Source organism: Methylobacterium aquaticum, from assembly GCF_016804325.1.
In the GTDB taxonomy this organism is placed as follows: Bacteria; Pseudomonadota; Alphaproteobacteria; order Rhizobiales; family Beijerinckiaceae; genus Methylobacterium; species Methylobacterium aquaticum_C.
The window spans coordinates 4,275,001-4,331,838 of record NZ_CP043627.1 but is presented as its reverse complement, the minus strand read 5'-3'; the positions used below and the strand labels follow the sequence as shown (position 1 = coordinate 4,331,838).

48 protein-coding genes and 7 pseudogenes (2 of these 55 cut by a window edge) are annotated in these 56,838 nt (G+C 66.8%); 32 read left to right on the top strand and 23 right to left on the bottom strand.

Translation table 11 applies throughout. The annotated features are described in order from the left end of the window. Positions 1-261, top strand: partial view of a hypothetical protein gene (locus tag F1D61_RS19755; RefSeq protein ID WP_203153423.1) — the final stretch only. Its footprint begins 1,080 nt before the window's first position; the window shows 261 of its 1,341 coding nt (coding positions 1,081-1,341); its start codon lies off the left edge, out of view; it ends in the stop codon at positions 259-261. Positions 262-611: 350 nt separating this feature from the next. Here the strand turns inward: F1D61_RS19755 and F1D61_RS19750 are convergent, their stop codons facing one another. The 4 genes from F1D61_RS19750 to F1D61_RS19740 form a co-directional block, all read right to left on the bottom strand. After that, positions 612-2,147, bottom strand: a complete 1,536-nt coding sequence (locus F1D61_RS19750; RefSeq protein ID WP_203153421.1) for a serine protease — start codon at positions 2,145-2,147, stop codon at positions 612-614. 537 nt (positions 2,148-2,684) lie between these two features. After that, on the bottom strand, positions 2,685-2,942 hold the full coding sequence (locus tag F1D61_RS34345) for a hypothetical protein (protein ID WP_246775420.1): 258 nt from the start codon (positions 2,940-2,942) through the stop codon (positions 2,685-2,687). A gap of 227 nt (positions 2,943-3,169) precedes the next feature. Continuing rightward, the gene (locus F1D61_RS19745) at positions 3,170-3,640 is read right to left on the bottom strand and encodes a hypothetical protein (RefSeq protein ID WP_203153419.1); all 471 of its coding nucleotides are present in this window, start codon (positions 3,638-3,640) and stop codon (positions 3,170-3,172) included. A gap of 33 nt (positions 3,641-3,673) precedes the next feature. Beyond that, positions 3,674-4,039 (bottom strand): HEPN domain-containing protein, encoded by a 366-nt coding sequence (locus F1D61_RS19740; protein WP_203153417.1) that lies wholly within the window; start codon positions 4,037-4,039, stop codon positions 3,674-3,676. Between the two features lie 199 nt (positions 4,040-4,238). Here F1D61_RS19740 and F1D61_RS19735 point away from each other — a divergent pair, with 199 nt between their 5' ends. After that, complete coding sequence (locus tag F1D61_RS19735; protein ID WP_203153415.1) at positions 4,239-4,835, top strand: Rha family transcriptional regulator; 597 nt, start codon at positions 4,239-4,241, stop codon at positions 4,833-4,835. Here the strand turns inward: F1D61_RS19735 and F1D61_RS19730 are convergent. Beyond that, entirely contained in the window at positions 4,766-5,332 is a 567-nt protein-coding gene (locus F1D61_RS19730; protein ID WP_203153413.1) for a HEPN domain-containing protein, read from the bottom strand. The two genes, F1D61_RS19735 and F1D61_RS19730, sit on opposite strands and share 70 nt — an antisense overlap. Before the next feature lie 34 nt (positions 5,333-5,366). Between F1D61_RS19730 and F1D61_RS19725 the strand changes: the two genes are divergently transcribed. From F1D61_RS19725 to F1D61_RS19705, 5 genes and pseudogenes are all read left to right on the top strand, one after another. Then, complete coding sequence (locus F1D61_RS19725) at positions 5,367-5,954, top strand: Rha family transcriptional regulator (RefSeq protein ID WP_203153411.1); 588 nt, start codon at positions 5,367-5,369, stop codon at positions 5,952-5,954. A 586-nt stretch (positions 5,955-6,540) separates the two neighbouring features. After that, positions 6,541-7,852, top strand: a pseudogene (locus F1D61_RS19720) (IS4 family transposase). A 32-nt stretch (positions 7,853-7,884) separates the two neighbouring features. After that, on the top strand, positions 7,885-8,490 hold the full coding sequence (locus F1D61_RS19715; protein WP_203153409.1) for a Rha family transcriptional regulator: 606 nt from the start codon (positions 7,885-7,887) through the stop codon (positions 8,488-8,490). Positions 8,491-8,613: 123 nt separating this feature from the next. Further along, positions 8,614-8,880 (top strand): hypothetical protein, encoded by a 267-nt coding sequence (locus F1D61_RS19710; protein ID WP_203153407.1) that lies wholly within the window; start codon positions 8,614-8,616, stop codon positions 8,878-8,880. 122 nt (positions 8,881-9,002) lie between these two features. Then, positions 9,003-9,969: pseudogene (locus F1D61_RS19705) on the top strand (IS481 family transposase). A gap of 535 nt (positions 9,970-10,504) precedes the next feature. Here F1D61_RS19705 and F1D61_RS19700 read toward each other — a convergent pair. Next, positions 10,505-10,705: pseudogene (locus F1D61_RS19700) on the bottom strand (transposase); the annotation flags it as partial. 355 nt (positions 10,706-11,060) lie between these two features. Here F1D61_RS19700 and F1D61_RS34845 point away from each other — a divergent pair. Together F1D61_RS34845 and F1D61_RS19695 are read left to right on the top strand one after the other, a co-directional pair. Further along, a complete protein-coding gene (locus tag F1D61_RS34845; RefSeq protein WP_281437016.1) occupies positions 11,061-11,183 on the top strand; it encodes a hypothetical protein in 123 nt (40 codons plus the stop codon). Positions 11,184-11,777: 594 nt separating this feature from the next. Further along, positions 11,778-12,581, top strand: coding sequence for a WcbI family polysaccharide biosynthesis putative acetyltransferase (locus F1D61_RS19695; RefSeq protein ID WP_203153405.1), 804 nt, complete (start codon positions 11,778-11,780; stop codon positions 12,579-12,581). Positions 12,582-12,658: 77 nt separating this feature from the next. On the opposite strand, the gene F1D61_RS19690 is transcribed toward F1D61_RS19695, so the two are convergent. After that, entirely contained in the window at positions 12,659-12,943 is a 285-nt protein-coding gene (locus tag F1D61_RS19690) for a hypothetical protein (RefSeq protein WP_203153403.1), read from the bottom strand. A 627-nt stretch (positions 12,944-13,570) separates the two neighbouring features. On the opposite strand from F1D61_RS19690, the gene F1D61_RS19685 reads away from it, so the two are divergent. Further along, positions 13,571-13,927: a hypothetical protein gene (locus F1D61_RS19685; RefSeq protein ID WP_203153400.1), complete on the top strand. Its 357-nt coding sequence runs from the start codon at positions 13,571-13,573 to the stop codon at positions 13,925-13,927. Here the strand turns inward: F1D61_RS19685 and F1D61_RS19680 are convergent. Beyond that, positions 13,911-13,988: pseudogene (locus F1D61_RS19680) on the bottom strand (IS5/IS1182 family transposase); the annotation flags it as partial. The gene F1D61_RS19685 and the pseudogene F1D61_RS19680 overlap by 17 nt on opposite strands. Before the next feature lie 134 nt (positions 13,989-14,122). Between F1D61_RS19680 and F1D61_RS19675 the strand changes: the two are divergent. The 3 genes and pseudogenes from F1D61_RS19675 to F1D61_RS19665 all read left to right on the top strand — a co-directional run bounded on the left by F1D61_RS19675 (position 14,123) and on the right by F1D61_RS19665 (position 18,055). Continuing rightward, complete coding sequence (locus F1D61_RS19675) at positions 14,123-16,240, top strand: FG-GAP-like repeat-containing protein (protein ID WP_203153398.1); 2,118 nt, start codon at positions 14,123-14,125, stop codon at positions 16,238-16,240. A 222-nt stretch (positions 16,241-16,462) separates the two neighbouring features. Continuing rightward, positions 16,463-16,962 (top strand): annotated as a pseudogene (locus F1D61_RS19670) (IS5 family transposase); the annotation flags it as partial. A gap of 100 nt (positions 16,963-17,062) precedes the next feature. Then, a complete protein-coding gene (locus F1D61_RS19665; protein ID WP_203153396.1) occupies positions 17,063-18,055 on the top strand; it encodes an IS481 family transposase in 993 nt (330 codons plus the stop codon). Between the two features lie 236 nt (positions 18,056-18,291). Here F1D61_RS19665 and F1D61_RS19660 read toward each other — a convergent pair whose 3' ends face one another. Further along, entirely contained in the window at positions 18,292-18,978 is a 687-nt protein-coding gene (locus tag F1D61_RS19660; RefSeq protein ID WP_203153394.1) for a L,D-transpeptidase, read from the bottom strand. A gap of 200 nt (positions 18,979-19,178) precedes the next feature. Here F1D61_RS19660 and F1D61_RS19655 point away from each other — a divergent pair, with 200 nt between their 5' ends. From F1D61_RS19655 to F1D61_RS19620, 8 genes and pseudogenes are all read left to right on the top strand, one after another. After that, the gene (locus F1D61_RS19655) at positions 19,179-20,693 is read left to right on the top strand and encodes a sensor histidine kinase (protein ID WP_203159162.1); all 1,515 of its coding nucleotides are present in this window, start codon (positions 19,179-19,181) and stop codon (positions 20,691-20,693) included. Beyond that, complete coding sequence (locus F1D61_RS19650) at positions 20,651-22,075, top strand: sigma-54-dependent transcriptional regulator (protein ID WP_203153392.1); 1,425 nt, start codon at positions 20,651-20,653, stop codon at positions 22,073-22,075. Before F1D61_RS19655 ends, F1D61_RS19650 begins: the two co-directional genes overlap by 43 nt. A 99-nt stretch (positions 22,076-22,174) precedes the next feature. Next, a complete protein-coding gene (locus F1D61_RS19645; protein WP_203153390.1) occupies positions 22,175-22,930 on the top strand; it encodes a hypothetical protein in 756 nt (251 codons plus the stop codon). 135 nt (positions 22,931-23,065) lie between these two features. Continuing rightward, a pseudogene (locus F1D61_RS19640) lies at positions 23,066-24,393 on the top strand (MFS transporter). 187 nt (positions 24,394-24,580) lie between these two features. Beyond that, a complete protein-coding gene (locus F1D61_RS19635) occupies positions 24,581-25,495 on the top strand; it encodes a metallophosphoesterase family protein (protein ID WP_246775419.1) in 915 nt (304 codons plus the stop codon). Positions 25,496-25,768: 273 nt separating this feature from the next. Beyond that, positions 25,769-27,040 (top strand): arsenic transporter, encoded by a 1,272-nt coding sequence (locus F1D61_RS19630; RefSeq protein WP_203153388.1) that lies wholly within the window; start codon positions 25,769-25,771, stop codon positions 27,038-27,040. Between the two features lie 47 nt (positions 27,041-27,087). After that, positions 27,088-28,014: a DMT family transporter gene (locus tag F1D61_RS19625; protein ID WP_246775418.1), complete on the top strand. Its 927-nt coding sequence runs from the start codon at positions 27,088-27,090 to the stop codon at positions 28,012-28,014. Positions 28,015-28,035: 21 nt separating this feature from the next. After that, the gene (locus tag F1D61_RS19620; protein WP_203153386.1) at positions 28,036-29,391 is read left to right on the top strand and encodes a TAXI family TRAP transporter solute-binding subunit; all 1,356 of its coding nucleotides are present in this window, start codon (positions 28,036-28,038) and stop codon (positions 29,389-29,391) included. Positions 29,392-29,746: 355 nt separating this feature from the next. Here the strand turns inward: F1D61_RS19620 and F1D61_RS19615 are convergent, their stop codons facing one another. Then, complete coding sequence (locus F1D61_RS19615; RefSeq protein WP_203153384.1) at positions 29,747-31,375, bottom strand: long-chain-fatty-acid--CoA ligase; 1,629 nt, start codon at positions 31,373-31,375, stop codon at positions 29,747-29,749. Positions 31,376-31,594: 219 nt separating this feature from the next. On the opposite strand from F1D61_RS19615, the gene F1D61_RS19610 reads away from it, so the two are divergent. Continuing rightward, positions 31,595-32,068 carry a MarR family winged helix-turn-helix transcriptional regulator gene (locus tag F1D61_RS19610; protein ID WP_203153382.1) on the top strand — a complete coding sequence of 158 codons (474 nt, stop codon included), beginning with the start codon at positions 31,595-31,597 and terminating at the stop codon, positions 32,066-32,068. Between the two features lie 282 nt (positions 32,069-32,350). Here the strand turns inward: F1D61_RS19610 and F1D61_RS19605 are convergent, their stop codons facing one another. Continuing rightward, positions 32,351-32,887 carry a hypothetical protein gene (locus tag F1D61_RS19605; protein ID WP_203153380.1) on the bottom strand — a complete coding sequence of 179 codons (537 nt, stop codon included), beginning with the start codon at positions 32,885-32,887 and terminating at the stop codon, positions 32,351-32,353. 153 nt (positions 32,888-33,040) lie between these two features. Here F1D61_RS19605 and F1D61_RS19600 point away from each other — a divergent pair, with 153 nt between their 5' ends. Together F1D61_RS19600 and F1D61_RS19595 are read left to right on the top strand one after the other, a co-directional pair. Continuing rightward, positions 33,041-34,423: an aminotransferase gene (locus tag F1D61_RS19600; protein WP_203153378.1), complete on the top strand. Its 1,383-nt coding sequence runs from the start codon at positions 33,041-33,043 to the stop codon at positions 34,421-34,423. A 414-nt stretch (positions 34,424-34,837) separates the two neighbouring features. After that, on the top strand, positions 34,838-36,298 hold the full coding sequence (locus F1D61_RS19595; protein WP_203153377.1) for a methyl-accepting chemotaxis protein: 1,461 nt from the start codon (positions 34,838-34,840) through the stop codon (positions 36,296-36,298). Positions 36,299-36,538: 240 nt separating this feature from the next. Here the strand turns inward: F1D61_RS19595 and F1D61_RS19590 are convergent, their stop codons facing one another. From F1D61_RS19590 to alaS, 6 genes and pseudogenes are all read right to left on the bottom strand, one after another. Next, on the bottom strand, positions 36,539-38,071 hold the full coding sequence (locus tag F1D61_RS19590; protein ID WP_203153370.1) for an acyl-CoA carboxylase subunit beta: 1,533 nt from the start codon (positions 38,069-38,071) through the stop codon (positions 36,539-36,541). Between the two features lie 248 nt (positions 38,072-38,319). Beyond that, entirely contained in the window at positions 38,320-39,207 is an 888-nt protein-coding gene (rfbA, locus tag F1D61_RS19585; protein ID WP_203153368.1) for a glucose-1-phosphate thymidylyltransferase RfbA, read from the bottom strand. Between the two features lie 14 nt (positions 39,208-39,221). Then, positions 39,222-40,120: pseudogene (gene rfbD / locus F1D61_RS19580) on the bottom strand (dTDP-4-dehydrorhamnose reductase). Between the two features lie 4 nt (positions 40,121-40,124). Then, positions 40,125-41,177, bottom strand: a complete 1,053-nt coding sequence (rfbB, locus tag F1D61_RS19575) for a dTDP-glucose 4,6-dehydratase (RefSeq protein ID WP_203153366.1) — start codon at positions 41,175-41,177, stop codon at positions 40,125-40,127. A gap of 120 nt (positions 41,178-41,297) precedes the next feature. Beyond that, complete coding sequence (gene rfbC / locus F1D61_RS19570; protein ID WP_203153364.1) at positions 41,298-41,852, bottom strand: dTDP-4-dehydrorhamnose 3,5-epimerase; 555 nt, start codon at positions 41,850-41,852, stop codon at positions 41,298-41,300. A 355-nt stretch (positions 41,853-42,207) separates the two neighbouring features. After that, positions 42,208-44,874 (bottom strand): alanine--tRNA ligase, encoded by a 2,667-nt coding sequence (alaS, locus tag F1D61_RS19565; protein WP_203153362.1) that lies wholly within the window; start codon positions 44,872-44,874, stop codon positions 42,208-42,210. 202 nt (positions 44,875-45,076) lie between these two features. Between alaS and F1D61_RS19560 the strand changes: the two genes are divergently transcribed. The 6 genes from F1D61_RS19560 to F1D61_RS19535 all read left to right on the top strand — a co-directional run bounded on the left by F1D61_RS19560 (position 45,077) and on the right by F1D61_RS19535 (position 50,071). Beyond that, positions 45,077-45,487 (top strand): MAPEG family protein, encoded by a 411-nt coding sequence (locus tag F1D61_RS19560; protein WP_203153360.1) that lies wholly within the window; start codon positions 45,077-45,079, stop codon positions 45,485-45,487. Positions 45,488-45,735: 248 nt separating this feature from the next. Continuing rightward, positions 45,736-46,080 (top strand): DUF3088 domain-containing protein, encoded by a 345-nt coding sequence (locus tag F1D61_RS19555; RefSeq protein ID WP_203153359.1) that lies wholly within the window; start codon positions 45,736-45,738, stop codon positions 46,078-46,080. Positions 46,081-46,379: 299 nt separating this feature from the next. Next, on the top strand, positions 46,380-47,846 hold the full coding sequence (locus tag F1D61_RS19550; RefSeq protein WP_203153357.1) for an HWE histidine kinase domain-containing protein: 1,467 nt from the start codon (positions 46,380-46,382) through the stop codon (positions 47,844-47,846). A gap of 283 nt (positions 47,847-48,129) precedes the next feature. Then, a complete protein-coding gene (locus F1D61_RS19545; protein WP_203153348.1) occupies positions 48,130-48,387 on the top strand; it encodes a hypothetical protein in 258 nt (85 codons plus the stop codon). A 12-nt stretch (positions 48,388-48,399) separates the two neighbouring features. Beyond that, the gene (locus F1D61_RS19540) at positions 48,400-49,299 is read left to right on the top strand and encodes a LysR family transcriptional regulator (RefSeq protein WP_203153346.1); all 900 of its coding nucleotides are present in this window, start codon (positions 48,400-48,402) and stop codon (positions 49,297-49,299) included. Between the two features lies 1 nt (position 49,300). Further along, entirely contained in the window at positions 49,301-50,071 is a 771-nt protein-coding gene (locus tag F1D61_RS19535) for an aspartate/glutamate racemase family protein (protein WP_432443155.1), read from the top strand. Between the two features lie 84 nt (positions 50,072-50,155). Here the strand turns inward: F1D61_RS19535 and F1D61_RS19530 are convergent, their stop codons facing one another. Continuing rightward, a complete protein-coding gene (locus tag F1D61_RS19530; RefSeq protein WP_203153344.1) occupies positions 50,156-51,007 on the bottom strand; it encodes a LysR substrate-binding domain-containing protein in 852 nt (283 codons plus the stop codon). Between the two features lie 133 nt (positions 51,008-51,140). On the opposite strand from F1D61_RS19530, the gene glyA reads away from it, so the two are divergent. Beyond that, entirely contained in the window at positions 51,141-52,409 is a 1,269-nt protein-coding gene (gene glyA / locus F1D61_RS19525) for a serine hydroxymethyltransferase (RefSeq protein ID WP_203153342.1), read from the top strand. On the opposite strand, the gene F1D61_RS19520 is transcribed toward glyA, so the two are convergent. The 4 genes from F1D61_RS19520 to F1D61_RS19505 all read right to left on the bottom strand — a co-directional run bounded on the left by F1D61_RS19520 (position 52,394) and on the right by F1D61_RS19505 (position 55,227). After that, positions 52,394-53,422 (bottom strand): biotin-dependent carboxyltransferase family protein, encoded by a 1,029-nt coding sequence (locus F1D61_RS19520; RefSeq protein ID WP_203153340.1) that lies wholly within the window; start codon positions 53,420-53,422, stop codon positions 52,394-52,396. The genes glyA and F1D61_RS19520 overlap by 16 nt on opposite strands. Then, complete coding sequence (locus F1D61_RS19515; protein ID WP_203153333.1) at positions 53,419-54,141, bottom strand: 5-oxoprolinase subunit B family protein; 723 nt, start codon at positions 54,139-54,141, stop codon at positions 53,419-53,421. The genes F1D61_RS19520 and F1D61_RS19515 overlap by 4 nt, the downstream gene beginning before the upstream one ends. A 4-nt stretch (positions 54,142-54,145) precedes the next feature. After that, complete coding sequence (locus F1D61_RS19510) at positions 54,146-54,907, bottom strand: 5-oxoprolinase subunit PxpA (protein WP_203153331.1); 762 nt, start codon at positions 54,905-54,907, stop codon at positions 54,146-54,148. Between the two features lie 110 nt (positions 54,908-55,017). Then, complete coding sequence (locus F1D61_RS19505; protein ID WP_246775416.1) at positions 55,018-55,227, bottom strand: hypothetical protein; 210 nt, start codon at positions 55,225-55,227, stop codon at positions 55,018-55,020. Between the two features lie 429 nt (positions 55,228-55,656). Between F1D61_RS19505 and F1D61_RS19500 the strand changes: the two genes are divergently transcribed. Continuing rightward, complete coding sequence (locus F1D61_RS19500) at positions 55,657-56,241, top strand: hypothetical protein (RefSeq protein ID WP_203153329.1); 585 nt, start codon at positions 55,657-55,659, stop codon at positions 56,239-56,241. Between the two features lies 1 nt (position 56,242). Here the strand turns inward: F1D61_RS19500 and F1D61_RS19495 are convergent, their stop codons facing one another. Next, on the bottom strand, positions 56,243-56,838 hold the 3' portion of the coding sequence (locus tag F1D61_RS19495) for a sulfite exporter TauE/SafE family protein (RefSeq protein ID WP_246775415.1). The gene runs 169 nt beyond the window's last position; the window shows 596 of its 765 coding nt (coding positions 170-765); its start codon lies beyond the right edge, outside the window — the gene reads right to left on this strand; the stop codon is at positions 56,243-56,245.

Sequence of the window (56,838 nt, the reverse complement as noted above, 5' to 3'; positions counted from 1 at the left end):
CAGCGGAACAAGCTTGCGGAATGGGTGAGAGACCTAGGGGTGACAGACACCAACATTAGCCCGAACCACGCTTGGCGCCACACCTTCAAGCGTAGGGCAGTACGGGCAGGGATTGAAAAGCGTATCCGGTTTGCCTTCTGTGGTCACACGTCGTCCGATGTGGGCGATGAGTACGAGACTCCTACGGTTGAGGATATGGCGAAAGAGATGATGAAGCTGCCGCTGTTCGTTGCCACGCAGGGTGACTCAGGGGCGCTCTAAGAAGGCACCGTGAGTCCGTACAGCGGCATCGCTGAGTTCAGGCAGGCTACCGCTGCCAAGCCTGAGAACGCCGTCAGTGACTCGCTGTGTGGCTCTGCTCCGGCCTCGCGTAATGAGGCCAAGGGAGGCTGTGCCGAGAGGCAGGCAGGCGGGTGCTGTCGTAGATGCCGAAAGCTGCCGCGAGCCTTACGGTTCCTGTATATGGTATTTAGGTGGTTCTTAAGAGTGAGAGATGGGCGAGTGAGCGGGGGTGATGTTGGATGAGGTAGCCCTTATGGCTTCAGCCCCCACCATCCACCACATTTCCCAACTTATACCCCCACATTAGACGCCCTTGATCGCCACCAACATCACTGACAGGCAACAAACCCACTCATTGCCTTAGCTGCGTCCGCAAGGTCAGCGGGATCAAGCTTGGTTCCTGTGGTCATACCCGGCTGTATCGTAACCTGATTCGACTCTAAGAATGTCGCGAGCATCGTGCTCTTAATGGCGAAGTTGATATTCTGCGGGAAGTCACCGGAGGCGAGTGCCACTTTGAGTACGTTCAGCTTCGCAGCGACAACCCCGACAGCGTTCCCGTAGCTATCCAGCAGAGGGCCACCTGAGTTGCCCTGCTGAACGGGTGTCGAAATCTGGTAATACCGGCTGTCATCGCCCAAGCCCGATAGGGCAGTCACGTTCCCGAGTGTGAAGTTGCCCGAACTCGCTAGGATGTCCGAATGAGGATATCCGAACGCAGCAACACTCTCTCCGAGCCTCGTCCCCATTCTCACAGAGGCAAACTTCCCACCCTTGGCATCATCAATTGCCAGAAGAGCAAGATCGTTGCTGTTGTCCGTTGCCACGACACGCGCCTTATGCGCTGCCTTGTTGTCGTTGAGCTTGACTGCAACGAACTTGCAATCCTTGATGACGTGGGCGTTGGTGACGAAGTTGCCGCTTGCGTCTACAAAGAAGCCTGAGCCTGTCGAGATACCCTTTTCCTCAGCCTTTGGCGGGGTCGGAGAAGCGGGAGGTGTAGCAGCCACCGGAGGTAGAGCCGAAGGGAGAGATGGGTTCTCCCGTGCCACAGGCTGAGCAGGGAGAGGCACCCGCAAGGGAGGTGTCGTGGCGACCTGAGGGGCCGGCTGTGACGCTCCGGGCGGATCGATCATCGGCCTTCCGTTCATCACAGAGCCAAGCGAAGCCGACATTAGGATTGCGACACGTTCGCCGCTGACGTTCCCCTTCGCGTTGTCCCAAAACAATGAGAAGCCAAGAACCCCATCACCGTCCTGATGATAGCGAAGGTACTCATCCTTGCCGGTTGCAGATGTAGCAGAGATAACGAACCACCCATCTTTGATGACGCTATAATTAATAACGTATCGATTGCGTCGCTTTCGTTCAAGGGTGTCGGAGTAGACGAGATCGATGTTGATTGATGGGAAATAGTTATATTTCACACTTAATCGGTCAAGGGCGTCCTCAAACGCAAGGCCGCTCTTATTCGCGGACGGACGCAGCGACAAGCCTTGAGGTATCCAGATTGGACGACCGCGCCACGGGTGCTCAAGCAGCTTGAAGTTCCACATGCTCAGCATCGGCACAGCAGACGATATTAGCAGATCAACCGTTGACTTGCTCAAGGCCCCGTCCGACCGAATGCCTTTCTCTTGCTGAAACCGCTTGATTGCCTCGAAGGTACGCAGGCCAAGGCTCTCTGTCGGAACAGAGGTTTGATGTCCGGTCGCTATCAGTAGGATTTGGGAGAGCACACGGGAGCGAAAGCTATGCTCTTCGTTGAAGACGTACTCAGCCCTTGTGAACTCTGGCGTCCGCACCTGAGCGATTGCCGGGTGAACAGCCAAGCCGGCAATGAGAGCAAACGCGAAGCGACGCATGAAGGACTGCCTTGATACACCTCGCTAAAGATTTACAGTCAATCAGCCGACTGTCAAACGAGAGGCGCGAACGTTGGCAGGGGTGGCGTATGGCTACCCACAGCCCATGGGCACTCAGCCTTCTCTTTGGCTCATATGATGAATCGGGCCTTCTGGTAGGTCCGTCAACCTTCGCATTCGCTATGTGGCGACTGGTCAGCAGTGGTGGTGCATCCTCACCCCTTCCCGCCCCCGATCACGCGCAGCTTCATCAACCCCGGAGGCAAGTCCGGGGGTCGTCCAGGCCGCTCAAGGTCCACGAAATGCGCCCTGCACTTCGGTACATACTGGCTCTTGATCCTGCCTCGCGGTGGGTCCCTCCACGGGCAGTCCATCGCGATCCTGTCCAGCACCTCGTCTAGCGGGGTCTCAGGGCCGAACTTCGCGGCCAACCTTGCGAGCCTGTAGCTGCCCTGTCTGTCCCGGCATTGGGGGCACGCGACCCGTACCACCACGTAGGGATAGGCGGCGAGGTTGGTCGGCCGGGGTGGTGGATCGTCAAAGCGCATCGCCGGTGTCGTCCAGGCGGCCACGGACGTAGCCCCGGGAGATGAGGCGGGAACGCTCACGGGTGCGGCGTTCGGCTTCCAAGAGGTCCGCTAAGGCGTCCGTGATGGCGCACCGGAGGGCAAGCGCGGGGTCACCGGAGGTCTGCGAGAGGTAGGCCGCTGCGATGGCTTCGACGGGGCACGAGGTGCCGGTATGAGCGGAGGCGGAGGACGGGCCTTCAGCGGGTGCGGTGTGTCTCGCCAGCATCGTGTGCCCTCCGTCCGAATCGTTGAGAACGAAGAGTGAACACGCCACGGGGCGGTTGGTTCGGTCAAGGTGGGTGCGGTGGATCAATCAACGCCTAAGCTGGAGCGCCCCAAGGCGACGGGACTAGATGCGACCCAGACCCTCACCATGCCACTTTCATCTTCAGGCAGTCATTCTACACCCTGACACAAGCTTGTGAATGATGCGGCGCTAGCAAAGAGAAAATGTTATTTTGCGTTGCGGCGGCCCTTCGGTGCCTTTGGCAATCCAAGCTCTGATCGCACATCTTCATTCATATGAATGCTATCGGAAGCCCAATCCCGAAGTTGTTTGACAATCTCCAAGTTCAAGGGTGTCGCTTCGATTTCGCCAATCCTAACTAGATGATTATGAAGTGGCGAGCCATGAAAGTGTTGTCCCCCAAAGCTTTTCTCACCTTCAGTGCGGGTCTGAAAGAATGCGCAGTTCATGTTGGAGAACGTGTCGCGAAGCGTACGGCTCTGTCCTACGCTATAGCGCCCAACGAACAAACGTTCCAGAAGCCGCGAAGGATCAATCATCCAACTCTGGCTGTCAGTGATTCGATCGTGAGTCATGAGGTTGTAGTTCTGATAAGCAAATAAATCGCCACCGGATAAATTCACATCTCGCATGAGACAGCGAAACGCATGGCACAGAATGTCGAGTGCGTGCAGCACCGGTCCATTCACACAAGTGCCTTCAACCGCATATCAATTGTCCGGTGCTCCATATGTGGCGAGGTAGTCGATATAGAGGGATGTCCGTTTGCCTTGCCAACTCTCGTAACCCATAGCTGTAGTTTTGGGTATGTTGAGAAAATCGGGAATGATATTGCCAGGGTCGTTTCGGCGGGCGTCCTGAAACAGTTTTGCTAGATCGTGGCCATATCCTTGAGCATGTTGCCCTTGTAGTAAAAGTATCGCTTTCAGATATTTTTCGCAAGATTGAGCGGCGCACCAATAGAATACATGAAATAATCCATTGCTATAAGATGAGCGGGCTGTAATATAATTCTCGTCTGCTGGACCGACATACATTTTGAGAATCAAATCGATTTTTCTATCAGTGAGGTTCATTTCCGTTGGCGATCTAGACAAGGGCGGCGATCCGACCTTAGAGGGCAACAAGTTGGGAATGGGAGTATATGTGTCTCAACGCTGCGATGACCATGACGACCACCCTCGCATCCCCACGCACCCCGAAGCCCTCAGGTTGGCCGCTGACTGTCCTGTCCACGAGTAGAGGCCCGTGCTGATGAGCCTAGAGGCTGACACCGTGAACGTACCCAAGCCCACCACTCTGCCCGTCTATCTCGATGATGCCGGCACGCCGCGTACCACAAGCAAGGACGTAGCGCGTGAGTTCAAGAATGAACCTCAGGAGGTGAATCGGAAGATTCGCGACCTCCTACGGGACGGCCCCGCAGAATTGCGGGACCTTATGTTTCAAGAGGTTAGCGCCTTTGATCCAGCCGCTAACCGCATGGTTCTCTCCTACACAATGACCCGGGACGGCTTCGCCCTCCTGGCAATGAGCTTCACCGGGCCGGAGGTGCCTCCCTTTAAACTCGCTTGGCTCAAACGCTTCAACGAGCTTGAGGCCGAGAGCCGGGAGCGCCACGCTAATCCCTCTTCCGGCTCTCGTGATGACGCCCTGATCGCAGCCCTTACGATCATGGCTCAGACGCAGACGAGCCTGATGCAGGTAATGCAGAGGTGGATGCAGGGACAGCAACAGGCTCAGCCGCAAGCTCCTCAAGAGTCCACACTACCTTTCCCACCCTCGCCGGAGCGCCAGTGCGCTCAACTGGACGGTGGAACGCTGATCTTAGTTCTGACATCGGCATCTAGCATTTCCATTTCTGCTGAGTAGCCACCTAAAGTCAGCTTCTGGATTTCTGTGTCGTCTTTTAAATACCGCGTTTCGAACTTGCGATGGAGTTTTCTAAGCGTATCAATCAGCTCATCAATTTTTTTAGAACTCGGAGAGTAGCCACGAGCAATTGCCATCTTCAGAAGTTCGGCGAGATCGTGTCTGACATTGTGTGAAGATAAACCTTTCTCTTCTACCCCGTCAGCGCTGAGCCAAGCTTTCAAATAAAGCTCTATAGCGAACCCCGCTAGGAATGCCACAGATTTGTAGCGGTAGGGGTCTCCGTTTTTCTCTATATACATAATGTTTATCTGTGAGGATTGAAAATCGCTTCTGGCGCTCGAATAATAACGCAGGGGTAGGGATACCATAATTCCTCCGGTAATTAAGTTCTGGTCAGTAACGAAACGGTTTCCTGCTATGTGGGGTTTCTCGCCGGATTTGCATCGCACGATGATGGAGATGAGGGCGCTTTCCTCCTGCTCAAGGAGAACCACGACCCTCGCCACCCTCGCGACCGCCGCCCTCACGATGTCCAGCCTGGAAATCGCTGAGCGCACCGGGAAGCGCCACGCTGACGTGATGCGCGACATTCGCGTGATGCTGCACGAGCTTGGGGCCGCTGAACGCAGTTTTGCGTCCAGCTACCGGGACAGCACCGGCCGTTCCCTCCCCTGCTTCCACCTCCCCAAGCGGGAGAGTCTGATTCTCGTCTCGGGCTATTCGGTGCCCCTTCGTGCCGCCATCGTGGACCGCTGGCAGGAGCTTGAGGCTCAGCAGGCGCCCACCATCCCGAACTTCATGGACCCCGAAGCGGCGTGCATGGCGTTCCTTGTGGAGTATCGGGGCCGGAAGGCCGCTGAGGCGAAGGCCGCTGGAGAGGCGTCCCTGAAGCTCATCGCTCAGGAGCGTGTCGCGGTCCTCGAGCCGATGGCTGCGGTGGATATGCTTTTTGAGCAACCCACACGCCGGAGCCACCTCAAGCCCTCGCGATTCCACATTCGCTCTAAAATCAGTGAAAGCCCAACATCTTACGATGTAGCGGGATTGGTAGACGCGCTGGATTATATGTCCGCTGCTGATCTATCCACCCCTGCAACTATTCATCAAGCCTATTGACGATCATTCATTGTAGCTCGATAAACACTCTCGTTGTCAGCCGGCAATGATCCCCCGAGAATAACGACGATGATTGAAATGCAAGCGCCAGGGCTCGCCTTCAGCGGTGGCAACTCTCACCTGACGCTATCCCGAGGCGACTTCGAGCTTCGCATAGGAGCATGGAGGCTCACCCTCCTTTGGGGCGCGGGACCTTACCAAGGCGGCGTGTTCTTTGAGACGAGACACTGTGAGCGGTGGTGGCTCTGGGAAGATATCAGGAAGGCGCTCACTAGCGGCCGTTTACCTCCGCAGCACCCTGACTCCCCGGTTTATCCAAGCGACCGCTGACGGTCAGTACCGCACACAAAGAAACAGGCATCCAAGATAGATGTCCGCACCACCCCATCTTTTTATCCTCCATCTCAGAAGGGTTGCGTTGTGTCTGGTGAGGATATTATTTTTCCGGGCCTTGCACTAAGCACCATGCCTTTTAAGGTACGATTATCGTAACTATATCCTTGTGATGATTGAAGCATCGCAAGGATCCGACCCGCTCTGGTCTGTGGTCATCGAGCGGTTCGAGAAGTATGCACCGACGAGCCTGATGGCCCGCACGGCCCTGGAACACGCGCTGCCGGCCGGCTGGGTCGACGAGGTGTTCGAGCAGCATCGACAGTGGCAATACACGCGGGAGTTGCTGTTCTCCACCGTCGTCAGGCTGATGATGCTGGTCGCTCTCGGCCTGCGCTCCTCCCTGCATGCGGCGGCCCGCGAAGCCGAAGACCTGACCGTCTCGCTTCCCGCCCTCTACGACAAGGTCAACCGCACCGAACCCGCGCTGCTGCGCGCCCTCGTGCGCGGCAGCGCGGCCCGGCTGGCCCCGGTGATGACGGCCGCGGGCACTGGCCATCCGAGCCTGCCGGGCTACGCTCTGCGCGTGCTGGACGGCAACCATCTGCCCGGCAGCGACAAGCGCCTGAAGCCTCAGCGGGCGCTTCGCGGTGCCGCCCTGCCGGGGCTGACCCTGGTCGTCTACGATCCCGATACCGGCCTGGCCGTCGACCTGGTGGCGGCCGAAGATGCCTATGCCGACGAACGGACGCTGGCCCGGGCTCTTCTGGAGGGCGCCGCGCCCGGTCAGGTCTGGGTCGCCGACCGGCACTTCTGCGTCCGGCCGTGGCTGGAGGGTCTGGTCGCGGCGGGCAGTTCCTTCGTGGTGCGCCAGCACGGCAACCATCCCCGCCTGGGCGAACAAGGGGAATGGCAGGAGAGCGGGGCCTGCGAGACCGGCACGCTGCGCGAGCAGAGCATCACCCTGGAGGGAAGCCAGGTCCCCTGGCGACGCATCGCGCTCAGCCTGACGGAGCCGACCACGGAGGGCGATCGGACGATCTGGCTGTGGAGCAACCTGCCCGCCAGCGTCAGCGCGGCGCAGATCGCGCAGGTGTATCGGCGACGCTGGCGGGTCGAGGGACTGTTCTTAGCGCCTGGAGCGGGTGCTGCACAGCGAGGCCGGCCGCCTGGGTCGGCCGCGGGCGGCGCTTCTGGGATTTGCGTCTGCGGTTCTGGCTCACACCGTGCTGAGCCTGCTGAGCGCCTGCATCGAGCAGGTGCACGGGTCCGAGCCGCGGGTCTCGGTGTTCCACCTGGGCCGCCAGATCAGTGCTGGCTACGAGGGCCTGATGGTGGCGCTGGGTCACGGCGCCGTGTTGACGGGGCGGGAGGATGCAGCCGGCGTCGCAGCCCGCTTGCTGGCGTTGGCGGAGCGGGTCGACGTTGGGCGGATTGCAACCAGTCCGCGTGGTCCCAAGCGCAAGGTCGACAAGCCCTACGTGGCCGCGACCGTGGCCCGGGAGCACGTATCCACCGCCAGGGTGCTCGAAAAGGCTAAGCTAATGGCCAAGAAGGCACCTTAAAAGGCATGGTACTAAGCGCCCCTGAAGCAAGGATGAGCAGTCTTGAGATTGCCGAACTGACCGGCAAGCTTCACAAAAACGTCCTCGCTGACATCAGGCGGATGCTCGCCGAGCTTGGCCTTCAACCGGCTGACTTCTCAGCCCGTTACAGAGATGAGAAGGGCGAGGTGAGAACCTGTGCCCACCTCCCCAAGCGGGAAACCATGATCCTCATGACGGGCTACTCTGTCCCGATGAGGGCCGCTGTGGTGGACCGTTGGGCAGAGTTGGAGGCGAAGCTTCAGGCAGCACCTCCGCCACCTCCGCAAACAGAGCAGCTTCTTGCGCCGATCATGGCACCCTTGGCGGCCATGTCTCAGATGCTTCAGACGCTGGTCCAGTTGAATACCGCTCAGCTTCAGCAGGCTCCAGCCAAGACGCAAAGGTCGCCGGAGTCATCCCGATCAATCAAACCTGCTACGGCGAAAAAGAGGACGGCACCAGAAGTCACTATCGAGGAAGATCAGGGCTGGCCGGAGATGGGTAGGCTTGGGCGCAAGCCCACGTTCGTGCGCGATGATGTCTCAGCCGTGCTCACACTCTCCAAGAAAGGAATGACATCCAACAATATAGCGAAGGCGCTCAACTTGAGTATATAAGTTGTAAAGCATATCCGGATGAACCCTGTGTGGGCCGAAGGGGTGCTCAGGAAGTGGGGTCTATGACGACCATGGCTCCCATCGTCCATCCTCCCCGTCACAGTCATGGAGGGGGAGCCCCGGGTGCTGGACACGGCCCTTGCGGAGCAGCTTGGGATGGCGAAGCCGGAGGACGTTCGGCGCACCATCGAAGCCAACCGGGAGGAATTGGAGGCGTTCGGAATAATCGCGGTTCGCGCGATTAATACCGGCAATCGGGGTCGCCCCGGCCGGGCCTTCTACCTCAACCGCGAACAGGCCCTCCTCATCTGCATCCTGTCCAAGACCTCAAAGGCCAAGGAGGTGCGCGCTGAGGTGATCCGGGTGTTCACCGCCTGGACCCGCGGTTAGTCCAAATCTGGTCTCAGGCTGCCGTGCAAGGCGAATTGTGTTTAATGGATATACCCTAGATGTGCAGTCCCGGAGTGTGATGGTGCATTATCTGCGCTGGCGCGTCAGGCGGGGGATGCACTATGGCAGGAGTTCTTCACGGCTGCGCCCGCACGACGGCGCGTATTCGAGCCGAGCTCCAAGCGTCGCAAGAAAGTAGCCGTGCCCTTGCTGCCCCAGTACGGACTGAACCCCAAGACAGTCGCGAAATGGCGCAAACGGACGGTGACGACGGATGCACCGATGGGACCGAAGTCGCCGAGGAGCACGGTCCTGACACCGGCCGAAGAAGCGATTGTGGTTGAGTTCCGGCGGCGGACGCTTCTACCACTCGACGATGTTCTAGGCTGCCTGCGTGACACGATCCCAAGCCTCAGTCGCTCCGCCCTGCATCGTTGTTTGCAACGGCACAGCATCTCTCGTCTTCCGGCAGCCGAGACGGCGCAGACGCGCAAGCGGTTCAAGACGTACGAGATCGGCTAAGTGCATATCGACAGCTGCGAGTTGCGCCATGCCCAGGGCAAGCTGATCATGTTCCTGGCGATCGACCGAGTTTCGAAGTTCACCTACGTCGAGTTCCACGAGAGTGCCGGCAAGATGGAAGGGTCGGCGTTTCTCCGGAACGTTGTGTCAACATTTCCCTATAAGATCTACACCGTCCTGACCGACAATGGCATGGCCTTCGCTGATCTGCCGAAAAACAGGACAGGGCCGAGCCGACGTTTTCTAGGTCCGCATATCTTCGATCGCGTCTGTATCGAGCATGGGATCGAACATCGCCTGACCAAACCGTACCATCCTTGGACCAATGGTCAGGCTGAACGCATGAACCGGACGATCAAGAATGCGACCGTCAAGGTCTTCCACTGCGATGACCTGCAGAGCTTGAAGGCGCACGTGCTGGCCTTCGTCACAGCTTACAACTTCGCCAAGCACCTCAAGGCGCTGCGCTGGAAAACCCCGTTCCAAACCATCTGTCAGGCCTGGACCAAAGATCCGGACCGGTTCAAGATCGATCCGCACCACCTCTTTCCGGGACCATACACCTAACCGTGGTGGAGGTGGCCGCTCGGCTGAAGGTGGGCAAGACGGCGCTCTACGCCTAGCTTAAGGCGACAGAGGCCGAGGATGAAACTGACGCTCAAGTCGCGGCGCCTCCCCCGGTAGCGCCCATGCAAAAGGTTCCCGCGAAACATAAGCTCCTCAGCCGGCAGAAGCGGGAAACGGCTATCCTGCTGGAGCGATATCTCGGCTCCGAAGTGGGCGTCCGCTATGCCGCCGGTGCGATCGCGGAAGGGTTGCCCTGGATTGAACAGCGCCCCCTACACGGCCCAACTCGTGCGACGGGACATGACGAAGATGGTGGCGCTCGGGCTGGCAGAGCCCTCGCCTGGTCCGCGCGGCGGTGCCGGATGGCAACTGACCGCCAAGGGCAAAGCTCTCATCGCGCGACTCTACTGATTCAGCCGGCCGGTCTCGCTCCGTTCGGCCTTAGCGTACGCAGATGTCACTTTCTTACAGTGACCCCATGAAAGCTGCATTCATGATCTCAGGTGAGATCCGCTATCGCCTTGCGCAGTCGCTAGTTCTCGGTCTCCAGCTCCTTCATCCGGCGCACCTGGTCGGACTTCAGCCCGCCGAACTCCTTGCGCCAGCGGTAACACGTGACCTCGGCCACGCCGATACCCCGGATCGCATCAGCCACGCTCTGCCCCTGCGAGACCAGCACGTCCACCTGCCGCAGCTTGGCCACGACCTCTTCCGGCTTGTGCTTCTTCGTTCCCATCGCGTCCGTCCTCCGTCGGCTCAAAGCCATATTTCAGGGCGGACCACTCCGATGGGGGCTGACCACCCCCGAGCCAATCGGTATCATCGCCCGCAGGCTGTACGAGCACTACTTCATCGTTATAAGCGGCGAGGCGATGTTTGAGCACCAGCTCGATCGCCACAAAGCGCGCGCAGCATGAGCTGCAAGCCTTGTCGTTAACTGGACAACACCAACGGAATTGAAGGGGCAATGCTGAATGATTACTAAAGAAATAATCGAGATTGCGGCTAAGGCTCTTTATGTAAATCAATGCAGGCGCCTACAAATGACAGGCGACGCAGGGGCAAATTGGGAGATAATATCGCGAGAAAAAATGGGTGACACCTATAGAAGCGATGCAAGCGCGGCAATTGGGGCGGTGCTCGGGCACTATGCCGACAAGCTGTTAAATGAAAGTGCGAAGTTTGAAATAGAACAAGATTTGGATTATTTGTAATTTAGTAATATATCTAATAGTCAAACGGCAGCAAAAAATGTGTGTACTAAATTCAAAACTTACAATTATAAAATTATTACTGCTGACATATCTCATAGTATCCGAGAAAGATAAAAATTTAGATACTTTGACGCTGGTTGTTTATTGTAATAATTCGGCACATCTGTCGCAGACCTATGAGCTAACATCATAGAAAACTGTATTTGTAGATTTTTTTGAGGGAATTGTATGCATTATTTTATATATTGTGTTCGAAGATTAATTGCTCATGCCAATTTTCGATACCTCAACATACAATATAGCTCGCCAAATTTTGATGCACTTAAGCTAAGAAAAATTACCCAGGGGCAACAGTATAAATCCTGCGTGATTGATAAAATCGTGCGCAACCTGCTAGCCAATGGTTCGCGCGAAGATTGAGGTTGGCGTACAGCTGAGTGCGTGGTAGCACATCCATAGCCTCTTTGCCGCGATTGCGAACGCAGACTAGCGGATCAGATCGATGTCGCTTTTTGGAAAATCGACGTTTCTGCTGCCTTCTCTGCATGATACGCAGCAAGGCGTAGCTCTTGTCTCTATTGTGGCGCGAGTGTCATGAAAGTATGCATCTATGCCAATTGTCAGGGCATTGGCGTCTCAAAGTTCTTACAATTTCTGCCGCAGCGCGGAGATGAATTGGAAATAAAGAACTTCGAAAATTATAAATTAATTGGTGGAGATTCAAGAGAAGGTTTAAAGAAATCTGCTCAAGAAGCTGATGTTTTCATTTACCAACCTATTGGCATCGGCCACGGCTGGCTCTCGACACACGGTAATGAAGAAACTATAATGTCGGAGCTTCGCCCTAATTGCCTCAAAATTTCTTTTCCTTATCTTTATAATGATGGCTTGTGGCCATTTTACCATGAGGGTACGACCAGGAACTCTGAACCATTTACCCGTTTGTTTGACAATGGCGCAACCTTGCAGGATGCCAAAATTATTTATGAACGTGGCGATATGTTTTTTGATATGATAAATCGTACTAAAAGGAGTCTTGAGCTACTTCGTGAGCGCGAAAAAGAAACTAACATTTCAATATCCGAGTACATTGCAGAAAATTATAAAAATAATGAGCTGTTTTTAGTTCAAAATCACCCGTCTGATGAGATTTTTGTTTCCGTAGTTCGGCAGATGGCAAACATTATTTTTGGCAATGGCTTTATCGAACGAAGATTAGATTTTCTTCGAAATGACAATAATTTTGCAGAGTTGCCCGGCCGATATCCGATAGATCAATATTGTGTGAATGAGGGTGGAATTAAATACGCTCAACCTGAGCCAAACGGATATTATCACTACCTGATCGATCTAGCACATGCCGATTGGCTGAATGCCCGATCTAATTTAAAACATTAAACAGAGGTTAATGGAAAAACGCGCCTCAAGCTCAGAGCCTGTTTGAGCGCCTCCGTCGTCCATCCCCATCTGTCTTGTTAGACGAACCTGGGACCCGCCTGGCCGGGCGGAGGCAAGAGCAGATGTGGACGGAGCGACATCGGACGCGCCACGAGGCGCGCGTAAAAACTATCGTTGTTCAGACAGGCCTGGACGAGATGGCGCGCCTTGCCGATCGGGACGACCTTGGGCTCACCGAAGCCCGGGTGCGCGGCTCCCTCGCGTTCCTCGTCGAGATCGGCTTCCTCGCTCGATACGAGCCCGACCCCGGCAAGAAGTACCAGCGCACGGAGGGCGGCCTTCAGCGCCGGGCGATCTTGCATCGGTTCGGCGAGGAGTACGCCGTAGCTTTCACCGCAGCGAATGCCCGCGCTCAGGCGGCTCGTGGAGCCCCTGCGCCAGCAAGGCGCCCAATCCCGCGCCCCGAGCCGCAGCGGGCGCCAGCGCCCAACGCCGCCGCCCCCAGGGCTATACCCGCCCCCAACTCGCCCAAAAGCAAACTTCCCCGGAAAGGGGGTGATTATGGGCGAGCGCTCAAGATGCGAAACGGTTTCGCATTCAGCTTCACCCCTTGAGGAAGCGATTGCGCGACTACGACGAGGGGTAGGCTTGTGATCGGCAAGGCCATGGAGCCGTCGCAAGCTCTGCCGAGGGGCAGGGTCGCAGGGGCGGCAACGCCACATGAAATTAGCTGCTACCCCATGCAGCAGTCAGACATCAGCACATCGCGCAGCGAGAGCACATCTCGTGCCAGATGCAAAACATGCGCTGGTCTTACCCCTATTTGGGAGATCCCGTTCTTAGCGGAGCTGTTGGAGTGGAGCAGCCGACATTTCAAGATCACCTTGCTGCTGACACCGGTACGGGATCAACCGCCATGCGCTTGTTCATCAACCCCCGGCCAGCGAGCGCACCATTCGCGACATCGCAACTTCCGCCGGACGGGCAGCATGAGACGGGTGAGCAGTAGCGGATCGGGCGCCCGGCCGGCGCAGCCATCGGGCAACCCGGCGCCTGCCGACACGCGGCCGCACAAAGCCGAGGAGTGGGACGCGATCCACGGCGCTTTCGCCAAACGGCCGGACACGCCTCACGTTCGCGCCCTGCGCTTCCTGAACGCCACCGGCGAGCCGCGCGCCGGCATCGGCTTCTCGGTGACGTTCACGGCCGGCCGGAAGGAACGGCTCCTCCTTCCGGTCGCCGACCTAGACATGCCGTGCGGGACGATCGTCCCGGCGCCGCCCGGTTTCATGGTGTTCGAGGTCTGCATTCCGTCCGTCGCCGAGGCTGCCTGCGGCAGCGACTGATCCAACCCAGGGCGCGCTCGATCACCCAACGCCTCGGCTGCACCGCAAAGCCCGTCTGCCCCTTGTTGGGTTCGACGATCTGCTGCCCCGGGACGACGGGCGGCACCCGCAACGGACTGGAGAAGCATCGTCTATTGTCCCGCGATAAATTCCGGGGTAATGTCCAGAAACGTAATCACGTTGGATTAGATTGTCATGGCAACGGTTTATCTCGATAAGAAAGATTTTAATGCGTCGCCGCTTATGTTTAATATCGAACTTGCCGACGCTAACAACGATGGCATTATCGACCTGATCGCACCGAGCTACGACAACAATTCTGTTTCCATTCTGCTCGGTCGGGGCGACGGCACCTTTCTGCCGAAGCAGGATCTTGCGGCGGGCACCTATACGGACGGCGTCACGATTGCGGACGTCAATCGCGACGGGATCAACGACATCCTATCGTCGAGCTTCATCGGTGTGGTGTCTGCGTCCCTCGGCACCGGGGGCGGCAGCTTTTCCGCCGGGGCGGCCTATCGCCTGCCCGCCGGCGGCCCGCGGGGCATCCTCGCCGCCGACGTCAACAACGACGCGCGGGTCGACCTGATCGTCCCGGTCATCAACCCTGCAAACGGCGTCTTCATCCTGATCGGCAACGGGGACGGCACCTTCGCTGCCGCGCGCCAAGCCCCTGCCGGCAGCACCGTCACGGCGGTCGTCGCCTCCGACGTGAACAACGATGGCAACCTCGATCTGTTCGTGGCCGACGGCGACGGCTCGGTCGTTTCCTTGCTTTTGGGTAACGGCGACGGGACCTTTCGGAACAAGGTCGACCTCAACCCGAGGGATTATCTGGGAGACGTCTTCGGCGCGGAGCCGATGGCGACTGCTGACTTCAACGGCGACGGCAAGGCCGACCTCGCCGTGGTGAACAACCGGAAGAACGTGGTCTCCGTCCTGCTTGGACGCGGCGACGGCTCGTTCGAACCTGTGCGAGAATTTTCTATCAGCGCCGGCGCGGCGTCGGTCTCGGCGCGAGATCTCGACGGCGACGGCGCGGCGGACCTGCTCGTCGCCGGCAACGCTGGCATCTCCGTGCTGGCAGGGCTCGGCAACGGGAGCTTCGCGGCGGAAAGGAACCTCGTCACCACTCCGACCAACGCCTTCGCCGCTGCGGACGTCAACAGGGACGGCGTGACCGATCTCGTCGGCGTGACGGCGCGGGATACGATCTCAGTCTATCTTGGCACGAAGGTGACGGGCTCGTCCCTGAGCCTGCTCGGCGTCGGTGGTGTAGCCAACCATGTCGGCGGCCGCAGCCTCTACGGCACCGTCTTCGGTGCTGCCCCCGGCGCCTCGGTCACCATCCGCAGTGGCACCACGGTCCTGGGCACCATCCCCGGGTCCGATGGCGGCTTCAGCCTCGCCCTGCCCCGGACAATCTTGGACGGGCTGCAGGGAGCCGACCCAACCCTCGATTTTGTCGCGACGACCACCCTACCGGACAGCCGGACGGCCGAAACGAGCCTGAGCTACACTTTCGACTTCACACCGAACCGCTCTCTGTTCCTCACCCACGTCATCGCTCCGAGCCAGGTACAACTTGAGGTCTACTCCCTGTTCGACGGCATCCTGCAGCGCGCACCCGACGTGAGCGGCTGGGAGGCCTTCATCAGGTCGCGGCAGGGCGGCTCTTCGCTCGTCGACCTCGCGAAAAGCATTCTGGACTCGCCCGAATTCGCATTACGCTTCGGTGATCCGAACCGGCTGAGCGACAGCGACTTTGTGCGGATGATGTATCAGGGCGCACTCGGTCGCACGGGCACGTCCCAGGAGGTTGAAGGCTGGGTCGTGGCGCTTCAGGCCGGCGCGTCCCGCGGGGAGGTAGCCTACGGGTTCGCCCTGTCGGCCGAAAACCAGGGACAGGTTGGTCAATCGTTCAGACAGGGAGTAGATGTTCCGCAACTAACGAGCGCGATGGTGTCGCGGCTATATTACGGATTGCTGGATCGTGCCCCCGATGCGAATGGCCTAGCGAACTGGGTTTCTGGCCTGGACCAGAACCGATCGACCCTCGTGGGAACCGTTGGCGGTTTTCTATATTCCGACGAATATGCAAAGCTGCACCCGACTGGACAGACGGATGCTCAGTTCGTCAGCGGTATCTACGAGAACGTGACAGGCCATGCAGCGGGTGCCGATGACATGGCGATGTGGACTACCGCCCTCACCACCCAGTCGCGAGCCCAGGTGACGGCGCAGATCATCCAGAGCGGCGAGGCGGTCACGCATTTGGCGGGCAAGATTGAGCAGGGATTTCACCTGTTCTGAACCTCCACGCCGCGTCGCTGACGCGGCACCGGGTCGGACGGACCGGCTGGAGAGAGGGTCCCGGGGCTCGGTGCGCCCCGCGACGTTCCCGCCACCCGACGCCGCCCAGCGCTCCAAACTGGCCAAATCGGTAGGTCTTGGCCAAGCCCAAGAGTCTGTCCGGGAAGAAGTTGTTTTTTCGGAGAGCGTTGCGGTTCATGCCGACAGGCGTATGCTTGAGCGATGTGGACGCTTGAGAGCCGCCAGCGGTACGGCCGCAGCAAGCTTCGCTATCCCACTGATTTGACGGATGAGGAATGGGCGCTTGTTGCTCCCCTTCTCCCGCCGGCCCGACACGGAGGAAACAAACGAACGGTTGATCTGCGCGAGGTGGTCAACGGCTTGATGTATGTCCTTGGAACAAGGTGCCAATGGCGTGCCATTCCAAAAGATCTGCCACCTTGCTCGACGGTGTATGGCTACTTCGATCTATGGGATTACGACGGAACTCTCCTGCGCATCCATCACACCCTCTACGTTCTTTGCCGCGAACAGGCAGGACGTGAGGCCAGCCCAAAGGCAGCGATCATCGACAGCCAGAGCGTCAAGAGCGCAGAAAAAGGGGGCGCACGATCGACCCGTCCGGCTACGATGCCGGCAAGAAGATCAAGGGTAAGAAGCGCCATCTCCTCGTCGATACGCAAGGCCTGCTGATGCACACTCTGGTGCATCCGGCCGACGTGTAGGATCGTGATGGCGGAGTATGGGTCATGGCGACGCTGTTTAGTGTTTGATCCCAGGGTTTGATGGTGCACATTTCACGCGCGAGTGGAAGGATGCGCTATGGGCCAGGTTCACCACGGCTGCGCCACAACGACTGCGGCAATCCGTCGAGCGATCCAGCATAGTCAAGACAGCTTGAGGCAGCTCGCGACACGCTATGGCATCAATCCCAAGACCGTCGCCAAATGGAAGAAGCGGAGCTCGACCGCAGACTGCAGGACAGGACCGAGCGAACCGAAATCCACGGTGCTGTCGAGCGAGGACGAGGCGGTCATCGTGGCGTTCCGACGCCACACTCTCCTTCCGCTGGATGATTGCCTCTACGCTCTCCAGGCAACAATCCCGCATCTGACGCGCTCGTCCTTGCATCGTTGCTTGCAGCGCCATGGTATCTCACGGTTGCCAGACACGAGCGATGAGCAGCCGAAGCGTTCCAAGTTCAAACGCTATCCGATCGGCTACTTCCACATCGATATCGCCGAAGTCAGAACACAGGAAGGCAAACTCTATCTGTTCGTGGCCATCGACCGAACGTCCAAGTTCGCCTTCGTCGAGTTGCATGAGCAAGCGAACCGCCGCGTTGCAGGAGACTTTCTGAGAGCGCTTGCCAGCGCTGTTCCCTACAAAATCCAGATTGTGCTCACCGACAATGGCACACACTTCACCGATCCTACCGGCGATGGTTGGACGCCCGAAGACATCAAAGCGATGCGGGCGGAGAAGGTGCCGTTTCGCTGCCATGCTTTCGAGGGAGCTTGCGCTGATCTCGACATCGAGCACCGCTTGACCAAGCCTCGTCATCCCTGGACGAACGGGCAGGTCGAACGGATGAACCGGACGATCAAGGAAGCGACCGTGAAACGCTTCCATTACGACAGCCACGATCAACTTCGACAGCACCTCGCCGACTTTGTCACAGCCTACAACTTCGCACGTCGCCTCAAGAGCTTACGCGGCCTCACACCCTACGAGGCCATCTGCAAAGCCTGGACAGACGACCCGACCAGGTTCACGAATGACCCGCACCACCAAATTCCGGGACCAAACATCTAAGAGCAGTCGCGGACGGGCCGGTCGATGAGTTGAAGCGCCGTCATCCGCAGCAGCGCAAGACCCAGCACGACAACCTTGCCTTTGCTGGTCGCCACGATGCTGGAGATGCGCAGCGCCGACCTGATGGATTCGGCAGCGTCTCTGCCGCGCAGAGGCGGACCGGACCGACATGCGCCATCACTGGACCGTGCCGCCTTTTGCGCGACAAAGCCGTGCCTGTCTTGCCGCAAAAGATCCTAGGCCGGCAGAACCACCACCTTCGTTTTCACCGGAGTCCGCGAATACAGATGGATCATGTCCTGGCTCAGCAGGCCGACGCAGCCGCTGGTGATCCCTGAGCCGATCGATTCCGGGTCGCTGCTGGCATAGATCGTGTAGAGCGTGTAGGCGCCGTTCTGGTAGAGGTGCAGGGTGCGGGCGCCGAGCGGGTTGTCGAGGCCGCCCGGCATGCCGCGGGCCCATTTGGCGGCCTCGGGCTGGCGCTTGATCATCTCCCGGGGCGGGGTCCAGGTCGCCCATTCGCTCTTGCGCCCGACATAGGCGTCGCCGCTCCAGCGGAACCCGTCGCGGCCGACATTGGCGCCGTAGCGGGTCGCGGTCCCGCCTTCCTCGATCCGGTAGACGTAGTAGTTGGCCGGATCGACGATGATCGTCCCGGGCGCCTCCTTGGAGGCGTATTGCACCGTGCGGCGGTAGTATTTCGGGTTGACCTTGCTGACGTCGACCGCCGGGATCGGGAACTTTTCCGAAGGCACCGGCCCGTAGAGGGCTGAGACCTCGGCCAGGCTCAGGCCGTCGGAGGTCGCGCAGCCGGCGAGCCCGAGCCCGCCGAGGCTCGCCGCGCCGAGCAGGAAGGAGCGACGGTGAAGTCGGCGTCCCGGCGAGGCGCCGTCGGTCCCGGCATGTCCGCTCTCGACAATCATGGTTCGAAGTCCCGTGCCGTGTCGTCCGGCGAGGGATGTCTCGGGCATCCACAAGCGGAGCGTCTGTTCCGCGCAGACCCTGCCTTCATACGGCCGAGCTGGCAAGCACCGACGATTCGGCGCAGGGACGCGACGACGGATTTGCGGCATGGCCCGCGCCCGCCCACACTCGTCCCGTGCTCTCTGCCATGCTCTCCGCCATGCCGCCCCGCTCGCTCCGCGCCCACCTCCTCGCCCTCTGGGTCCTGATTCTCGCCTCGGCGGCGGCCACGGCCTACCTGCTCTACGAGTTCTACACCCAGTCGGCGGCCGTGCAGGTCGCCCAGGCCGAGCTGCAGGTCGCCCGCGCCTGCCGCGAGATCGGCGACCGGTTCGCCTTCTTCGGCACCGGCTGGAGCGGCACGGTCGCCGAGCCCGACGAGCCGCTGAAGCGCCAGCTCACCGATGTAGTTGTGACGGCGCTCGCCAGCCATCCGGGGGTGGAGGGCGGGATCTGGACCGCCGCCGGCGGTTCGGCGGCCTATGCCTTCCCGACCTACGAGGGGACCGGGCCGAAGACCGACCTGCCCTCGGCCGAGATCGACACGATCCGGCGCATCAACGCCGAGGCCTCGAGCGCCGAGCGGCCGGTCGCGACGCGGCGGGCCTCCCGCACCCAGACCCTGGTGGTGCAGGGCTGCCCCTTGCGCGGTCCGATCCAGGGGGCGACGGCCTGGACCATGGCGCGGGTCCATACCGACGAGGGCCGGGCCTACGGCCAGTTGCTGGCCGGATTCGGCTTCCTGGCCGCCACCGTGCTGGGCTCGGCCCTGCTTCTCGGGCGGCTGCTCGTCGTGCTCGGCCGGCGCATCGCCCGGCTCGAAGGCCAGCTCGGGCGCGGGTCCGACGAGGGCGCGTTGCCGCGCCTGGCGGAAACCGGCCTGCGCGAGCTCGACCGGCTGGTGGAGGCGCTGAACGCGGCGGGCACCCGCCTCGCCGCCGCCCGCCGCCGCGCCGCGGAGGCCGAGCGGCTGGCGGCCATCGGGCAGCTCGCGGCCGGCATCGCCCACGAGATCCGCAACCCCCTGGCGGCGATCCGACTGAAGGCCGAGAACGCGCTGGCGAGCCCCGACCCGGCGCGGGCCCGGGCCGCCCTCGACCTCGTGCTCGATCAGGTCGCCCGCCTCGACCGCCTGCTGCGCGACCTCCTGAGCCTGACCCAGCCGCGCCCGCCGGTCCCGGCGCCGACCGATCTCGGCCGGATCCTTCGCGACTGCGCCGATCTCCACGACGACCTCGCCCGGGCCCACGGCGTGCGGATCGTGGTGGAGGCAGCGTCGCCCGAGCGGGCGCCCCTCGACGAGGGGCAGCTGCGCCGCGCCCTCGACAACCTCGTGCTCAACGCGATCCAGCACAGCCCGCCGGGCGGCACGGTGCTGCTCTCGAGCGGGCGGGAGGGCGAGCGCCTGCGGATCCGGGTGACGGACGAGGGCCCCGGCGTGCCGGAGGCGGTGCGGGGCCGCCTGTTCGAGCCCTTCGTCACCGGCCGCCCGGACGGGACCGGGCTCGGCCTCGCGATCGTGCGCGAGATCGCCCGCGCCCATGGTGGACAGGCGCGGCTCGGCGCCCCACCTCCCCGCAGGACAGGCACCGAGGCGACGGGTCCCGGCGCGACCTTCGAGCTCGATCTGCCATGGCCCGCTCAGTCACCGGTCCCGCGCGCGCCCGCATCCTGATCGTCGACGACGAGCCGGCCCTGCGCGAGGGCCTGGCCGAGACGGTGTGCGATCTCGGCCACGAGCCCGTCCTCGCCGCCTCCGGGGCGGAGGCGCTGGCGCGTGTCGCGGCCGATCCGGCGATCGCCGCGGTGCTCCTCGACCTGCGCATGCCGGGCGGGATCGACGGGATGGCGGTGCTCCAGCGCCTGCGCGCCGGGGCGCAGCCGCCGCCCGTGGCGGTGCTGACCGCCTATGCCAGCGCCGAGAACACCATCGAGGCGATGCGGCTCGGCGCCTACGACCACCTGACGAAGCCGGTCGGCCGGGCGGAGCTGACGGAACTGCTCCGCGGCATGCTGAGCCTGTCGGCCTCCACCGTGCCGGAGGCTCCAGGCCCGGCGCCGGCCTCGGCCCTGATCGGCTCCAGCGAGGCGATGCGGCGGGTGCAGAAGGCGGTCGGCCTGGCTGCCGACAGCGACGCGACGGTGCTGCTCCAGGGCGAGACCGGCACCGGCAAGGAGGTCGCGGCCCGGGCCCTCCACGCCTTCGGCCGCCGGCAAGGCGGGCCGTTCGTGCCGGTGAACTGCGCGGCGATCCCCGCCGACCTTCTGGAAAGCGAGCTGTTCGGCCATCTGCGCGGCGCCTTCACGGGGGCGACGAGCGACCGGCCCGGCGCCTTCCGGGAGGCGGATGGCGGCACGCTCTTCCTCGACGAGATCGGCGACATGCCGCCCGCCATGCAGGCCAAGATCCTGCGGGTGCTCCAGGAGCGGGTGGTGACGCCGGTCGGCGGCCGGCCCGCCCCGGTGACCGTCCGGGTGGTGGCCGCGACCCATCGCGACCTGCCGCGCCTCGTGGCGGAGGGCGGCTTCCGGCAGGACCTGTTCTACCGCCTCAACGTGGTGCCGATCACCCTGCCGCCCCTGCGCGAGCGCCTGGCCGACATCCTGCCGCTGGCCGAGCATTTCCTGTCCTCGAACGGCGCCGGACAGAAGCGCCTCGGTGCGGAGGCCGCCGCCGCGCTGATGCGCCATCCCTGGCCCGGCAACGTGCGCGAGTTGCGCAACGTGATCGAGCGGGCGGCGGTGCTGGCCCGCGGGGCGGTGATCGGCGCGGAGGATCTCGGCCTCCCGGAAACCGGCGCGTCGGGCGAGGCGCCGGGGGTCGTGCCGGCCTGGCTCGACGGCGACCTGCCCGGGGCGGTGGCGCGCCTCGAGGAGGCGATGATCCGCCGGGCCCTGCACGCGACCGGCGGCAACCGCGCCCGGGCGGCCAAGCACCTCGGCATCCAGCGCCAGCTTCTCTACGCCAAGATCGAGCGCTACGGCCTGCGCGATCCGGCACTGTCGGAAAACCCGACGGAGGATGTCCCGAATCCCGACGCCCGCCCGCTGGACTGATGCGGATTGTCGAGGATCTTCAAGGGATTGGCGTCTGGCACGAGAGTTGACTGGGGAGGCCTCGAGCCGGCCGCCCGCCGGCGCTGACGAGCGACGCTGATGACGACAGGAAAGCCCGGCTTGCGGGCCGCGGGCCTCGCGGCCGTGATCCTGGCGGCCGGACCGGCCGTGGCGCAGGACAACTCGGTCTGGGATCCCGGCACCCTGCCGGAGACCAAGGGCACGGTGAAGCAGTACACGCTCACCCCCCGCGGCGACGTCGACGGCCTGATCCTCACCGACGGGACCGAGGTGAAGCTGCCGCCGCGGCTCTCCGGCGCCGTCGTGTTCACGGTGAAGCCGGGCGACGCGGTCTCGGTGCGCGGCATGCGCGCCCGGGCCCTGCCGCTCGTCGACGGGGCCTCGATCCGCAACGAGGCAACCGGGGCCACCCTCGTCACCCTCGGCCCCCCGGAGCCCGCCGCCGACGAGACGGTGCTGAGCGGGCGCATCGCCGCCCTGCTGCACGGCCGCCGGGGCGAGGTGAACGGGGCGCTCCTCGACGACGGCACCACCCTGCGGCTGCCTCCGCACGAGGCCGCGCGCCTGACTACGACCCTGCGGGCCGGCCAGGGCGTCAGCCTCCGCGGCAGCGTGGCGAAGAGCCCGCTCGGCACGGTGGTGGAGGTGCGGGCGCTCGGCACGAGCCCGGACAACCTGGTCGAGGTCGGCGGACCGCCGCCCCGTCCGCGGGGTCCGCGGGCCGAGGCCGGTCCGCCCGGCGGCCCGGACGCGCCGCCTCCGCCGGGCCCCGGTGCGGCCCCACCCCCGCCGCCGCCCGGGGCTGCCCCGCCCCCGCCGCCCCGGCGGTTCTGATCCGAACCTTCCCCAGATGACCTGCGTGGTGCCCACGCGCCACGCAGGAGCCTAATCCCGATGGCATTGCAACTTTTCGTGGTCCCGCCGGTTCTCGGCTCCGGACCCGGCAGTCCTTCCCCCGGAGACATCACGGTGAGCACGGCAAACCCCACTCCTGTCCCTGCGTCCGTAGCGCCGGACCGGCAGCCGTCCTCCCGGGCGCTGCGTGGGCTCGACGCGCTCAACTTCACCCTGGCGGACGTGCGCGACGGCCTCGGACCCTATCTGGCGATCTACCTCATCGCCGTGCGCGGCCCGGACCAGGGCTGGAACGAGGCGACCACCGGCATGGTCATGACCATCGCCGGCATCGCCGGCCTGATCGCCCAGACGCCGGCCGGCGCCCTCATCGACCGCTCGCGGCACAAGCGCATGATCGTGATCGCGGCGGCGCTCGCCGTGACCTTGAGCTGCCTGGCCTTGCCCTTCATCTCGAACTTCTACGCGGTCGCCGCCACCCAGTCGCTCGCCGGCATCGCCGGGGCGATCTTTCCGCCGGCGCTCGCCGCCATCACCCTGGGGGTGGTGGGGCCCAAACTGTTCTCCAAGCGCATCGGCCGCAACGAGGGCTTCAACCATGCCGGCAACGCCGTCTCGGCGGCGCTCGCGGGGGCCTGGCCTACCTGTTCGGCCCGATCGTGGTGTTCTGGCTGATGGGCGTGCTCGCCGCCCTGTCGATCGGCGCGATGCTGATGGTGCCGGACGAGGCGATCGACAACGACCTCGCCCGCGGCCTCGACTGCGCCGAGGACCAGTCCTGCGAGGAGCAGCCCTCCGGCCTCGCCGTGCTGCTCCAGAACAAGTACCTGATGCTGTTCGCGCTGCTGGCTGCGATCTTCCACCTCTCGAATGCCGCGATGCTGACCTCGGTCGGCCAGCTCCTCACCCACCTGTCGGGCAAGGACAACGCCACCTCGCTCATCGCGATCTGCATCGTGGCGGCGCAATGCGTGATGGTGCCGGTGGCGATGTTCGTCGGCCACAAGGCCGATGCGATCGGCCGCAAGCCCATCTTCCTCGCCGCCTTCGGCGTGCTGGCCCTGCGCGGCGTGCTCTACACCTTCTCGAACAATCCGTTCTACCTCGTCGCGGTGCAGCTCCTCGACGGCATCGGCGCTGGCGTCTACGGCGCGCTGTTCCCGATCGTGGTCGCCGACCTCACCCGCGGCACCGGCCGGTTCAACGTCAGCCAGGGTGCCGTCGCGACCGCGCAGGGGCTCGGCGCCTCGTTGAGCGCCACGCTCGCCGGCCTCATCATCGTCTCGGCGGGCTACTCGGCGGCCTTCCTGACGCTCGCGGCCATCGCCGGCCTGGGCTTTGCCCTCTACCTCATGGTGATGCCGGAGACCCGCGGCTTCGAGCCGGCCCAGGCCGGCACGCCCTCCGACCCGACCGGCCGCCCGGCCCTGGCCACCGCCTAGAAGGCCGGACGATGCCCGCCCCGCTCGCCTTCGCGCATATCGGCGACCTTCACCTGACCCGGGCCGACGCCGGGAATGCCCGCGACTTCGCGGCGATCGTCGCCCAGCTGAACGAGGTCGACGGGCTCGACTTCGTCTTCGTGCCCGGGACAACGCCGACAACGGCACCCTCGCGCAATATGCCCTGGTGCGGGCGGGCCTGGATGGCTTGCGCCTTCCGGTCCACGTCATCACCGGCGACCACGACATGGAGGGCGGCAGCCTCGACGCCTTCTATACGGGGCTCGGGGTGCCGCGCCTGCCCTACGCCGTCGATGTCCGGGGCGTGCGCTGCCTGTTCCTCGACCTGTGCGGGCCGGGCTCGGGCGGGCCGGATTTCCGCCTCGGGCCTGATCAGGTCGCCTGGCTCGCGGCGGAACTCGAGGCCGCGCGGGGGCGGGACTGCGCCCTGTTCATGCACAGCTACCCCGCCGACCTGAAGGGCGACGGCGAGGCGGCCCGCGTCGCCGACCTCGTCCATCGCGGGCCGGTCCGCCTCGTCGAGATGGGGCACACCCATTACAACGAGCTCGCCAATGACGGTCGCACGGTCTACGCGGCGGCCCGCTCCACCGGCCAGATCGAGGAGGGCCCGGTCGGCTACGCGGTCGCGGCGATCGACGGCGGCGTGGTGAGCTGGCGCTTCAAGGAACTGGCCCGGCCCTGGCCGTTCGTGCTCGTCACTGCCCCGGCCGACCGGCGCCTCGCCCATGATGCCGGCCACGCGATCGGCGAGCGCTTCACCTTGCGCGCCCTCGTGCTCGGGCCGGCGGAGCGGGTGGAGTTCCGGATCGATGACGGGCCCTGGCAGGCGATGGCGCGGGAGGACGGCGCCCGCTGCCACGCCGCGGAGGTCGTTTGGCCGGCGGGTGCCCGGACGGTCGCCGTGCGGGCGGTCGGCGCGGGTGCCGAAGATACCGACACGATCGAGCCGGCGACCGACGCGGACGGCCTGCCGACCTCCTGCGGCATCGGCAGCGATGCCGACGCCCTCGGGGCCTGGCCGGGCCGGGGCTTGCTGGGGACGCAGCTCGGGCCGAACCGGAATGGGCGGCAGTGGTGAGGGACGGTCCCCCAAATCTCCGGAACTGTTTGACACCTGTCCTGACTGTCACCCTCCGCGTCATTCCGGGGCCGCGCAGCGGAACCCGGAATCCAGAACCGCTGGGTATTCAGAATGGATCGGAACGACCTTCGCCTCGTTCGATACCATCTGAGTTTCTGGATTCCGGGCTCCGCTGCGCGGCCCCGGAATGACGGGGAGGGTTGAATGACCCATCCGCTCAGCCGAACACCCTCCCCCTACTCCCGACCGTGACGACAGGACCCCTCCCCCATGGCCGCGCTGACGCTAAGCCCCAACCTCGCGACCTGGGCGATCGCCGCCCTCGCCACGCTCGGTGTGATCGTGCGCCCGTTCTCCTGGCCGGAGGCGATCTGGGCGGTGGCCGGCGCCCTCGCCCTGGTTCTGCTCGGCCTGCTCCCGGCCGGAACCGCCTGGGAGGGCGTACTCAAGGGCACCGACGTCTACCTGTTCCTCGTCGGCATGATGCTGATGTCGGAGGTGGCCCGGAAGGAGGGCCTGTTCGACTGGCTCGCCGGCATCGCCGTGCGCACCGCCAAGGGCTCGGCGACGCGGCTCTTCACCCTGGTCTACCTCGTCGGCACGGTGGTCACGGTCTTCCTGTCGAACGATGCCTGCGCGGTGGTGCTGACGCCGGCGGTCTACGCCGCGACCCGCGCGGCGAAGGTCGACAATCCGCTGCCCTACCTGTTCATCTGCGCCTTCATCGCCAACGCCGCCTCGTTCGTGCTGCCGATCTCGAACCCGGCGAACCTCGTGGTGTTCGCCGAGCACATGCCGCCGCTGACCCGGTGGCTCGCCCTGTTCGGCCTGCCGTCGCTGCTCGCCATCGGGACGACCTACCTCGTCCTGCGGCTCACCCAGAACGGGACCCTCAGGCAGCAATCGGTCGCGACCGACGTCGAGGCGAAGGCGCTCTCGCGCACGGGAATCGTCGCGGGCCTCGGCATCGTGGCGACGGGCGCGGTGCTGATCGGCGCCTCGGCGCTGGGGCGCGATCTCGGCCTGCCGACCTTCGTCGCAGGCCTCGCCACCACCCTGATCGTGCTGGCGCTGCGCAAGGGGAGCGGCACCGTCGAGGTGATCAAGGACGTGTCCTGGAGCGTGCTGCCGCTCGTCGCCGGCCTGTTCGTGCTGGTCGAGGCGCTGGAGAAGACCGGCGTGCTGGCGATGGTCGCCGACGCCCTGAAGCAGGCCGCGACGGCCGCCCCCACCGAGACCGCCTGGGGGGCGGGCGCACTGATCGCCTTCGCCTGCAACCTCGTCAACAACCTGCCGGCCGGCCTGATCGCCGGGGCGGCGGTCCAGGCCGCCCACGTGCCCGAGAAGGTGGCGGGCGCGGTGCTGATCGGCGTCGACCTCGGGCCGAACCTCTCGGTCACCGGCTCGCTCGCCACCATCCTGTGGCTCACCGCCATCCGCCGCGAGGGCCAGGACGTGAGCTTCTGGAGCTTCCTCAAGCTCGGCGCCCTGGTGATGCCGCCGGCCCTCGCGCTGGCGCTGGCCGGCCTCCTGCTCGTCTGACCGCTCCGCCTCGTCTGCCCCTCAGCCCCGCACAGGAAGGCTCCCCCTTGTCGATCGCCGCGCTCCTCTATCCCTTCATCCTGCTGGCCGGCGTGCTGCAGGCGCTCGGCAACGCGATGAACGCGCAGCTGCGCGGGCACATGGTCAATCCGTGGCTCGCCGCCACGGTGTCGTTCCTGCCGATCGTGTTCGTCTTCACCACCCTGTTCCTGGTGATGCCGACGCCGCTGCCGAGCCTCGAGACCCTGGGAAAGATGCCGTGGTACGCCCCCCTCGGGGGCCTGGCCGGGGCGGTCGCGGTGTTCGGCGGGCTCGCCTTCATCGACAAGGTCGGGGCAGGACCCTTCAACGGCCTGACGCTCACCGCCAACATCATCACCTCGCTCGCCCTCGACGCGTTCGGGCTGTTCGGGCTCCAGGCCGCCGGCTTCAAGCCGCTGCCCTGGCTCGGCGGGCTCATGATGGCGGCCGGCGTGGTGTTCATCGCCAAGACCGCGGGCAAGAAGGACGAGGGCGAGAGCCACGGCATGAGCGGCAAGCTGCTCTACCCGTTCATCCTGGTGGCCGGCGCCCTGATGGCGATCGGCGTGGTGTGGAATTCGCAGCTGCGCGGGGCGCTGGTGAATCCGTGGCTCGCCGCCACGGTGTCGTTCGTGCCGGTCGTCTTCGCCTTCGCGCTGATGGTCCTGCTGAAGCCCACGCCGCTGCCGACCCGCAAGGATCTGGCGGGCGTGCGCTGGTGGATGCCGCTCGCCGGCCTCACCGGGGCGGTGGCGGTGTTCGCCGGCCTGCTCTTCGTCGACAAGGTCGGGGCAGGCGCCCTGAACGGCCTTTTGATCACCGCCAACCTCCTGACCTCGGTCGCGCTCGACCATTTCGGCTGGCTCGGCATGCGCCAGGTCAAGGCCGGCCCGCCGCGGCTGCTCGGAGCCGCGCTGATGGTCGGCGGGATCGTGCTGATCTCGGTGTTCTGACGCGGGATCGCACGAGGCCCCATGCCCACGCTCCCGGACTGGGTCCTGCGGCGCGAGACCTTCGCGGCCCTGATCGTGGTCGGCCTCGCCGCCGCGATCGGGGTCGCGCTCTATCTCAGCCAGGCGACGACGCTGACCATCGCGGTCGCCCCGCGGGACGGGACCGAGCCGGCCCTGATCAAGGCCTATGCCGACGCTCTCGACCAGAACCGCGCCAACATCCGGCTCAAGATCCTGTCCTTCGAGGACGTGCGCGAGAGCGCGGCCGCGCTCCAGGACGGCCGGGCCGACCTCGCGGTGGTGCGGCCCGACGTGCTCCTGCCGAAGAACGGCCTGACCCTGGCGATCCTGCGCGACCAGGCGATGCTGATCGTCTCGCCCGACGGCTCCGGCATCACCGGCTTCCCGAAGCTCGCCGGCAAGCGCCTGGGCATCGCGGCCCATCGCAGCGCCGATTTCTGGCTGCTCAAGAACATCCTCGCCTATTACAACCTGGTGCTGGAGACCGAGGCCGCGACCGTACCGGTGCCGGCCAACGCGGTGCGCCTGGTGGCCATCGACGGGGCGGAGGCGGCCCCGGCGATCCGCGACAAGCGCATCGACGCCTATGTCAGCATCATCGCCGCCTCGGCCCCGAAGGCGCGGGCGCTGGTCGAGGCGGTGCGCGGCATCGGCCGCACCGGCAAGCTCGACCTCGTCGACGTGCCGGACAGCGACGCGGTGATCGAGCGCTTTCCCCGCCTCCAGGCGGTCACCGTCCCGGCCGGCCTGTTCGGCGGCCGGCCCAAGCTGCCGGGCGAGGACGTGAAGACCGTCGGCGCCTCCTACCGGCTGATGGCCCGCGCCTCGATGAGCCGGGCGGTGGCGGCGGACGTGACCCAGCACCTGTTCGAGATGCGCACCGCCGCGGCGGAAGCGACCGACGCGGCGGAATACGTCCAGGCGCCGGCCTACGAGACCACGGTGGCGGCGACGAGCGCCCGCATTCCGATCCATCCCGGCGCGATCGATTATTTCGAGCGCGAGCAGCACGGCTTCGTCGAGCGCTACGGCGACACGCTCTACCTGCTCGCGGCGCTGGCGGGCGGCCTCGCCTCGGCGGTGGCCTGGCTGCGCCAGCGCCTCGCGAGCCTGCGCCGCGAGCGGATCGACGAGGTGACCGACCGGCTGCTCGACATCACCGATCAGGCGCGCTCCCTGCGCGACCCGGACGCGATCGCCCGCCTCTCCGTCGAGATCGACAAGCTCGCCATCGAGGTGGTGCGCGACATCCGCCGGCGGGAACTCGATGCGCGGACGCTGGCCGCGGTGTCGATCGCCATCGAGACGGCGCGGGCGACGGTGGCGGATTGCCGGGCGGAGGCGGCGGCGCCGTGAGGTCTTGTTCGAGTCGGCCGACCCAATTCAACCCAGCATTCCGGAGCCGCGCGAGAACCCTCCCCCCTTTGCGGGGGAGGGTGGCGAACGCAGTGAGCCGGGAGAGGGGCAGCGCGACACCGATCCAGGGGGCGCCCTTCAGAACAGTTCAGTCATCTCCGGACGCGGCGTCCCCTCTCCCGCCCCGCATCCGCGGGGCACCCTCCCCCATCCCAAGTCGGGCATGCCCGACTTGGGCACAGGGATGCGGAATTCGGGCAAGCCCGAGTTCCGTGGGGGGAGGGTCCGTGCTCTCGGCCGTCGCTCCTCCCGAGCGATCTCGGACGAGCCCGGGACCGCCTGGACGACCGGCGCCTCACGCCGCCCCGGGCAACCGGTAATCCCGGAACTGATCCCGCAAGGCCGTCTTCTGGATCTTCCCGGTGGCGGTGTGGGGGATGGCCTGGACCACCACCACGTCGTCGGGCATCCACCACTTGGCGATGCGCGGCGCCATGTAGGCGAGGATGTCGGCCTTGTCGGGGGTGCGGCCTTCCTTCGGGACCACGATGAGGAGCGGGCGCTCGTCCCATTTCGGGTGCTGCACGCCGATCACCGCGGCCTCGGCCACGTCCGGATGGCCGATTGCCAGGTTCTCGAGGTCGATCGAGGAGATCCACTCGCCGCCGGACTTGATCACGTCCTTCGAGCGGTCGGTGATCGCCATGTAGCCGTGCTCGTCGATGGTGGCGACGTCGCCGGTGTCGAAGAAGCCGCGATCGTCGAGGATCGGCTCGTCCGAGCGGAAATAGGCCTTGGCCACCGCGAACCCTGAGACCTTGAGCCGGCCGAAGGTGGTGCCGTCCCAGGGCAGGTCGCGGCCCTCGTCGTCGGTCAGCCGGAAATCGACGCCGAACGGGGCGTAGCCCTGCTTCATCTTGAGGTCGAGGCGGGCCTCGCCTTCGAGATGGGCGACCTCGGGCTTGAGCGAGCAATAGGAGCCGATCGGGCTCATCTCGGTCATGCCCCAGGCGTGATCCACCGTGACGCCGTATTCGCGCTCGAACCGCTCGGTCATCGCCCGCGGGCAGGCCGAGCCGCCGATCACGACGCGCTTCAGGTGGCTCAGGCGCTTCCCCGTCGTGTCGAGGTATTGCAGCAGGCCGAGCCAGACCGTCGGCACCGCCGCCGTCACGGTGACGCCGGTGGTCTCCAGGATCTCGTGCACCGAGGCGCCGTCGAGCTTCGGCCCCGGCATGACGAGGCCGGCGCCCGACATCGGCGCCGCGAAGCAGAAGCCCCAGGCATTGGCGTGGAACAAAGGCACCACCGGCATCGCCATGTCGGTCGGCGAAAGCGCGATGAAGGCCGGGTTGTTGACCATCAGGGCCAGCAGCACGTTCGAGCGGTGCGAGTAGAGCACGCCCTTCGGCAGGCCGGTGGTGCCGGAGGTGTAGCAGAGGCCCGCCGCGGTGTTCTCCTCGAAGGAGGCCCAGGCGAAGTCGTCGTTGGCCTCGGCCAGCCAGTCCTCGTAGGCGACGGCGTTGCGCAGGGATGTCTGCGGCATGTGGGCGCCGTCGGTCAGGATGACGTAGCGCTCGATCGTCGGCAGCTTGTCGGCGAGGCGCTCGACCAGTGGAACGAAGGTCAGGTCGAGGAAGAGGATCCGGTCCTCGGCGTGGTTGATGATATAGGCGATCTGGTCGTCGAACAGCCGCGGGTTGACCGTGTGATAGATCGCCCCGATGCCGGTGATGCCGTACCAGGCCTCGAGATGGCGCCAGGTGTTCCAGGCCAGCGTCGCGATCCGGTCGCCGAGACGGATGCCGTCGGCGGCCAGCCGCTTCGACAGGCGCAACGAGCGCTGGCGCACCTCGGCATAGGTGGTCCGGTGCATCGGCCCCTCGACCGAGCGCGAGATCACCGGGCGGGCGCCGTGCTGCACGGCGGCGTAGTCGATGACGCGGTGGATCAGCAGGGGCCAGTCCTGCATCAGGCCGAGCATGGCGTGTCGTCCTTCCCTTGATGGAGCGCGCTTGGCCGCGCGCCCTCGGTCGCCGGGGCCTCGTGGGCCCGCGGTCTCAGGGTCTCAAGCTATGGCACCGGCCCCGGGGTGGCTAGAGCGGCGCCGCCGCGCAGCCGGGCACGCGGAACCGGGATCGAAGAGCGGGGATCGCGCGCGGCCGGGCGTGGCGCCGAGATGGTTCTGATGTAAACTATCCCGATGACGGCATCCTCGCGCCCCCACCCCACAGACGCCCCGGCCGAGGCCGATCCGCTGCGGGTCTGGTTCCGCTTCATCCGCCTGCACCGGCGCGTCGTGGCCGCGGTGGCGGCGGAGCTGAAGGCGGTCGGGCTGTCGATCCCGCAATTCGACGTGCTCTCGACCCTGTCCGAGCGCGAGGGCCTGACCCAGCAGGACCTCGCCGAGCGGCTCTACGTGACCAAGGGCAACGTCTCGGGGCTGATCGACCGGCTGGTCGAGGCCGGCCTCGTCGAGCGCCGGCCGATCCCGGGCGACCGGCGCTCCCACGCCCTGCACCTGACGGAAGCGGGGCTGGCGCTCGCCCGCACCGGGATCAGCGCACAGACCGCCTACGTCGCCCGGACCCTCGGCCGTCTGCCGCCGGGCGACGTGGCCGAGCTGGAGCGGGTGGTGCTGGCCTGGCGCGACGCCGCGAGGGCGGATGGCGGCTGACCCGTCTTCAAGACGGTGCTACGCTCTTAACCTGCCTGAGCGGACTGATCTTTTTAATACCGGAAGCAGCGACGAGATATCCCATCCCCCACCTCATCCTGAGGTGTCAGTCGATCGCAGATCGACTGACCTCGAAGGAGGGTTCCAGGGATCTCGGAGACTTCTGGAGACCTCCTTCGAGGTCCGTCCATCGTTGATGGACTGACGCCTCAGGATGAGGTGAATGGTGGGAGAGCCCGATGGCCGCCAGTCTTGAGCGGGAAATACCGCTCAACCCGGCGCTCACGTCACCGTCCGCTTCTCCACGTCGAGGACCACGCCGTTCGGCGTCATCCGCTCGCGGGCGACGAGCCGGTCGCCGGGCAGGAACACGCCGAGCGGCACGTCCCGGTCCGGCAGCACGACGGTGGCGCTGTAGTTGACGAAGACCAGAACGTGCCGGCGCTGCGGGATCGAGGACACCGCCCAGCGCTTGAGCTGGCCGTAATACGGCTCGCGCTTCCAGACCGTGGGCTGGCTCGGATCGACCTGGACGTGCAGGAAGCGCGTCGTCGGGTCGAGGCTCAGCACCATCTTGGCCTTGTCGGGCTTCCATTCCGGGCCGAGCCAGGCTTCCGTCATCCACAGGCAGAAGAAGGCGCGGCAATGACCGGGCCGGGTCTCGTGGATGCCGCAGCCGCGGCCGGGCTTGGCGTGGCGGCACCACTTCCCGGCCACGCTCTCCACCGCCGGCACGTCGTAGACCTTGCAGCACAGGGTGCAGGCGCCGCAGGCCCGGCCGGGCGCGGGCGTCGAGACGAGTTGGGCGGGGTCGAGCATGCGCGTCGGTCTGACCAGGATTGTGCGGGGGTGCCGCGAGGGCGGCCCGGGTTGTGCGTCGGCATCGCGCCGCTAGTGTGACGGCGCAAGCGAATTCTGCTCCGCGAGTCGGGAGCCCGACGGGCTCCCCCGAGAAAGAAAGCGACAGAGACGATGCTCTCGAACCTCGCCACCCGCGACGTCGAAACCCTGATCCACCCCTACACCAACTTGGCGGCCTTCCGGCAGACCGGGCCGCTGGTGCTGGAGCGCGGCCACGGCGTCTGGGTCTACGACACCGACGGGCGGCCCTATCTCGAGGGCATGGCCGGCCTGTGGTGCACGTCGCTCGGCTATTCCAACGAGGAGCTGGTCGAGGCCGCCCGCGAGCAGATGGCGCGCCTGCCCTTCACCCACCTGTTCTCCGGCCGCAGCCACGACCCGGCGATCGAGCTCGCCGAGACCCTGAAGGAGCTGGCGCCGATCCCGGTCTCGAAGGTGTTCTTCACCTCGTCCGGCTCGGAGGCCAACGATACCCAGGTCAAGCTGACCTGGTACCTCAACAACGCGCTCGGCCGGCCGCAGAAGAAGAAGATCATCGGCCGGCACAAGGGCTATCACGGCGTCACCGTCGCCTCGGCCTCGCTCACCGGGCTCACCGCCAACCATGCCGACTGGGACCTGCCGCTGCCGGGCTTCCTGCACGCCGCCTGCCCGCACCATTACCGCGGCGCCGAACCCGGCGAGACCGAGGAGGCCTATTCGGCGCGCCTCGCCGCGGAACTCGAGGAGATGATCCTGCGCGAGGGCCCGGAGACGGTGGCGGCCTTCATCGCCGAGCCGGTGATGGGCGCCGGCGGCGCCATCGTGCCGCCGAAGGGGTACTTCGCAGCGATCGAGCCGGTGCTCGCCCGCTACGACGTGCGGTTCATCGCCGACGAGGTGATCTGCGGCTTTGGCCGGCTCGGCACCTGGTTCGGCTCCGAGGCCATGGGGATGAAGCCCCACAGCCTGTCCTTCGCCAAGGCGCTGACCTCAGCCTACATGCCGCTCGGCGGCGTCACGGTCGACGAGACGTTGTATCAGGCGATGCAGGACCAGAGCCGCAAGATCGGCACCTTCGGCCACGGCACCACCTATTCGGGCCATCCGGTGGCGAGCGCGGTGGCGCTCAAGACCATCGAGATCTACAAGCGCGACAAGATCATCGAGGGCGTGGCCGAGAAGGCGCCGCACTTCCAGCGCCGGCTCTCGGCCCTGGAGGAGCACCCGCTCGTCGGCGAGGCGAAGGGCCTCGGCCTGATCGGCGGCCTCGAGATCGTCGCCGACAAGGCGACGAAGCGCCAATACGACCCGAAGGCCGGCGTCGCCGCCCGCTGCGTCGCCTTCGCCCAGGAGGAGGGCCTGATCGTCCGCTTCCTCACCGGCGACCGCGTCGCGGTCTGCCCGCCCCTGGTGATCCGCCCGGACGAGATCGACACCCTGTTCGACCGGCTCGGCACCGCCCTCGACCGCACCCAGGCCTGGATTCGCGAGCAGGGCCTGACCGCCGCGTAGACCACGCTCAGCCGCAGGGAGAGGCCGCCATCCGGCGGCCTCGACCGACCGGTCCGGACCGGTGGCCTGCCGGAGACCGACAATCGAGCAACCGGGCGCCATCGGTGACGCTGGGTTAGACTATGCTGCCGGCGATCCCCGTCGTCGAACAGTGCCCGTTCAGCATTCGGAAAATTACCGTTACGTGGTGCGGGGCGCCGCACGCGCCGAAGATCGGGTCGATGAGACTAACTGCCTGTCCCGACATCACCTTTAGCGAGTTCGAGCGGCAGGTCGCGGTACCGAACGTGGCCTGGACGGGCCTGTTAGACCTTGAAGCCCGCGTTGGTAACTGAAATTCGGTCAGGTTTTCAAATTTTTTTAATAATACCCGCCCAACTTTGAGCGGAATTCGCCCAGAGGGGACACGGCGGCATGTTCTGGAAGCATCGGGAGAGCTTGTCGGAAGCGACATTGCAGGCCCTCAACAAGTCTCTTGCCATCATCGAGTTCAACCTCGACGGCACGGTGATCCAGGCCAACACCAACTTCCTCGACCTGCTCGATTACCGGCTCGACGAGATCGTCGGCCAGCATCACCGCATGTTCCTCGACAAGGAGGCGGCGGCCTCACCGGATTACGCCGCGTTCTGGGACAAGCTGCGCGCGGGCGAGTACTTCGCCGACGAGTTCCTGCGCTTCGGCAAGAACCACAAGCGCGTCTGGCTGGAGGCGACCTACAACCCGATTCTCGACGCCGGCGGCAAGCCGGTCAAGGTGGTCAAGCTCGCCGCCGACATCACCAAGAAGAAGAACGAGATCAGCCGTCTCCTGACGATGATCGAGGGGATGCCGGTCGCGGTGATGACCGCCGACCCGCACAACGACTTCCGCATCGACTACATGAACGACGCCTCGCGCCGGACCCTCGGCCCGCTGGGCCAGTACCTGCCGGTCGCGACGGACCTGATGATCGGCACCTCGATCGACGTCTTCCACAAGGACCCGTCGCATCAGCGCCGGATGCTGGCCGATGCGAGCCGCCTGCCGCACCGGACCCGGATCAAGCTCGGGCCGGAATTGCTGGACCTTCAGGTCTCGGCGATCATGGGGCCGGACGGCACCTATCTCGGGCCGATGCTGACCTGGGCCGTGGTGACCGCGCAGGCGACCATGGCGTCCGACGTCTCGCAGGTCGTGACCGCCATGAGCGGCGCGGTCGAGGAGATGCAGCGTTCCGCCAACGGCCTCGGCCGCTCGGCCGATGAGGCGCGCGACCGCGCCGCCACGGTGGCGGCGGGCTCGGAGGAAATGACCGCCTCGATCCAGGAGATTTCCGGCCAGGTCGGCCGCGTCTCCGAGCGCGCCCAGCAGATCGCCGCCCAGGCCGAGGCGACCGATGCCACGGTGCGCAGCCTCTCGGCCAAGGCGCGGGAGGTCGATTCGGTCGTCGGCATGATCTCGACGATCGCCGACCAGACCAACCTGCTGGCGCTCAACGCGACGATCGAGGCGGCCCGGGCGGGGGCGGCGGGGCGCGGCTTCGCGGTCGTCGCGGCGGAAGTCAAGGAGCTGGCGGGCCAGACCGCCAAGGCGACCGGCGAGATCACCCAGCGGATCGGCGACATCCAGGGCGCGACCGGCGAGGCGGTGGCGGCGATCGCCACGATCAGCAACGCGGTGGCGGAACTGTCGCGGCTGACGCTGGCCATCGCCAGCGCCGTCGAGCAGCAGGCCGCCTCGACGCAGGAGGTGTCGTCGAACATCCTGGCGGTGTCGGACGCCGCGAACGCCACCGGCCGGATCGCCGAGAGCGTCCGGGCGGTGTCGGAGAGCCTCGCCGGGCATTCGAGCGGGCTGACCGGGAGCGTGGAGAAGTTCCTGAAGGCGGGATGAGGGTTGGTCGATCACGGGAGCGGGCGAGGAACCAACTCCCCTTCCCTCTCACCCTCCGCGTCATCCTGGGGCTCGCCGAAGGCGAGAACCCGGGATCCATGACCGCTGACAGTTCAGGACAAGGCGGAGTACCGTCCGCCTCACCCTGCATCGTCGGCGGTTATGGATCCCGGGTTCCGCTGTCGCGGCCCCGGGATGACGATGGAGGGTGTCAGTTTCGCTGAGGGACTTGGGTGGCCCTCACAACGGAATGTTGTCGTGCTTCTTCCAGGGCTGCTCGCTCTCCTTGGTGCGCAGCATGGCGAGCGCCCGGGCGACGCGGCGGCGCGTCGAGTGGGGCATGATCACCTCGTCGATGTAGCCGCGCTCGGCGGCCACGAACGGCGACATGAAGCGCTCCTCGTATTCGGCCGTGCGCGCCGCGATCTTCTCCGGATCGCCGAGATCCTGGCGGAAGATGATCTCGACCGCGCCCTTGGCGCCCATCACGGCGATCTGGGCGGTGGGCCAGGCGTAGTTCACGTCGCCGCCCACGTGCTTGGAGGCCATCACGTCGTAGGCGCCGCCGAAGGCCTTGCGGGTGATGACGGTGACGAGCGGCACCGTCGCCTGGCTGAAGGCGAAGAGCAGCTTGGCGCCGTGCTTGATCAGGCCGCCATATTCCTGCGCCGTGCCCGGCAGGAAGCCCGGCACGTCGACGAAGGTGACGATCGGGATCGAGAAGGCGTCGCAGAAGCGCACGAAGCGGGCGGCCTTGCGCGAGGCATCCGAGTCGAGCACGCCGGCCAGCACCATCGGCTGGTTGGCGACGATCCCGACGGTGCGGCCCTCGATCCGGGCAAAGCCCGTGATGATGTTGCGGGCATACGCCGACTGGATCTCGAAGAAGTCGCCCTCGTCCACGACCCGGCGGATCAGCTCGCCCATGTCGTAGGGCTTGTTCGGGTTGTCGGGGATCAGGGTGTCGAGGCTGCGGTCGAGGCGGGAGGGATCGTCGAAGCTCTCCAGCTCCGGCACGCCGGCCTGGTTGTTGGCCGGCAGGAAGTCCATCAGGCGCCGGATCTGCAGGAGCGCCTCGACGTCGTTCTCGTAGGAGCCGTCGGCGATCGACGACTTCGAGGTGTGAACCTTGGCGCCGCCGAGTTCCTCGGCCGTCACCACCTCGTTGGTCACGGTCTTCACCACGTCCGGCCCGGTCACGAACATGTAGCTCGTGTCGCGCACCATGAAGATGAAGTCGGTCATCGCCGGCGAGTAGACGTCGCCGCCGGCACACGGTCCCATGATGACCGAGATCTGCGGGATGACGCCCGAGGCCAGAACGTTGCGCTTGAACACCTCGCCGTAGCCGCCGAGCGCTGCCACGCCCTCCTGGATGCGGGCGCCGCCGGCATCGAACAGGCCGATGATCGGAGCGCGCATCTTGAGCGCCATGTCCTGGACCTTGATGATCTTCTGGGCGTGCGCCTCGGAGAGCGAACCGCCGAAGACCGTGAAGTCCTTCGAGAACACGAAGACGGCGCGGCCGTTGATGGTGCCCCAGCCGGTGATGACCCCGTCGCCCGGGATCTTCTGCTTCTCCATCCCGAAATCGTTCGAGCGGTGCTGCACGAACATGTCGAATTCCTCGAACGACCCGGAGTCGAGGAGGAGCTCGATGCGCTCGCGCGCCGTGAGCTTGCCGCGCTTGTGCTGCGCCGCCACCCGGCTCTCGCCGCCGCCGACCCGGGCCTGCGCGCGCCGCTGGTCGAGCCGTTCGAGGATATCCTTCATGCTGTCGCCCATTCCTGAAGAAAAGTCGCGCGCCCGCCGGGAGGCGCCCGGTGCGGGACAAGTCCCGCACCGGACTTAACACCCCGAACCAGACTTGGCCGTGCAGCGGCCTTAGCATGCGCCGGGGCACGGCGAAAACTCGGTCTTTTTGGGCGAGGCCCGGGGCCGGCACGGCCCGGAACGCAAAGGGCCGCGCCCTCCCCTCGCGGGGGTGGCGCGGCCCTCGATACGACGGTGGGTGGATGGGATCAGAGGCCCTGACCCGGCTCCTCCTCGCGCGCGAGGCGGAGCAGGCTCTGGCCGTAATTGGTCTTCGCGAAGAGCTGGCCGCGGGCCACCACCTGCTCGCGGGTGATGAAGCCCTGGAGGTAGGCGATCTCCTCCAGGCAGGCGACCTGCATGCCCTGGCGGTGCTGGATGACGCGGACGAACTCGCCGGCTTCCAGGAGGTTGTCGTGGGTGCCGGTGTCGAGCCAGGCATAGCCGCGCGACATGCACTCGACGTGGAGCTGGCCGCGGTCGAGATAGGCCTGGTTGACGTCGGTGATCTCGAGCTCGCCGCGGGGCGAGGGCTTCACCGCGGCGGCGATGTCGAGCACCTGGTTGTCGTAGAAGTAGAGGCCGGTCACCGCCCAGGGCGATTCCGGATTCTTCGGCTTCTCGACGAGCTTGGTCGCCCGGCCCTGCTTGTCGAGGGTGACCACGCCGTAGGCCTCGGGCTGATCGACGTGGTAGGCGAACACCGTCGCGCCGGTCTCCCGCGCCTTGGCCTTGGCCAGGAGCTGGCGCATGCCGGCACCGAAGAACAGGTTGTCGCCGAGCACCAAGGCGACCGAATCGTCGCCGACGAATTCACGGCCGATGATGAAGGCCTGGGCCAGGCCTTCCGGCTTCGGCTGCAGCGCGTACGAGATGTTGATCCCGAACTGCTCGCCGGTGCCGAACAGGCGCTTGTAGTTGTCGATGTGCTCCGGCGACGAGATCAGCAGGATGTCGCGAATGCCGGCCAGCATCAGCACCGAGACCGGATAGTAGATCATCGGCTTGTCGTAGACCGGCAGCAGCTGCTTGTTGATCGCCAGCGTCGCCGGGTGCAGCCGCGTGCCGGATCCGCCGGCGAGCACGATGCCCTTCATGGTACAAATCTCCTTCAGGCGCGGTTCGCCGCGGGACCGATCAGCTGGTCCAGGATGTCGTCGAGGGCCTCATTCCACGGGCGCGGCACGAGGCCGAAGGCGCGGGTCAGGGTCTCGGTCGAGAGTTCGGAATTGGCCGGCCGGGTGACCGGGGTCTTGAAGGCCGTGCTCGGGATCGGCTCGACCGGGACCGAGCGGGCGCCACGGGCCGCCGCGCCGGCCATGATGGCACGGGCAAAGTCGTACCAGGTCGTCGCCCCGGCATTGACGCAGTGATAGGTGCCGGCGGGCGCCGCCTCGTCCTCGATGAGCCGGCGCGCGATGGCGACGAGCGCCGCCGCGAGGTCGCCGGCCGAGGTCGGGCAGCCGCGCTGGTCGTCGACCACCGTCAGCTTGTCGCGTTCGGCGGCCAACCGCAGCATCGTCTTGACGAAGTTCGCCCGGTGCGGGCTCACCACCCAGGCCGTGCGGACCACCGCGTGGCGCGGGTTGCCGGTGCGCACCGCCATCTCGCCGGCGGCCTTGCTGGCGCCGTAGACGCTGACCGGGTTTATCGGGGCACCGGCCGCGTAGGCCCCGGTGCCGGTGCCGTCGAAGACGTAGTCGGTCGAGACGTGGATGAGCGGGATGCCGGCCTTCGCCGTCTCCGCCGCCAGGTAGGCGGGCGCCAGGGCGTTGAGCCGCCAGGCCGCCGCCACGTCGCTCTCGGCCTTGTCGACTGCCGTGTAGGCGGCGGTGTTGATCACCGCCGCGTAGGGACGCGCGGCGACCGCGCGGGCGACCGCCGCCTCGTCGGTGATGTCCAGCGCCTCCCGGGTGGGGGCGTGGATCACCACGCCCTCCCGAAGGATTGCCGCTGCAACTCGGTGCCGACCTGGCCGCCGCCGCCGAGGACGAGGATCTCCCGCGTCATGGCTTCACTCCGCGCTCAGGCCGAGGCGCTCGCCGGAATAGCGGCCCTCGCGGATCGGGCGCCACCACGACTCGTTGTCGAGGTACCAGCGCACCGTGTCCTCCAGTGCCTGCTCGAAGGTGCGGCTGGGCTTGTAGCCGACCTCGGCCTCCGCCTTGCTCGGGTCGATGGCGTAGCGCCGGTCGTGGCCGGGACGGTCGGTGACGAACTGGATCAGGCGCTCGTGCGGGCCGGCCTCGGGACGGAGACGGTCGAAGATCGCGCAGAGCGTCTTCACCACGTCGAGGTTGTTGCGCACCGAGCGGCCGCCGAGGAGGTAGGTCTCGCCGACCCGGCCCTTCTCCAGCACCGCGACGAGGCCGCGGGCATGGTCCTCGACGTGGATCCAGTCGCGCTCGTTCTGGCCGTCGCCGTAGACGGGGAGGTTCTTGCCCTCCAGCGCGTTGAGGATCATCAGCGGGATCAGCTTCTCGGGGAAGTGCCGCGGCCCGTAATTGTTCGAGCAGTTGGTCACCAGCACCGGCAGGCCGTAGGTCTCGTGCCAGGCCCGCGCCAGGTGGTCGGAGGCCGCCTTGGAGGCCGAGTAGGGCGAGCGCGGATCGTAGCGGCTGTCCTCGGTGAAGAAGCCGCCCGGGGGCAGCGAGCCGTAGACCTCGTCGGTCGAGACGTGGAGGAACCGGAAGCCGTCGCGCTCCGCGCCTTGAAGCGTGTTGTAGTAGGCGCGGGCCGCCTCCAGCATCACCTGGGTGCCGACCACGTTGGTGCGGATGAAGGCGCCCGGCCCGGTGATCGAGCGGTCGACGTGGCTCTCGGCGGCGAGGTGCATCACGGCCTGCGGCCGGAACTCCTCGAACAGGCTGGACACCTTCTCGTGGTCGCAGATGTCGGCTTCGGCGAAGCGGTGCCGGTTGTCGCCCTTGAGCGGCATCAGCGAGATCGGGTTCGCCGCGTAGGTGAGCGCGTCGAGGGTCAGGACCTCGTGGCCGAGTTCCTGGACGAGGTGCAGGACCAGGGCCGAGCCGATGAAGCCGCAGCCGCCCGTGACGAGGATGCGCATGGGTTGAATGATCTCCTGAGAGGATGGCGCTCGTCGGCGCGAGGCGGGTCGAGGCGAATCGACTCGCGCTCTGATTGTAAATCTGAATGCCGGCCTCATGGAAATACGCCGGCGCTGCCCTCAGAAGATCGAGGGCAGGTCGGCGAAGCGGGGCGCGACCTTGTCCTTGGCCGAGAGCTGGGCCTCCGCCTCGCTCACCGGCCAGTCGATGCCGAGATCGGGGTCGTTCCAAAGCACGGCGCCGTCGTGCTCCGGGCTGTAGACGCCGCCGGCGACCTTGTAGGCCACCATCGTGTCCGGCTCGAGGGTGCAGAAACCGTGCCCGAAACCGATCGGGACGTAGAGCTGGTGGCCGCTCGAAGCATCGAGGCGGGCGGCGACGTGCTTGCCGTAGGTGGGAGAGTCCCGGCGCAGGTCGACCGCGACGTCGAGGATCGCGCCGGACAGCACCCGGATCAGCTTGGCCTGGGCGAAGGGATGGCGCTGGAAGTGCAGGCCGCGGACGGTGCCCTGTTGCGCCGAGAAGGACTGGTTGTCCTGGATGAAGTGGTCCTCGACGCCGTGGGCGGCCAGGATGTCGGCGCGATAGGTCTCCGAGAACCAGCCGCGGGCATCGCCGTGCCGCTTCGGGATCACCAGCTTCACCGCCGGGATCGCCTGATCGATGACCTGCATCCTGCCCACCTTCCGATAACGCGCGCCTGATCGATGCGGGGCTCTTGCCCGGCAAACATGGCACAACGGCGTCGGCCGGACCTGCCGCGGGCCGCATCCCCGCAGGCTCTACTTCGCCGGCGCGAGGTGAGCAAGATCGGCCGCAGACTGGATCCGGCGATGGGCAATAGGCGTGCGTACAGCCCTGCACAAACGGGGGCATCGCATCGGTCGGCGCGCGACGGAATTTTCGGACGGACGGGCAGACCTTCGAAACGATGTCCCGACAGGTCGCCCTATACGTTGGCGCGGGAGGCCGCGCGGACCCTCGCCGGCCGCGGCCGGGCCTGCTCGCAGGCCCGACCCTTCTTCAGCCTCACACGGCCGCGAGGGATGCCGCGATCGCCTCCAGGGCGGCCTCGGCGGCCGCTCCGTCGGGGCCGCCCGCCTGGGCCATGTCGCGGCGTCCGCCGCCGCCCTTGCCGCCGAGCCGCTCCGACCCCGCCCGCACCAGGGCGACGGCGTCGAAGCGGCCGGTCAGGTCCTCGGTCACGCCGACGACGAGGCCGGCCTTGCCGTCCGGCGCCACCCCGACGATCGCCACGATCCCGGAGCCGAGCCGCTTCTTGCCCTCGTCGGCGAGGCTCTTGAGGTCGCGCATCTCGACCCCTTGCACGACGCGGGCCATCAGCTTGGTGCCGGCGACCTCGCGCACGCCGTCGTCGCCGCCGCCGGCCGCAGCCCCGCCCATGGCGATCTTGCGGCGGGCGTCGGAGAGCTCCCGTTCCATCCGGCGGCGTTCGTCGAGGAGGGTGGCCAGGCGCTCGGGCGCCTCGGACACCGGCGCCTTGAGCAGGGCGGCGATCGCCGCGAGCTGGCGGCTCTCCCCGGCGAGGTGGCGGCGGGCGGCGTCACCCGTCATCGCCTCGATCCGGCGCACCCCGGCGCCGACCGCGCTCTCGGCCAGCACCGTCACCAGGCCGATATCCCCGGTGCGCCCGACATGGGTGCCGCCGCACAACTCGACCGAGAAGGTCTTGGCCCGGCCGTCGGCGGCCCGGTCGCGGCCCATCGAGACGACCCGCACCTCCTCGCCGTACTTTTCGCCGAACAGCGCGCGGGCGCCCGACGCGATGGCGTCGTCGACCGCCATCAGCTTCGTCACCACCGGCTCGTTCTGGAGCAGCACCCGGTTGGCGATCTCCTCGACCCGGGCCAGCTCCTCGGCCTCGATCGGCTTCGGGTGGCTGATGTCGAAGCGCAGGCGCTCGGGGGCGACGAGGGAGCCCTTCTGGGCGACGTGGTCGCCGAGCACCTGGCGCAGGGCCTCGTGCAGCAGGTGGGTGGCCGAGTGGTTGGCGCGGATCGCGGAGCGGCGCCCGTGATCGACCTTCAGCTCGACCGGCTGATTGAGGGTCAGGCTCCCCTCCTCCACCGCGACGTGGTGGACGAAGAGGTCGCCGAGCTTCTTCTCGGTCGCGGTGACGCGCGCCTTGAGGCCCTGGCCCGTAATGGCACCGGTATCGCCGACCTGGCCGCCGGATTCGCCGTAGAACGGCGTCTGGGTGACGACGAGGAGACCCTCCTCGCCGGCCCGGATCGCCTCGACCTCGGCGCCGCCGCGCACCAGCGCGGTGACGACCGCCTCGGCCTCTTCGGTATCGTAGCCGAGGAACTCGGTGGCGCCGGTGCGCTCACGCAAGCCGTACCACAGGGTCTCGGTGGCGGCCTCGCCCGAGCCGGTCCAGGCCGCCCGTGCCGCCTCGCGCTGGCGCTGCATCGCGGCCGTGAAGCCGTCGGTGTCGACCGTGATGCCGCGGGACTTGAGCGCGTCCTGGGTCAGGTCGAGGGGGAAGCCGTAGGTGTCGTAGAGGGTGAAGGCGGTCTCGCCCGACAGGCTCCCGCCTTCCGACAGGTCGCGGGTCTCGGCGTCGAGGATCGACAGGCCGCGCTCCAGGGTGCGGCGGAAGCGGGTCTCCTCGAGGCGCAGGGTCTCGGCGATCAGGCTCTCGGCCCGGGCAAGCTCGGGATAGGCCTGGCCCATCTCGCGCACCAGCGTCGGAACCAGCCGGTACATCATCGGGTCGCGGGAGCCGAGGAGCTGGGCGTGGCGCATCGCGCGGCGCATGATCCGGCGCAGCACGTAGCCGCGGCCCTCGTTGCTCGGCAGCACGCCGTCGGCGACGAGGAAGGACGAGGCGCGCAGGTGATCGGCGATCACCCGGTAGGATGCCGTCTGCTTGCCCTCGGGCGCCCGGCCGACCTGGTGCGCCACGGCGTCGATCAGGCTGCGGAACAGATCCGTGTCGTAGTTGCTCTTCACGCCCTGCAGGATCGCCGCCATGCGCTCGAGGCCCATGCCGGTATCGATCGAGGGCCGCGGCAGGTCGACCCGGTTGCCCGGCTCGATCTGCTCGTACTGCATGAACACGAGGTTCCAGAATTCGAGGAAGCGGTCGCCGTCCTCCTCCGGGCTGCCGGGCGGGCCGCCCCACAGCTCCGGGCCCTGGTCGATGAAGATCTCGGAGCACGGCCCGCAGGGGCCGGTATCGCCCATCTGCCAGAAATTGTCGGAGGTGCCGATGCGGATGATGCGGTCGTCGGAGAAGCCGGCGATCTTGCGCCACAGGGTGGCGGCATCCTCGTCGTCGGCGTAGACCGTGACCAGCAGCTTCTCGGGCGAGAGCCCGAATTCCTTGGTGACGAGGTTCCAGGCCAGCTCGATCGCCAGCGGCTTGAAATAGTCGCCGAACGAGAAGTTGCCCAGCATCTCGAAGAAGGTGTGGTGGCGCGCGGTGTACCCGACATTGTCGAGGTCGTTGTGCTTGCCGCCGGCGCGCACGCATTTCTGGGCCGTGACGGCGCGCTGGTAGGGCCGCTTCTCGACGCCGGTGAAGACGTTCTTGAACTGTACCATGCCGGCGTTGGTGAACATCAACGTCGGGTCGTTGCGCGGCACCAGCGGCGAGGACGGCACCGCTTCGTGGCCGTGCTTGGCGAAGTAGTCCAGGAAGGTGGACCGGATCTCGTTGACGCCACTCATGGGAAGAATCGTCTCTGCGGAAGGCGGGCCGGGCGGGCGCGGATATCGGGGCGCACCACGGGCGGCCCGCGGATGCATCCGCGTGTCTTTAGTCACGCGCTTCCCCCGTGTCGAGGCGGGCCCGCGCCGCTATCTGAGCCGGGGCAAGTATCAGAGCTGGGGCAAACGCGGCCGCCGGCCTGCCCGTCCGGAGCAACGTTCCATGACCGAAGAGATCCGCCTCCTCGCCTTCTCGGCCGCGCTGGGCCTCGCCCACGTCATGGCGGCCTCCGCCGCCGGGCTCCGGCAGCGCGGCGGGCTGGCCTGGGCCGCGGGCAACCGCGAGAGCGAGGGCGAGGTCACCGGCGCCGCCGCCCGGCTGAAGCGGGCCTCGGCCAATTTCTTCGAGACCTTCCCGCTCTTCGCCGCCCTGGTTCTGGCCGCCGCGGTGTCGGGCCGGCAGGGCGGCGCGGTGGCGTGGGGAGCGGAACTCTATTTCTGGGCCCGGCTCCTCTACCTGCCGATCTACGGCCTCGGCCTCCCGTGGATCCGCACGCCGGTCTGGGGCGTGGCGATGGTCGGGATCGGGTTCGTATTCGCCGGCCTGTTCGGCTGGGCGGGGCCGGGGATGTAATACCAACGGTCGTTGGAAACGACCTTTGGTTCCGTTCTCGAATTTTCGTCAAGCCTCTGGCTTGGCATAGAAAATTCGAGATGGCTCAATGGCCCGATGCGTCAGCATCTTGGGCTATTGGTATAACGACCCCGGATCGGCGCCGGCCGGCTTGAAACCCATCCCGTCGTTCCGGGCTCCGTACGCGGAACCCGGAATGACGGGATGGGTTCGACATCCGTGGAGACCCATCGAACAGGTCCTGAGACTTGCGCGATCATCTTTATGTGCTGGCCCCGGATTTCACCGATCCGGCTTTTCCGGGCCGCCGGTTCTATTGCTGGCACTGCGCCCTGATCGAGGGCGTGCTCGCGGGCTTTCCCGATCTCGCGGCTCGCCTCGACGTGACCCGCCTGCCCTGGCCCCGACCGCGCCAAGCCCTCATCGATCGCCTCGGCGAGGCGCACCAGGCGCTGCCGCTCCTGGTGCTCGCCCCCGACGCGCCGGACGGCCTCGCCACCGGCCGCCACAATAGGTTGCGCTTCATCGACGACAAGGACGCGATCCTGCGCGCGCTGCACGAGCGCCACGGCTTTCCGGAGCCGCATCCGTAGCGCATGGCCCGATCGCGTGACGGTCGGACGGCACTCTCGGTTTTCGATGGCCCCGCATGGTCCTGCGTCGGAGCGGCAGCCCCGTCGCCGGAAAATGCTCCGCGGGCTATTGTCTCCGCCACTTCGGATCCCGATATCGCCGATCGAGCCAATGAATTGCCCGCAACAGGACTGCGCTCACCGGATGCGCGCTTTTGCAGCAACAGCGGACGTTGCGTGACGCCGAGCCGTTGGCGATCACGCCGGGGGTAGGATATCCAGACCACCCGTCCGGTATCGCGCAGGAGGCGACGGAAAGCGTGACCGATCCCCGCGACGACCGCCGCATCGCCGCCGAGCTGACCCGGGCCGGCGCGAGCCCCGACCCGTTCGCCGCTGCCGTGCGGGCGACGCGGATGCCGATGGTGATCACCGATCCGCACCGGCCCGACAACCCGATCGTCTTCGTCAACGACGCCTTCACCCGGCTGACCGGCTACGCCCGGGACGAGATCGTCGGCCGCAACTGCCGCTTCCTCCAGGGGCCCGAAACCGACGCTGCCGACGTCGCGCGGATCCGCGAGGCGATCGCACGCCGGGAACCGATCGAGATCGACCTCCTCAACCACAAGAAGACAGGCGAGGCGTTCTGGAACCGGCTGCTGGTTTCGCCGGTCTTCGACGAGGCCGGGCAGCTCACCTATTTCTTCGCCTCGCAATTCGACGTGACGCTGGAGCGCGACCGGCTGGTGCGCCTGCAACGCGACCGCGACGCCCTGGAGCGGGAGATCGCGCAGCGCACGCAGGCCCTGCGGCGGAGCGAGGACCGCCTGAACTTCATCCTCAAGGCCTCGCGCCTCGGCTCTTGGACCCTCGACCTCGCCGAGATGCGGCTGGTGGCGTCCGAGAGCTGCAAGCGCATCGTCGGCCGGGAGCCGGACGCGCCGTTCACCTACGACGACCTGATCGCCGCGATCCTGCCGGAGGACCGCGACCGGATGCAGGCGGCGGTCCACGAGTCGATCGAGACCCGGAGCGACTACGACATCGAGTACCGGATCCGCACGCCCGACGGCGAGGTGCGCTGGATCCAGGCCCGCGGCCAGTCCTTCTGCGACGCGGACGGCGTTCCCTCGAGCATGGCCGGCGTGACCCTCGACGTGACCGAGCGCAAGCGCGGCGAGGAGCACCGGGCCCTGCTCGCCGAGGAGCTGAACCACCGGGTGAAGAACTCGATGGCGACGATCCAGTCGATCGCCAACCAGACCCTGACCCACGCGACCTCGTTGCCCGAGGCCCGCACCGCCTTCAACGCCCGCCTGCAATCGCTCTCCGCCGCCCACGACGTCCTGACCCGCGAGAGTTGGGAGGGGGCCACCCTGGCGGAGATCGTCGAGGAGGCCTTGCGCCCGTTCCGCACCGGCGCCGGCCAGCGCTTCCGGATCGACGGGCCGCCCGTCCGCCTGCCGCCCCGGCTGGCGCTGGCCTTCGTGATGGCCCTGCACGAACTGGCGACCAACGCGGTCAAGTACGGCGCGCTCTCGACCGAGGAGGGACGGGTGCATCTCGGCTGGGAGGTGACCGGCGACGGTCTGCTCCGGCTGCGCTGGGAGGAGACGGGCGGCCCGCCGGTCGCGGCCCCGAGCCGACGCGGGTTCGGCTCGCGGATGATCGAGCGGGTGCTGGCCGCCGAGATCGGCGGCACGGCGGAAGTCGCGTATCGGCCGGGGGGTGTCGTGGCGGAGGTGGAGGCGCCGTTGCCGGAGGTGGGGGTGGCGGGCGGCTGAATCTGTCCGGTCGGTCAGCGCGGGTCTGCTTCCGACCGAAAATGTGAAATCTCAGAGCCTGTTCGAGCAGAGTGATTTGACAAAAACGCAGAGGAATCAGGAGATATCCTACCCTTCCACCTCATCCTGAGGTGTTAGCCGATTGAAAATCGGCTGACCTCGAAGGAGGGCTCCAGGGATCGCGGAGGCTTCTGGGAGCCTCCTTCGAGGTCAGTCGATCTCCGATCGCGTGCGATCTCTGATCGCCAACACCTCAGGATGAGGTGGAAGGATGGGATATCCCATGATCCGTTTCGGCTTTGATCAGACCGATCCGCTCAAACAGGCTCTCGAACGCACGCCGAAGAATCCGAACAATCCTCCACGCCACCATCACTCGAGTGTTCCGAACGGCCGCTGCGATGCGGCCGGGGTGCCGATGCCGTCGATCGGCCAGGGGTGTCCGAGGAGAAATTCGTCCATGGCTTTCGAGTGTTCACACAGCTTCGACCCATTTCGGTCGTTCCGCGCGACCCCGGACTCGGCCGATGCGCGGTGGTAGGCTGGCACGGTCATGGAACTGAAGTGGCTCGAGGACTTTGCCACCCTCGCCCGAACCGGCAGCTTCTCCCGTTCGGCGGAGGAGCGTCACGTGACGCAGTCGGCGTTCAGCCGCCGCATCCAGGCCCTCGAAGCGTGGCTCGGCGTCGCGCTCATCGACCGCAGCACCTATCCGACCACATTGACGCCCGAGGGCCGGGAATTCCGCGAGACCGCCGAAGAGGCGGTGAGGATGATCCACGGTAGCCGAGCGTCCTTGCAAGCGAAGAACCGTCCGAGCACCCGAACCGTGACCGTCGCCGCGCTCCACACGCTCGCGCTGGCATTCTTTCCGCGCTGGTTTCGCCAGGTCGAGGCGTTTACGGGGCCGCTCGACAGCCGCCTGCTCCCGGACAATTTCCATGCCTGTCTCCAGGCCATCGTCGAGGGCGGCTACGATTTCCTGCTCACGTTCTACCATCCCGGCGTTCCGCTGCCGCTCGATCCCGAGATTTTCCCGTATCGCGTCGTCGGCTACGACAGTCTCGTCGCCGTGCGCAGCGCCTTGCGGACCGAGGATCCCGCGACGCTCCCGGTGCTCAGCTACTCCAAGAGTTCGTTCCTCGGGCGCATCGCGATCCTGGCGCAAGCGCAGGCAGGGGGGCCGTCTCCTACGACCTCGCACATCAACGAGAACGCCATGGCCGAGGCGTTGAAGTTCATGGTGCTGGAAGGGCACGGGATCGCGTGGTTGCCGCGCAGCCTCGTGACCCGGGAGTTGGAAGCCGGCGAGTTGATCGCCTCCGGCGCGGAAACCGTTCTCGAAGTCCGCCTCTATCGCAACGGCGGACATCGTCGCCCCGCGGTTGCGGGGGTTTGGGAGGCGTCGGGCGTGATCGCGGAAACTATGCGGGAGCGGAATAACCTAGGCTGACATGGCATTGGACCCGGTGTCGGACGCTGCGCATCCTGCCCGGCAACAGGAGGTCGCGATGCTTGGTGTTCTCGGTGGAATGGGTCCGATGGCGACCGTCGATTTCATGGGCAAGGTCGTCCGGAATACGCCAGCCGCCCGCGATCAAGACCACCTCCAGATGGTCGTTTGTTCGGCCGCCAATATCCCGGACCGCACCGCCGCGATCCTCGGCGAGGGCCCCGATCCGTTGCCCGCCATGGTGGATGCCCTGCGACGGCTGGAGGCGGCGGGCGTCACCTGCGTCGCCATACCCTGCAACACGGCCCATCACTGGCACGCCGCCCTGCAAGCCATGACGCCTGTGCGCGTCCTGCACATTGTCGACGCCGTCGCCGAGATGCTCACCGAGTCCGATGGCGGCGGCCTGGGCGTGCTGGCGACCAGCGGCACGGTCGAGGCGGGCATCTACCAGGAGCGTCTGGCCCACAGGGGCATCACTTGCCGGATGCCCGATGCGGCCGGTCAGGCCGAGGTGATGCGTGCGATTCGATTGGTGAAGGCCGGGCAACTCGCCGAGGCCACGGAGATCCTGCGGGCACAAGCCATGGCGCTGGTTTCCACCGGCTGTCGTCAGGTCGTGATGGCTTGTACCGAGATCCCCGTCGCGCTTGCGGCCGAAGAGGGGGCGCTGCGCACCGTGCTGGTGGATGCCACGGAGGCACTGGCCCGTGCCTGTGTCAGAACATGCATGGCAAGCGCACACGATTCCGCGACGTCCCTCGCCGCTTAGGCATGGTTGTGCTCGCCGGCCCTCAGCGGCCGCTCGCACGCTCCGGCCGCTCGGATTCCGACCGCTCCCCTCCCAACCACCGGATCACCCCCGCCAGCCGTCCCCCTCCCCGCCCTCCGGCACGATCAGCCGCAGCGGCGCTCCCGCCACCATCCTTTCCCCGAACGGCGCGACGAGCCGCCCCGCCGCCAGCGCCTCGGCCACTAGGGCGCTGTGCCCGATGAGCACGCCGTGGCCGGCGAGCGCCGCGTCCAGCGCGATGCCGTAGAGCGAGAACGCCGCCTCCCGCGCCGGGCGCAGGGCGCCGGCACCGTGGGCGCTCAGCCAGCGCGGCCAGTCCTCGCGCCAGACCGAATCGTGCAGCAGCGTCGCCCCGGCGAGGTCCCGCGGATCGCGCAAGGACGCCGCCAGGGCGGGGGCGCAGACCGGAAACAGGTCGTCCCGGGCCAGCACCACGGAGGTGCAGCCGGCGGGCGCGGCCTCGCCGAAATACAGGCCGAGATCGACCGGCTCGCGAAGATAGTCCGGCGGGTCGTCCCGGGTCAGGATCGCGACGTCGAGATCGAAGGCGGCTTGCAGGGCGGGCAACCGGGGCGCGAGCCAGAGCTGGGCGATGCAGGGCAGGGCGGCGAGCGTCAGGCTGCGCGGCCGGCCGACCGCGCGCATCACCCGCACGGCATGGTTCACCGCATCGAAGGCCGCGGTCAGGGAGGGCAGCACCGCCCTCCCCTCAGCGGTCAGGCACAGGCCGTTCGGCCGGCGGTGGAAGAGCGGGCGGCCGAGCCAGGCCTCCAGCCCCTTCACCTGGGCGCCGATCGCCGCCGGGGTCACGTGGAGTTCCCGGGCCGCCGCCGCGTAGCCGCCATGGCGCGCCGCCGCCTCGAAGGCCCGCAGGGCATTGAGCGAGGGCGGAGCCGCCCGGCCGGCCGGATCCATCGCGAGGCTCACATCGTCGAGGCCAAGACAATCCGAGACCAAGAAAAGCTTGGCCTCACGTCAAGCTTATCCCGTTTGCCGGCCGCCGCCGCAAGCCCGACACTGGGCTCCCGCCACCGACGGACACCCTCCCATGCGCCTCCTCCACGACGGCTATTTCGACCAGGGCCTCGATGCCGACCCCGAGCTCGCCGCCTCGATCCGCGGCGAGCTCGCGCGGCAGCGGGACGGGATCGAGCTGATCGCCTCGGAGAACATCGTCTCGCGGCTGGTGCTGGAGGCGCAGGGCTCGGTCCTCACCAACAAGACCGTCGAGGGCCTGGCCTACGCCCGCTATTACGGCGGCGCCGAGCATGCCGACGCGATCGAGGCCCTGGCAGTGACCCGGGCGACGCGCCTGTTCGGCTGCCGCTTCGCCAACGTGCAGCCCCATTCGGGCTCGAACGCCAATGCGGGCGTGTTCCTCGGGCTGCTCGAACTCGGCGACACGATCCTGTCGATGGGCGTCGAGGCCGGCGGCCATATCAGCCACGGCCACCCGGCGACCCTGACGGGGCGCGACTACACCATCGTGCGCTACGGCGTGGAACGCGACAGCGAGCGGGTGGAACTGGACTCGGTCGCCCGCCTCGCCCGCGAGCACCGCCCTAAGATGATCGTCGCCGGCGGCTCGGCCTATGCCCGCGCCCTCGATTTCGCAGGCTTGCGCGCCATCGCCGACGAGGTCGGGGCGCTGCTCCTGGTCGACATGGCGCATTTCGCCGGCCTCGTCGCCACCGGGCTCCATCCCCACCCCTTCCCGCACGCCCACGTGGTGACCTCGACCACCTACAAGTCCCTGCGCGGCGCCCGGGGCGGGCTGGTCCTGTGGAACGACCCCGCCCTGTCGGACAAGATCAACTACGGGATCTTCCCGGGCGTGCAGGGCTCGGTGATGATGCACGGCGTCGCCGCCAAGGCCGCCTGCTTCGGCGAGGCCCTGCGGCCCGAATTCGCCACCTACAACCGGGCGGTCCTCGACAATGCGAGGGCGCTCGCCGAGAGCGTCGCGGAATCCGGGATGCGGCTTGTCGCCGGCGGCACCGATTGCGGGCTGATGCTGGTCGACCTCTCGCCCCAGGGCGTGACCGGGGATGTCGCGGCCAAGGCCCTGGAGGCGGCGGGCCTCGCGGTCAACAAGAACCAGATCCCGTTCGACACCCGCCCGCCCGAGGCGCCCTCGGGCCTGCGCCTGTCCTCGAATGCCGGGACGGCACGGGGTTTCGGCGCACAGGAATTCCGGCAGGTCGGCCGCTGGATCGCCCGGGTGGTGGCGGCGCCCCACGACGAGGCCGGGCTGGCGGCGATCCGCGAGGAGGTCCTGGCGCTCTGCCGCCGGTTCCCGATCTACGACGGGGCGTGAGCCCCATCCACCACCCCGCCGATCAGGTTGCGCCCGAGCAGGAACTCGGCGCTGAAATCGGTGCGGATCAGCGGCTCCATCGCCACCGGTCCGGCTAAGCCCTGCGCCTCCGTCCGCCGCGCCGCGATCGCTTCGGCGCGGTCCACCGCCCGGAAGCGGATCCGCGTGCCGCCCTGTGCCTGAGCGAGCCGCCCGAGATCCGGGCCGATCACGGTCGCGATCTTCGGGTAGCCGCCGGTGGATTGCCGGTCGGCCATCAGGACGATCGGCCAGCCCTCCCCCGGCACCTGGATCGCCCCCATGGCGATGCCGTCCGAGACGATGTTGTAGCCCTTGGCATGGGTGAGCGGCGTGCCGTCGAGGAAGCAGGCCATCCGGTCGCCCTTGGTCGTCACCGTCCAGGGCCCGGCCAGGAAGGCGGCGATCTGGTCGTCACCGAAAAAATCGTCCTGCGGGCCCAGCACCACCCGGATCTCCTCCGGCGGGCGGGCGAGCCAGGGCGCCACCAGGGCGTGGGGATCGGCCGGGCCGGGGCGGCCTTCCGCGATCGTCAGCCGGTCGCCGGCCCGGAGCGCCCGCCCGTCGAGGCCGCCGAAGGCGGAGCGGGTATGGGTCGCGGTCGAGCCGAGGGTCGGCGCTAGGTCGAACCGGCCCGCGACGGCGAGATACGCCCAGGCCCCGGCCCGGCCGGCCCGCACGACGAGATGGCTGCCGGGCTGGAGCGTCAGCGCGCAGGACGGCGGCAGGGGCGCGCCGTCGAGGCTGATCCGGAACTCGCCGCCGGCGAGCGCGATCCCGAGCGGTCCGCCCTCCGCCGTCACCTCGACGCCGCCCAGCGAGACTTCCAGGGCGGTGGCGCCGGGCGGGTTGCCGAGCGCCCGGTTGGCGGTGGCGTGCGCCAGCGGGTCCATCGGCCCGGCGGCGGTGATGCCGTAGCGCAGGTAGCCGTGGCGGCCGCCATCCTGCAGCGTCACGCCGGGACCGGCCGAGAGGATGCTGAGACGCGGGGTCATGCGGCCTCCCGGCGCTGGGCGACGATCTCGCCGGATGCGGCGCGGCGTTCGAGATCCGCGAAGGTGGCGGGGTCGATGGGCTCGAAGCGGAGCGTGTCGCCGACCGCGACCGGGAACGGATCGGGCCGGTGCGGCGCGTAGAGCCGCTCCGGCGTGCGGCCGATCACGTACCAGCCCGTCGGCATCGGGAAGGTGCCGACGGCAGCCAGCCCCCCGCCGATCAGGAGCGCGTTGGCCGGATGCGGCGGGCGCGGCGTGGCGCGGCGCGAGACGGCCAGCTCCGTCGGCAGGCCGCCGAGATAGGCGAAGCCCGGGGCGAAGCCGTACATGTAGACCCGGTACTCGGCCCCGGCATGGAGCGCTGCGACGCGCTCGACGCTCAAGCCCGTTGCCTGCGCCACGGCACCGATATCCTCGGCACAGGCCGGATCGTAGCAGCAGGGCAGCGTCCAAAGTGTCGCGCCGGCCCGGGCCGAGGCGGGCTGCGCCGCCAGCGCCAGCACCCGCGCAGCGAGGTCGTCGCGGTCGAGGACCAGGGGGTCGTAGTGGATCATCAGCGAGCGGTAGGTCGGCACCGTCTCGCGCAGTCCCTCGGGCGGCGCGGAGCGGAGTGCGTCGTCGAGGGCGAGCACGCGGTCGTGGATGGCGGGATCGACGGTGGCGCCGAACTCCGCCACCAGGGCGGCCTCGCCGGCATCGAGGAGGCGGGGGCTCTCCATCGGATCAGGCCCGGAACGGCGCGAGGCGCACGCCGGCGCCTTCGAGCCTCGCGCGCACGGCCCGGGCGGTGGCGACCGCATGGGCGGAATCGCCGTGGACGCAGACCGAGCGGATCGGCGTCGGCAGGCGCCGGCCGCTCGCCGCGATGATCGCCCCCTCCTGCACCATGGCGAGCACCCGCTCGGCGGCCTCCGCCTCGTCGGTGATCAGGGCGCCCGGCTGGCCGCGGGGGATCAGGAACCCGGCCTCGGTGTAGCCGCGGTCGGCGAAGATCTCCTGGTGCACGTCGAGCCCCTGCGCCTCGCCGGCCGCGACCTGGGCCGTCAGCGCGATGGCGAGCAGGGACAGGGACGGATCGACCGCCTTGACGGCCCTGGCGATGGCATCCGCCACCTCCCGCTCCACCGCCGCGAGATTGGCGAGCGCCCCATGCGCCTTGACGTAGGTGACGCGGTGGCCGGCATAGGCCGCGAGCCCGGCCGCCGCGCCGACCTGGAAGGCGACCAGGCGCTCGACCTCGCCGGGGGTGAAGGGCAGGATCCGGCGGCCGAAGCCCCAGAGGTCCGGATAGCCGGGATGGGCGCCGACCGCGACGCCGCGCTCGCGGGCGATGGCGAAGGTGCGGGCCATGATCTCGGGATCGCCCGCGTGCAGGCCGCAGGCGACGTTGGCCGAGGTGACGACCTCCAGCATCGCCGCGTCGTCGCCGCAGCGGTAATCGCCGAAACCCTCGCCGAGGTCCGAATTGAGATCGATGGACGGCATGGCGGGCACTCCGGGCAAGCGGGCGGATGCCATGTCCTGGCATCGCTCCGGCGCCCCTGCAACCCGCGGGCCGCGCCGGACCGGGTTGCTCCCGAAGCCGTCCCGCCGGGTCAGAGCGCCAGGGCGCTCACCGACAGGTCCAGCGCGCTGCGGGCGAGCCAGACCACGCTCCAGCCGATCAGGCCGAACCAGGCCAGGACGAGCGGCACGCCGACCGCCAGGGTGAGCACCATCGCAGCCTGGCGCAACTTGGCCTCGTATGACGCAGCGACGGTCGCGGCCCGTGCCGTCACGGACACCTTCGTGCCGAACTGGATCATTGGGTTAGGTCCCGGAGAGATCATGCCGCTGCGGTGGCAAGCGGCGGGCCCGGCGGGTGCGGGTCGTCATGCCGGCGCACAAACGCGGGATGGTTAACGAAGTTCCCTCGCGCTTCCGGGACCTCATTGGACTTGCGTCGGCAGGCCAGCGCAACTCCGCCGAGGTTGTTGTTTCGTCGCGGATTCTTGTCGTAAAACCGGAAGCTCCTTCTGCGAAATCTGCTCGGACGACGCGCCACATACCGGCCCCGGATCCGGCCACGGGCGACAGGCTGGTGGATTCCTCGTCGTCGCGCATGGACGCCACCCCTGGCCCCCGCTACCTTCACCTAACACGGTCAGGTTGCGACGACCGTCGCGCGGCGTCACGTCGAGCCGCGGAAACCGAGGAGCCGGGCAGGCCGTGCCTGCCGATCCGGAGGTGCGATCATGCGTGACGGGATGCGCCGCTCGGTCGGCCTCGCTTTCCTGCTCGGTGTCCTGTGCGCGCCGCCGGCACGGGCACAGGACCCGGCCGCGTCCCGCCCGTGGAGCGACCCGCCGGCGAAGCCCGCCGGCACGGAAGCGGGAAAGCCTGCCCCCTCCGGCGAACACGCCGCCGCGACGTCCCCGCGCGCGGCATCGCCATCACCGATCAAGAAGCCCGTGAGGACCGCGTCCCGGCCGCGGATGGCGGAGCGCCCGGCGCTCGCGCGGCGCAAGGCCGAGCGGCGAGACCGGGTCGCGGCGCGTCCCGGCAGCCGGCCGGTCGTCATGGCGGCGCCCCGTCAGGCCCTTGCCCGCCGGTCCCTCGCCGTCCGGATGCCGCCGGAGACGCCGGCCATGCGGATCGCCCGCCCGCTCCCGCCGGACATGTCCGGCGATCGCGACGTCGACCTCTGGGTCGATTCCCGCGCCGACCGGATCCGCCGGGCGCAGGATGGCGGCTTCCTGGTCATGCGCCGCTCCACCCTCGAGGACCCGATGGGCCGCCGGATGCAGATCCTGCGTCCCCTCGACGACGAGGACGAGTAGCCTACAGCCACGGCCGCGAGGCCAAGTGCGCGCCGAGCAGCAGGAGGCCGATCAGGAAGGCGCGGCGGAAGGTCGGGGCGGAGACGCGCCCGCGCAGCCACTGCCCCGCGGCCATGCCGAGAAGCGCCGGCGCCAGGGTGACGAGGGAGGCGGCTCCGGCCGCGAGCGGCAGCACCCCCTCCCGCGCGAGGCCGGCGGCGAGCGCCACGGTCGAGACCGTGAAGGACAGGCCGAGGGCCTGGATCAGCTGGTCCCGGTCGAGGCCCAGCGCCTGGAGGTAGGGCACCGCCGGAATCACGAAGACCCCGGTCGCCCCCGTGACGAGGCCGGTGACGAGCCCGATGACGGGCGACAGCCAGGACTCCGTGCGGGCGGGCACCCGGACCGCGAAGCCGGCCAAGCCGATCACCGCGTAGATCACCAGCGCCGCACCGAGAGCGCTCGCGGGTCCCGGCCCCTTGGCGCCTGCGATCAGCCCGGTGCTCGCCACGGTCCCGACCGCGATGGCGACCATCATCGCCCAGAGCCGCCGCAGCAGGCCTCCGAAGCGCGGCCCGGCGAGCAGCTGCCAGAGATTGGTGACGAAGGACGGCACGA

Excerpts from the sequence above, each read along its gene's own strand:
- F1D61_RS19750 (WP_203153421.1), bottom strand. The coding sequence starts at position 2,147 with ATGCGTCGCTTCGCGTTTGCTCTCATTGCCGGCTTGGCTGTTCACCCG.
- F1D61_RS34345 (WP_246775420.1), bottom strand. The coding sequence starts at position 2,942 with ATGCTGGCGAGACACACCGCACCCGCTGAAGGCCCGTCCTCCGCCTCC.
- F1D61_RS19740 (WP_203153417.1), bottom strand. The coding sequence starts at position 4,039 with ATGAACCTCACTGATAGAAAAATCGATTTGATTCTCAAAATGTATGTC.
- F1D61_RS19725 (WP_203153411.1), top strand. The coding sequence starts at position 5,367 with ATGTCCAGCCTGGAAATCGCTGAGCGCACCGGGAAGCGCCACGCTGAC.
- F1D61_RS19715 (WP_203153409.1), top strand. The coding sequence starts at position 7,885 with ATGAGCAGTCTTGAGATTGCCGAACTGACCGGCAAGCTTCACAAAAAC.
- F1D61_RS34845 (WP_281437016.1), top strand. The coding sequence starts at position 11,061 with ATGGGTGACACCTATAGAAGCGATGCAAGCGCGGCAATTGGGGCGGTG.
- F1D61_RS19695 (WP_203153405.1), top strand. The coding sequence starts at position 11,778 with ATGAAAGTATGCATCTATGCCAATTGTCAGGGCATTGGCGTCTCAAAG.
- F1D61_RS19690 (WP_203153403.1), bottom strand. The coding sequence starts at position 12,943 with ATGCAAGATCGCCCGGCGCTGAAGGCCGCCCTCCGTGCGCTGGTACTT.
- F1D61_RS19685 (WP_203153400.1), top strand. The coding sequence starts at position 13,571 with ATGAGACGGGTGAGCAGTAGCGGATCGGGCGCCCGGCCGGCGCAGCCA.
- F1D61_RS19675 (WP_203153398.1), top strand. The coding sequence starts at position 14,123 with ATGGCAACGGTTTATCTCGATAAGAAAGATTTTAATGCGTCGCCGCTT.
- F1D61_RS19665 (WP_203153396.1), top strand. The coding sequence starts at position 17,063 with ATGGGCCAGGTTCACCACGGCTGCGCCACAACGACTGCGGCAATCCGT.
- F1D61_RS19660 (WP_203153394.1), bottom strand. The coding sequence starts at position 18,978 with ATGATTGTCGAGAGCGGACATGCCGGGACCGACGGCGCCTCGCCGGGA.
- F1D61_RS19655 (WP_203159162.1), top strand. The coding sequence starts at position 19,179 with ATGCCGCCCCGCTCGCTCCGCGCCCACCTCCTCGCCCTCTGGGTCCTG.
- F1D61_RS19650 (WP_203153392.1), top strand. The coding sequence starts at position 20,651 with ATGGCCCGCTCAGTCACCGGTCCCGCGCGCGCCCGCATCCTGATCGTC.
- F1D61_RS19645 (WP_203153390.1), top strand. The coding sequence starts at position 22,175 with ATGACGACAGGAAAGCCCGGCTTGCGGGCCGCGGGCCTCGCGGCCGTG.
- F1D61_RS19630 (WP_203153388.1), top strand. The coding sequence starts at position 25,769 with ATGGCCGCGCTGACGCTAAGCCCCAACCTCGCGACCTGGGCGATCGCC.
- F1D61_RS19620 (WP_203153386.1), top strand. The coding sequence starts at position 28,036 with ATGCCCACGCTCCCGGACTGGGTCCTGCGGCGCGAGACCTTCGCGGCC.
- F1D61_RS19615 (WP_203153384.1), bottom strand. The coding sequence starts at position 31,375 with ATGCTCGGCCTGATGCAGGACTGGCCCCTGCTGATCCACCGCGTCATC.
- F1D61_RS19610 (WP_203153382.1), top strand. The coding sequence starts at position 31,595 with ATGACGGCATCCTCGCGCCCCCACCCCACAGACGCCCCGGCCGAGGCC.
- F1D61_RS19605 (WP_203153380.1), bottom strand. The coding sequence starts at position 32,887 with ATGCTCGACCCCGCCCAACTCGTCTCGACGCCCGCGCCCGGCCGGGCC.
- F1D61_RS19600 (WP_203153378.1), top strand. The coding sequence starts at position 33,041 with ATGCTCTCGAACCTCGCCACCCGCGACGTCGAAACCCTGATCCACCCC.
- F1D61_RS19595 (WP_203153377.1), top strand. The coding sequence starts at position 34,838 with ATGTTCTGGAAGCATCGGGAGAGCTTGTCGGAAGCGACATTGCAGGCC.
- F1D61_RS19590 (WP_203153370.1), bottom strand. The coding sequence starts at position 38,071 with ATGAAGGATATCCTCGAACGGCTCGACCAGCGGCGCGCGCAGGCCCGG.
- rfbA (WP_203153368.1), bottom strand. The coding sequence starts at position 39,207 with ATGAAGGGCATCGTGCTCGCCGGCGGATCCGGCACGCGGCTGCACCCG.
- rfbB (WP_203153366.1), bottom strand. The coding sequence starts at position 41,177 with ATGCGCATCCTCGTCACGGGCGGCTGCGGCTTCATCGGCTCGGCCCTG.
- rfbC (WP_203153364.1), bottom strand. The coding sequence starts at position 41,852 with ATGCAGGTCATCGATCAGGCGATCCCGGCGGTGAAGCTGGTGATCCCG.
- alaS (WP_203153362.1), bottom strand. The coding sequence starts at position 44,874 with ATGAGTGGCGTCAACGAGATCCGGTCCACCTTCCTGGACTACTTCGCC.
- F1D61_RS19560 (WP_203153360.1), top strand. The coding sequence starts at position 45,077 with ATGACCGAAGAGATCCGCCTCCTCGCCTTCTCGGCCGCGCTGGGCCTC.
- F1D61_RS19545 (WP_203153348.1), top strand. The coding sequence starts at position 48,130 with ATGATCCGTTTCGGCTTTGATCAGACCGATCCGCTCAAACAGGCTCTC.
- F1D61_RS19540 (WP_203153346.1), top strand. The coding sequence starts at position 48,400 with ATGGAACTGAAGTGGCTCGAGGACTTTGCCACCCTCGCCCGAACCGGC.
- F1D61_RS19535 (WP_432443155.1), top strand. The coding sequence starts at position 49,301 with ATGGCATTGGACCCGGTGTCGGACGCTGCGCATCCTGCCCGGCAACAG.
- F1D61_RS19530 (WP_203153344.1), bottom strand. The coding sequence starts at position 51,007 with ATGGATCCGGCCGGCCGGGCGGCTCCGCCCTCGCTCAATGCCCTGCGG.
- glyA (WP_203153342.1), top strand. The coding sequence starts at position 51,141 with ATGCGCCTCCTCCACGACGGCTATTTCGACCAGGGCCTCGATGCCGAC.
- F1D61_RS19520 (WP_203153340.1), bottom strand. The coding sequence starts at position 53,422 with ATGACCCCGCGTCTCAGCATCCTCTCGGCCGGTCCCGGCGTGACGCTG.
- F1D61_RS19515 (WP_203153333.1), bottom strand. The coding sequence starts at position 54,141 with ATGGAGAGCCCCCGCCTCCTCGATGCCGGCGAGGCCGCCCTGGTGGCG.
- F1D61_RS19510 (WP_203153331.1), bottom strand. The coding sequence starts at position 54,907 with ATGCCGTCCATCGATCTCAATTCGGACCTCGGCGAGGGTTTCGGCGAT.
- F1D61_RS19505 (WP_246775416.1), bottom strand. The coding sequence starts at position 55,227 with ATGATCCAGTTCGGCACGAAGGTGTCCGTGACGGCACGGGCCGCGACC.
- F1D61_RS19500 (WP_203153329.1), top strand. The coding sequence starts at position 55,657 with ATGCGTGACGGGATGCGCCGCTCGGTCGGCCTCGCTTTCCTGCTCGGT.